This window comes from Maribacter sp. HS, assembly GCF_048059195.1.
GTDB lineage: Bacteria > Bacteroidota > Bacteroidia > Flavobacteriales > Flavobacteriaceae > Maribacter > Maribacter dokdonensis.
Map to the genome: position 1 here is coordinate 1 of NZ_JAYLVV010000012.1, position 57671 is coordinate 57671.

The window sequence follows — 57671 nt, forward strand, 5'->3', positions numbered from 1 at the left end:
CATTATGCTGGAAAGGGTTGCCAACAATCCAACACCCCAAAATCAACATTATGGACCAATAAAAAATAAAATATTAACTTTAGAGAACTGGACTAGGGCTTTTCATAGGATACATTGTTGTAGCCAGTTTTTTTATTTTTTATTTTTCCCCAAGCCAAAACTTTTACTCCTTTCGAGTAATGAATTCTACTTGGTTTTCCGTTTATTAATTTTTCAAATCTTGGATAATTCAATTCCAATTTTTGTATGTCAATTTCGTTAATTGGCCATTCCAAATGATGGATTTCAAATTCGTTTATCGAATCGTCTGTATCTTGAAAAAGAGCATATCTTTCCGTTAACCATTTGTCCAATTCCGTTTTCTCGGTCAGTTCGTTTCCAATTTTAAACTCAATATTTAATTTGTCATTAAATTCTGAATTATGGGATTGATATTTTTTGTCAGTCCTTTTAATATTTGAAAACCTATATGGAAGTTCCGAAATACTTTTTGCGACTTTACATGATAAATTTTTCCCGCCTTCAATGCTCAAAAAATAAACTCCAGTTTTATTATTTGACTTTACATAAGTCCGAATATTTATTTCGTCAAAATCCGATATAGGCGAAAAATAAGGTAAGTTTTTCGGTCTTATTCTTTCCATTGTAAAAGCAACGACTGAAATCCAAGGTTTGCCTTCAAAAAGGTCAATTTCCAATTCATCTGGAACAAACTTTTTTAATTCAGTCAAGTCAACTTGATAATGAAGAAATATTGCATTATTCCACTCTTGATAGAATTTCCAATTATCAGTTGGAATTTCCCAAGGTCTATGTTTTGTGGTATTTAATATTTCTCGGATTGTCATTTCTCAAATTGGCTACAACAATGGTATATATAACATTAATGTTATATATACTTCCAATATAGGATATATATAACATATGTTAAATATATCTTTTATAAATTTCTAGGAGTCAAGAGGGTTTTTTATTTTTTTGAAAGTTGTTGTGGCAACATGTGTATAAATTTCTGTTGTCTTGCTAGAACTATGACCTAATAAAACCTGTATTTGTCTTAAATCTACACCTGCTTCTAATAAATGTGTTGCAAAACTATGTCTTAACATATGTGGAGTTACAGGAATCTTAATACCTGCTTTTATAGCAGCATTAAGTACAACTTTCCCAATGCTTTGACCTGAATATTGATTGCCGTGCAAACCTTCAACAATATATTTTTCTGGTTTATATTGTTGATAATATTTTCGTAGATCTTTTAACAATGAATGTGAAAGCAAGGTATACCGGTCTTTATTACCTTTTGCGGCTTCAATCCGGATCAACATCCTCTTACTATCTATATCGCTGATTTTTAAATTAACCAATTCATTTCTTCGTATTCCAGAGGAATATAGAAGACTAACAATACATTTGTGTTTTAAGTTATTGGTGTTTGCAATGATGCTGAGAACATCTTTTTTGGAAAGAACTTTAGGCAATTTCTTTTCTTTTCTAGGTCTTTCTATTTTATAAAATCTGTTGGGCATGCCTAGAACTGATTCATAATAAAATTTTATACTATTGATAGCTAAATTTATATAGGCAGTGGATTTGTCTTCTTGGATTAATTTCAAGATATAACCTCTAACATCACTTTCATTAATAGATATTAAATCTTTAGTGTTATAGTAATTTATGAATGTTTCAAAAGCAGTAACATATGATTTCACTGTGTTATTGGCATATTTCCTCAATTCTAATTTATCTAAATAACTTAAAGGGCAAACACGATATGTTGATGGAAGCTCCCTTTTTCTAAACCATGTAGTATCGATTGTCCCGTTATGTTCTTTGGCAATGTTTCGATCAAAAAAATGATTGCAATTAACCCATACAACGCCATTGAATATTTTAAATATTTTATCAAGATTTTGTTTGGTGTTCAAAATGTAAGCCATGTTATAGCTATTGCTCCATTTAACATCTGGTAACTGCTTAACAAGCGCATGAATAACTTTATCTGCGTTAAATTGCAAACCAATGTAGCGTCTTTCTTGAATTAAAAGATGCTTTAGAATAACGCTCCTACCTTTTTCCATAGTTTTTCGAGCAATCTAATTGATACAATTGATTTAATCGTACCTTATACGAATAGGATACGTATAGTATACTGTTAAATCTATTATTATGAGAATTTATAAGGAATGTATTCATTGTAGTAAAGAATTAAGAGGTAGGACGGATAAGAAATTTTGCGATCCTCAATGTAAAAGTGCCTACCAATACCAAATTGAAAAGCAAAATCCTGAACGCTTTTATAATAAGGTTGATAATCAATTAAAATTGAACCGTAAGTTACTTAAGGAGTATAATAAAGGAGGAAAGGTTACAATAAGAAGCAATGTTTTGCTAGAGTTAGGATTTAATCCAAATTTCTTTACACACTATTGGAAAAATCAAAATGGGCAAGTTTATTTTTTTATTTATGAGTATGGTTTTTTAATTAGGAAAGAAAATGGCAAAGAAAAATATGTTTTAATCTTATGGCAAGATTATATGGCTAAAAATACGAAATCTACTAACTGAAGTTTTAGGTTTTTTTGATGATTAAAGAATAACTATTTATTGAAGTTTATTTATAAAGTATACTACCTGTAATTATATCAAAATAGGCTTGTCTCCCATGAATATCCTTTCTCATATTATTTACTAAAAAATATCTAGATTTAAGAAAAGCTTTTAAATCTTCAATATCTTTTTTAGTAGCAGGTTTGTTTGCGTTTGGGGTCACAAAATTCTTAGCTAATTCTACAGCAGCAACTCCTACAGCAGCATTTCCAATTCCCGCTAGAGACATTTTTTCTTGTAGACTTGGCTTTTCTGCTATAACAGGTTTCTCATCTTTAGAATTTGCAACTGGCACTTTCAATTCTTTAATTGGTTGATTATTTTTCCAATTGAGACTTCTACAAGAGTTACTACAAAATTTTTGTGCTCCTCTTCTTTTTGGGATGTAGTCACCACCACAATAATTACAAATTTCAGTTTCAATCATAATTATACGTAAATTAAACGTTTAATTTACGTATAATTTATTTATGTATTTCTAAATCAATATTAAAAATTCGCTTTAATAAAATTGTTTCTGCTTCTGTATCCGAAATAATAGGTGGTTTTTTAATTTTCCTCTTTTGTTCTTTCTTATTAATAGGAGTGGGTAAGTTTTCATGCCTGTCTTCTTGTAAATTTGAAGCTTCAAGTATAATATTTTGCTTGTTATCAGTATTAAATAGTTTGGTGATTTGAGGTAAAGATGACTCTAACGATTTTCCGATATTAAAATTACCTTTTGGCAAAGATTGCATATCTGGATAAAACTGTTTTAGAATTGTTTCAAAATGTGACTTGTGGTAATTGTGCTGAAGTTTAAACAAACCTAGAATACTGTCTTCTTGAGGAAGTACTTGAGTTATATTTTTATTCAGCCAATTTGTTATAAAATATAAGCACTCAGTTTGCTCATAATATAGCTCTAAAATGTAACTAAATTCCTGTTCATCGAAATTTGCTTTTGCGTTTAATAATTGACGAGTACTTTTTTTTAATGAACTGTTTTTAAGTATTATCAAGTTATTATCTCTATCTGTTTTGTAGAGTGTAGGTCCCTTATAATAATCTATAACTATGATCTTATTGCGAAATTTTTCAAATTCTATTTCTTCATGATTTTCTAAGAATTCATTTGAAATTTCATTGTGAGGGATGAAAAATAATAGCTCTTCCCATAGCCTTGAAATCAGGTTCTTATATAATATTTCCAAAGGCGTATTATTCATGTACATTTTTTAACATTGTTGAATAATCTTCGGGTAGTTCTGCATCTATATCCCTTAAATACTTTTCTAAGGCGGTCATGGAAGAGTGGCCTGTTATCAACATTAACTTACTTTTAGCCTCAAAAGGGGAGGAGTCCTTCATTAAAGCCCTATAAACTTTAGTAATGTAAGTGTGCCTAAAACTATATAGCCCATAATTTATTCCTAATTTAAAATGCTCTTTAACGACTTTTCTAAAACGTTTGCTGAAATAGTCTCGCCTATTATCTACAAGGGTATCCCATTCGCCGCCAATTTTTTCCGGTGTAAATAAGACGGCTTCCTTATCCAATTTCGTGAGGTCTGGCAAATCGTTCCATAACAGCTCTGGTATAATTTTGGTTTTTAATGGGCTGTTCTTTGCTTTAAATTGTATTCGTCTATTTTTTATATCAATATCTTTTACCCTAAGTCGGCAGACTTCTATTGGTCGTAAAAAGTTATAAGAGATAAATTTAATGTAGAGTAATAGAATTGGGTCTTGAACTTCTAAATATTCAAAAATTTCCTCTTGAATATTCTGGGAATATGTTTTATTACGTTCTGGTGTAGATTTTAGTTTAGGTATTTTCTTTACGAAATTTTGTTCTATGATTTCATTATCTACAAGTACTTGTATAATACTACTTAGGTCGGTTTTGTAATTATTTCTTGTTCGTGCACTATTTCTGTCCAAAACATCATTTAAGAATTCTAAGATAAGTTTTTTATCTAGTTGAGATATGAACTTTATTTCAGCATGATTTACTGAAAGCCATTTTGAAAAATTCTTTATTTTACTTTCATAATCTCTTTTGGTACTAGGGCTAACCAATTTTTCTTTAAGCTTGATTCCAAATTTGAATCCCTCTTGAATCGTCATTTTAGGCTTTTCCAATATGGGTTCAGATTTCGGTAAAACTTTATCTGGTAAATTTAAATTATTGGCTACATTATTTTTAGATGTTAAATTTTGGTGTAGCTCTAGATTATCGGAATATGGATTATAGCCTTTATTAAGGAGTCTCAATAAAACTTTTCTATAGATGACCAAAACGGACATTCTATCTTCTTTGGTCTTATATTTATTTGCGTCCCCGTAGAAAGGAGTCTGGCGCTTTAAATTTCCACTTTTAGGATCCCGAAAAGAAAAATAGACATACCAGCGTTTTTGTAAATCGCCGTTGGCAGAATATATTTTAGGGATGGAAAAGTTTCTCTTTACAGACAAATCGTATGCACTTTCGTATTCATTTTCATATTCAAAGGTAACTAACTCCTTAAAATTAGGCATAAAAAAACGGTTTAGAGAAAACTAAACCGTTGTTTTTAAATACTTTAAACTTAGTAGCGGGGACTGGACTCGAACCAGCGACCTTCGGGTTATGAGCCCGACGAGCTACCTACTGCTCTACCCCGCGATATGGGTTCTTATCTCACTTGTTTTGCAACTTCAGGTCATTAAGCTGACGAGATAAAGGTGTGCTACTATTCGTAGCGGGGTGCAAATATACAATACATTTTCTCTATTTTCAAAACTTATTTAAAGAATATTTTTTGGGAGCATTATCTTTTAAAAAACTTTAAATCCATAACTTCGGTTTTTTACAATTTTATGGATACAATTAACGACTTTATAGCCAATGCCCTGCCGTATACGGAGTGGCCAATGTTTCTTTTGTTGATAGGCGGCGGACTCTTTTTGGTTTTTTATTCCAAATTAATGCCCTATCGTTTTTTCGGTCACGCTATAGCAATTACAGCAGGTAAATATGATAATTCAAATTCAAAAGGTGAGGTAAGTTCTTTTCAAGCGCTTTCGGCTGCAGTTGCTGCTACAGTTGGCTTGGGGAATATATCTGGGGTAGCTATTGCCATACATGATGGTGGACCTGGAGTGGTGTTTTGGATTTGGATGACAGCATTAATAGGTATGTGTATCAAATTTTACTCTTGTAGTTTGGCAATTATGTATCGTGGTACAGATTCAGACGGTAAATTACAGGGAGGCCCCATGTATTATATAACTAAAGGATTGGGTGAGAAGGCAAGACCTTTGGCTATTTTCTTTGCGGTATGTGGTCTCTTTGGCTTTTTGGGTGTGTTTACGGCCAATCAGTTCACGGAAACATTTATGAGTGTAGTTGAACCTGGTTCCAACATCATTGAAATGAGTGATGAAAATTGGAAATGGACCATTGGTTTAATACTGGCCATTATTACTTCGTTTGTCATATTTGGTGGATTGACAAAGATTGCTAAGGTTGCCTCAGCCATAGTACCATTTATGGTCGCGGTATATTTAATTGCCGTCATAGCGGTTATGGCGATGAATTCAAGTCAAATATTACCAGCTCTGAAAATGATATTTACGGAAGCTTGGAACTTTAAATCTTTAGCTACTGGCGGATTTTGGGGATTGGTAATTATTGGTGTCCGTAGGGCAATGTTTTCTAATGAGGCAGGTTTAGGTAGCGCGCCAATGTATCACGGTCAGTCAAAAAACGATGAGCCAATTCGTGAAGGCTTGGTGGCTATGTTAGGGCCGTTTATAGATACCATTTTGGTATGTACATTTACGGCAATCGTAATTATTCTCAGTGGAGCGTATTTAGAAGATTCTAGTGGAATTGTAATGACCTTATCAGCTTTTGAAAGAACCCTGTTCGGTTGGGGAGATATATTGTTAATGGTAATAGTTACGGCATTTGCACTATCCACTTTGTTTACCTATTCCTATTACGGAGTAAAATCTTTATCCTTTTTGACCAATGCTAAAATAGGTAAGTTGTATAACTGGTATTTTGTGATTATGATCGTTTTTGCGGCAGTGGCCTCTTTAGAGCTGGTAAAGAATTTAATTGATTTGTCCTATGCCTTAATGGTAATACCTAATATGATTGCCGTACTTTTGTTGGCTCCAAAGGTAAATGTGGAATTGAAGAAATACATAATAAAGTTGAAGGATGGCAGATCATAGAGCAGGCTTCGTAAATATAATAGGAAATCCAAATGTTGGTAAGTCGACATTGATGAATGCTTTTGTGGGTGAAAAATTATCCATAATAACATCAAAGGCGCAAACTACTAGGCATCGTATATTAGGTATTGTGAATGGAGACGATTTTCAGATGATTCTTTCTGATACTCCTGGAATTATAAAACCTGCCTACGAACTACAGAGTAGTATGATGGATTTTGTAAAATCTGCTTTTGAAGATGCCGATGTGTTGCTTTATATGGTAGAGATAGGGGAGAAGGCTTTAAAAGATGAAGCTTTTTTCGAGAAAATTAAAAACAGTAAAATTCCTGTTTTACTATTGTTAAATAAAGTAGATGCAGCTACCCAAGAATTATTGGAAGAGCAAGTTCAGTATTGGCAAGACTTATTGCCTACGGTAGAGTTGCATCCAATTTCAGCATTATCTAATTTTAATATAAAGGGAGTTTTTGAACGTATTGTTGAGCTACTTCCAAAATCGCCTGCTTATTATCCTAAAGATCAGTTAACTGACAAGCCAGAACGCTTTTTTGTGAATGAGACTATCCGGGAGAAAATCTTATTAAACTACAAAAAGGAAATTCCATACGCGGTAGAAATAGAAACCGAAGAGTTTTTTGAAGATGAGGATATCATTCGTATGCGTGCCGTAATTATGGTTGAGCGCGATTCTCAAAAAGGAATTATCATTGGTCACAAAGGGGCAGCTTTAAAGCGCGTTGGCGTAGAAGCTAGAAAAGATTTAGAGAAATTTTTTGGTAAGCAGGTTCACATTGAACTCTACGTGAAAGTGAACAAGAATTGGCGAAGCGATGCACGTCAATTAAAGCGTTTTGGCTACAATAAATAGGGGTAATTAAAAATTTTAGATAAAAATGAACTTTTTATCTAATCTATGGTGATATATGAACCCTTTAGTGTCAGGTATTTGCATCAGAAGTCTTCTGCTTATTGACTTTATCCGACTAATTTTTATCTTAAAGTACGCTTTAATTCTTCAAGTTGAAAAGAAAAGCCTATTTTTGAATTATCGATAAACTGTCATAAAACCCCGATGAAATGCATAACGTGATAATTTTTGGTGCCTCTGGGCACGGTAGTGTTGTTTTGGATTGTTTAGAGAAAGAGGGGGAGTATAATGTAATTGGTTTTGTAGATTCTTACAGGGTAAAAGGGACAATAGTTAATGGTTATCAAGTTTTAGGTAGTGAATATGACTTACCATTTTTAATAAACAGATTTAATGTTAGAGGTGGAGTTATTGCCATAGGCGATAACTGGACAAGAAAGCTTGTTGTGGATAAAATTTCAAAAATAGCACCTAATTTTAATTTTATAAATACCATTCATCCTAGTGCTAAAATTGGTAAAGATGTATTGATGGGCTGTGGGAATGTAATTATGCCTGGGGCAATAATTAATTCAAATTCACTTATTCATGATTTCTGTATACTTAATTCGAATTCTATTTTAGAGCATGATTCTGTAATGGAGAGCTATGCCAGTTTAGCTCCATCCTCATGTTGTGGAGGAAATGTTTTTCTTGGTAAGTTTTCTTCAATTTGCTTAGGAGCTTCATTGGTAAATGGTATTGAGATAGGTGAACATACCGTAATCGGAGCTGGGTCTTTAGTTGTTGATCATTTTGGGAATAACGTTATGGCTTATGGGTCACCAGCAAGAATTGTTCGTAAACGGTCAGTTGGTGAACCTTATCTATCTACTCCTAAAAAGCTGCAACTTTCTGAAATGGAATCTTTTGAAGTGATCCCGTCTAATCTCTCTGTTTAACTTATGGTGTAAATGCCAGTTTAAATATTACCTTTGCCCCAAATTTAAGCTATGGGTGCTATTGTTGCCATTGTAGGGAGACCTAATGTAGGAAAATCAACATTTTTTAATAGATTAATTCAAAGACGCGAGGCTATTGTAGATGCCGTTAGCGGTGTTACACGTGATCGGCATTATGGTAAAAGTGATTGGAACGGAAAAGAGTTTTCAATTATTGATACCGGCGGATACGTTGTGGGTAGTGATGATGTTTTTGAAAAGGAAATTGATAGGCAAGTTGAATTGGCGATCGAAGAAGCTGATGCCATTATTTTTATGGTAGACGTTGAAACTGGTGTTACCGGTATGGATGAAGATGTAGCCAAGTTACTTAGAAGAGTGAAAAAGCCTGTTTTTTTGGCGGTCAACAAGGTTGACAATGCCAAAAGAGCGGAGGATGCTGTTGAGTTTTATTCTTTAGGCCTTGGTGAGTATTATACCTTATCTAGTATAAATGGAGGTGGTTCTGGAGAATTGCTAGATGCCTTGGTAGAAAAGTTGCCAGATGTTGTAGAAGAGGAAAGTGACCTGCCAAGATTTGCCGTTGTTGGTAGGCCCAATGCGGGTAAGTCTTCTTTTATTAATGCATTGATAGGGGAGGATAGGTACATTGTTACTGATATTGCCGGTACTACAAGAGATAGTATCGATACTAAATACAACAGATTTGGGTTTGAATTCAACTTAGTAGATACGGCAGGTATTCGTCGTAAGGCAAAAGTGAAAGAAGATCTGGAGTTCTATTCCGTTATGCGTTCGGTTAGGGCCATAGAGCATTGCGATGTTTGTATTTTAATGCTCGATGCCACAAGAGGTTTTGACGGTCAGGTAGAAAATATTTTCTGGCTCGCGCAACGTAACCACAAGGGGATTGTAATTCTTGTGAATAAGTGGGATTTGGTAGAAGATAAAGAAACCAATACTATAAAGCACTATACCGATAAAATTAAAAAAGCTATTGAGCCATTTACAGATGTGCCTATACTTTTTGTTTCGGTGTTGACGAAACAACGTATTTTCAAGGCAATAGAAACAGCAGTTGAGGTATATAATAATCGTAATAAAAAGATTATTACCCGTAAGTTCAATGAAACAATGTTACCAATAATTGAGAATTATCCGCCGCCGGCGTATAAAGGTAAATTTGTTAAGATTAAATTCTGTACGCAATTACCAACTCCATATCCGCAGTTTGCTTTCTTCTGTAACCTGCCGCAATATGTACGTGAGCCTTACAAGCGTTATTTAGAAAATAAGATACGTGAGGAGTATGATTTTACTGGGGTGCCTATTACAGTGTTTATGAGGAAGAAGTAGGTTGTTTAGAAATTCAGGTGTTAGAGTTTAAGAATAAACTCTAAAATTAGATAAGGAAATAAGAAGTGGTCAAATATTCTGCGCAGCAGAATTATTTGACCATTTTTTTTGGAGTTTTAACCAACAACCCATCCCTAGCCCCTCCCGAGAGGGGAACGGTTCTAACTTGAATTAAGGATTTTGAATAAAACAGTCCATTTAGTTCTTATTGTGACAAAAATTCTTACTGTCAAGAAGCCTGCAACTAAATACGTATTGCTCTCCTCTTGGGAGGGGATAAAGGGGAAGGTAATATAATGTGTATGATTGCTGCATAATTATATACAATAGACCTAAGCCTAGTTGTTACTAGAAAGCGAATAGAGGTAAACAGACTTTAATCTCACTGCTGGATATTGAAAGTGAAATAATATGTTTAAAATAAACTACCAACCTCCAGAAGCACCGCCACCGCCAAAGCCGCCGCCGCCGAAACCTCCTCCGAATCCACCGCCACCAAAGCTTCCGCCTCCGCCGCTACCGAATCCGCCACTAGAACGTCCCATATTACTTAGAATAATCATATCCCAAGGACTAAGGCCCCTGCGTTTTCTACCGTTACTTCCTCCGTTATTGTCGTCGTTTTTGCGACTCCAAAGTATAAAGAGGATTACGAGAAAAATGATAAAGGGTAAAAATGAGGAGAAAGGGGATTTACTGTTATTTCCAAAGATTCTGTCTTCTTCAAATTCACCATTTAAAACTTGAAAAATAACATCTGACCCTTTATTTAGTCCACCATAATAATCCCCAGCTCTAAATTCTGGAAGGATTACTTTTTCAATAATGCGCTTTGATATAGCGTCTGTAAGTAGACCTTCTACACCATACCCGGTGTTAATAGCAACTTTTCTGTCATTTTCAGCTAAAATTATGAGAACACCATTGTCTTTGCCTTCTTGACCAATTCCCCATTTTTGCCCCCAGTTGGCACCCAAATAATTAATGTTTTCGCCATTAGTGCTCGCAATAATGGTAACTACAATTTGGGTAGAAGTGCTGTCTGAATAACGAACCAATTTTTGGCTAAGGGCTACTTTCTGCTGGTCGCTCAATAAATTGGTGTAATCATAAACACTGGTCTGTAATGCCGGTTTTTCAGGAATTTCAAACTGACTCCATGACGGAGTGCACCAAAGAAAAAGAATTACAAGGCTAACCTTTAGATATCTCATTGCTTAATTCGTTGGTGTCATCTGATTGCCAAGGAAAATGGCTTCTTAACTCTTCTCCGGCTTTTAAAACACCAGCTACTAAACCTTCTTTAAAAGCTCCTTTCTCAAAATGTGTTTGAATGCTATTTCTGGTAGTTTGCCAAAAGTCTTTAGGTACTACATTATCAATGCCCTTATCACCACAAATTACAAACTTCTTATCGTGTACGGCTACATAGATAAGTACTCCGTTTTCTTGTTTGGTGTTGTCCATTTTTAATAAATGAAAAACCTCTTTGGCTCTCTCGTAATGGTCTTTGTCTGTATGTGCTTCAATATGCACTCTAATTTCACCAGAAGTATTTTTTTCTGCTTCAAGAATAGCGTTCACTATATCTTGCTCTTCTTTGCCGGTTAAAAAATCTTCTACCTTGGACATAAAATATCAATCAAATTCAAAATTTACGTCTGGTGCATTTTCTGATCCTGCATCAGCTTTATAATACGCTAGCTCATCAAAGTTAAATATACCTGCCAAAATTGAATTAGGAAATTTTTTGATGTGAAGGTTATATGGTTCTACGGTTGCATTAAACCTATCACGTGCTACGTTTATTCTATTTTCGGTACCTTCTAATTGAGATTGCAGTTCCAGAAAATTTTGATTTGCCTTTAAGTCGGGGTAGCGTTCAACGGTAACCAATAATCTGCTTAGTGCACTGCTTAATCCGCTTTGCGCTTGATTGAACTGTGCTAATTGCTCTGGGGTTATATTAGCTGGGTCAATGCTTACCGAAGTTGCTTTGGATCTTGCCTCGATTACATCGGTCAAAGTACCTTTTTCAAAATCAGCGGCACCTTGTACTGTTTTTACTAGGTTGCCTATGAGGTCGTTTCTACGTTGATAGGCACTTTCAACATTTGCCCAGGTTTTTGTAGAAGTTTCTTTTAGCGCTATTGCTGTGTTATTGAAACCTACGCCCCACTGGTATAGTCCAAACGCTATTACAGCGATTACGATTAATGCGATTAGTCCTTTTTTCATAATGGTTGTGTTATAATTGGTCTTTAATTTTATTTAGTTCCGATTTTACGCGCTCCAATTTTTGAATAATGTCAAAATTGGAAAGTGTTTTTTGTTTCTCTTCTTTGAGGTGGATTTTGGCGCCATCAAGAGTAAAACCTCTTTCTTTTACCAAATGGTAGATAAGCTGAAGGTTTTTAATGTCCTGTGGCGTAAATTTTCTATTTCCTTTTGCGTTCTTTTTTGGTTGAAGTACATCGAACTCTTTTTCCCAAAAACGAATTAACGAGGCGTTTACACCGAAAGCACGGGCTACTTCACCAATACCATAATATCTTTTTTCTGGGAGGTCTATCTGCATTAATCTAATGATTGGTTTTCTTGATTAGCAAATTTAAGCATGTTTTCAAACTCTTCTGGAGATAAACTTCCGTAATAGAAATTAATAGGGTTTATACGATCTTTATCTTTCCAAACTTCATAATGTAAATGTGGAGCTTCAGATCTACCTGTACTGCCTACAAAGCCAATTAAATCGCCTCGTTTTACTTTTTGACCCTTCTTCACGTTATACTGGCTTAAATGCGCATAAAGGCTTAAATACCCGTAGCCATGCTCAATACGTATATGTTTACCGTAGCCGGATGAATTATTATCTGCTCTGGTTATTTTACCATCGCCAGAAGCATATACCGGTGTGCCTTTAGGTGCGGTGAAGTCCATGCCATAGTGCATTTTTCTTGCTTTCGTGAAAGGATCGGAACGCCAACCATAACCTGAAGCCATGCGGGTTAAATCTTCATTGTTGATGGGCTGTATAGCGGGAATGGACATTAATAATTTTTCTTTTTCTTCGGCAAGTTTTGTGATTTCATCTAAAGACTTGGACTGTATGGCCATTTGTTTTTTAATAATATCCAGCCTTTTGGTGGTAGATATTATCATCTCGGAATTGTTGAAGCCCTCTAAAGATTTATAACGGTTAATACCTCCAAACCCTGCTTTACGTTGCTCGTCGGGTATTGGATTTGCTTCAAAATATAAACGGTAGATATTGTTGTCCCTTTCTTCAATATTGCCCAGAACTTCTTCAATCTGTTCCATTTTTTTATTCAACAGTTCATATTGAAGCTCGTAGTTCTTCACTTCCCTTGACAAAGAAAGTTCTCTAGGCGTGTTTACGAGATTGGTGTTCAGTAATAGAATTAAACCTAACAGACCAAAAAGGCACGATCCCAAAATAAAGAAGGTTATATTTCTATAACGTTTAGATTTTTGGGGTTCTATTTTACGGTACGACAGCGTATCTGGGTCGTAATAGTATTTTACCTTAGACATGAATGTTATTTATCCTATTTTTGTTTTTTAATTATTAGGGAACAAACAAATATAAAAATAGTTTTATATAAACCGTTAAAATTTGTAAAAGCTTAGCATTTTAGATGAATTCCAAAGAAACAAGAACTCAATTTCTGAATTTTTTCAAAGGTAAAGAACACAAAATAGTGCCTTCTGCACCTATGGTCATAAAAGATGACCCAACCCTGCTTTTTACAAATGCGGGCATGAACCAGTTCAAAGAATATTTTTTAGGTATTAGTCAGCCTAAGAGCTCAAGAGTGGTAGATACTCAAAAATGTTTGCGTGTAAGTGGTAAACATAACGATTTGGAGGAAGTAGGTAAAGATACCTATCACCATACCATGTTCGAGATGTTGGGCAACTGGAGCTTTGGCGATTATTTTAAAGAAGAGGCTATTGCCTGGGCATGGGAATTGTTGACCGAAGTATTTAAAATAGATAAGGATAGTTTGTACGTATCAGTTTTTGAAGGTAGTGAAGATGCCGATCAATTGGATATGGATAAAGAAGCGTTTGGGTTATGGAAGAAAATTGTTCCGCAAGATAGAATTATCATGGGGAACAAGAAAGATAATTTTTGGGAAATGGGCGACCAAGGACCGTGTGGACCATGTTCCGAGATTCACGTGGATATTCGCTCAAAAGAAGAAAAGGCAAAAGTATCTGGTGCAAGTTTGGTAAATCAAGACCATCCGCAGGTAGTGGAAATTTGGAACCTGGTATTTATGCAATACAACCGCAAGGCAGATGGCTCGTTAGAGAGTTTGCCGGCTAAGCACGTAGATACAGGAATGGGGTTTGAACGTCTTTGTATGGTTTTACAAGGAGTGCAATCTAACTATGATACAGATATATTTACGCCGTTAATACGAGAAATAGAAACCATAACAAATTCCGATTATGGTAAAAATGAAGAAATTGATATAGCTATTCGTGTGATCAGTGATCACATTCGCGCGGTGGCATTTTCTATTGCAGACGGTCAATTGCCAAGCAATACAGGTGCCGGTTATGTGATAAGAAGAATATTAAGAAGAGCGGTACGCTACGGATTCACCTTTTTGAATACCAAAGAACCTTTTATGTTCCGTTTGGTAAATGTTTTAACGGATTCTTTGGGTGCAGCTTACCCGGAATTGAAAGAGCAAAAACAACTCATTGAAAATGTAATCAAAGAAGAAGAATACTCTTTCTTGAAAACCTTAGATCAGGGCTTGTTGCTTTTAGATACTATCATAAAGAATACAAAAGGAAAGGTCGTAGATGGCGGAAAAGTTTTTGAGCTATATGATACTTTCGGGTTTCCAATAGATTTAACTGCATTGATTCTTAGTGAAAAAGGATATGAGTTAGATGAGGCTGGCTTTGATGAGGCAATGCAGAAGCAGAAAAATAGGTCAAAATCAGCATCGTCCGTATCTAAAGAAGATTGGGAGGTTTTGCAAGAGGATAATGAGCAAGAGTTTGTTGGTTATGATATGCTTGATGTTGAGGTGAAGATTACCAAATACAGAAAAATAACGTCCAAAAAAGAAGGTACACAATATCAACTGGTATTTAATCTAACCCCTTTTTATGCCGAAGGGGGTGGTCAAGTTGGTGATAAAGGGTATTTAGAAGATGCACATGGCGATGTCATTTATATTACCGATACTAAGAAAGAGAATAACGAGATCATTCATTTTGCCAAGAACCTACCAAAGCATTTAAATGAAAGTTTTAAAGCGGTCGTAGATAAAAAGCAACGCAACAGAACGGAAGCTAACCATACGGCAACGCACTTGTTGCATCAGGCATTAAGAGAAGTTTTGGGTAAGCACGTGGAGCAAAAAGGGTCTTCGGTACACTCAAAATATTTACGATTCGATTTTTCTCATTTTTCTAAAATGACACCAGAAGAATTGCAGGAGGTTGAGAATTTTGTGAATGCTCGTATAGACGGACAATTACAGCTTCAGGAAGAAAGAAACGTACCAATGAAAACTGCGCTAGCAGAGGGCGCTATGGCGTTATTTGGTGAAAAATATGGAGATGCGGTAAGAACCATTCGTTTTGGTCAATCGATCGAATTATGTGGAGGAACACATGTAAAGAATACGGGAGATATCTGGCAATTTAAAATAAAGTCAGAAGGCGCCGTTGCAGCAGGTATTAGAAGAATAGAAGCAATTACCGGTGATGCCGTTAAAGATCTTCATACTGATAATGACAAATTGCTTTCAGAAATAAAACATGTTTTAGGCAATAGCCAAGATCCGTTAAAGTCGGTTTCAAGTTTACAGGAAGAGAATAGCAGCCTTAAAAAACAAGTAGCTGAATTACTTAAGGATAAGGCAAAAAATCTAAAAGGTGATTTACTTTCGGAACTTAAGGAAATCAACGGAGTGCAGTTTCTAGCTAAAAAAGTAGATTTAGATGCAGCTGGTATTAAAGACCTTAGTTTTGAAATGGGCGGCAATAAGGATAATTTGATTTTACTGTTCGGAACAGAGCAAAATGGTAAAGCTTTATTGTCCTGTTATATATCTAAAGAACTGGTTGCCTCCAAAGGATTAAATGCCGGGACAATTGTTCGCGAGCTTGGTAAGTATATTCAAGGTGGTGGTGGTGGTCAACCTTTCTTTGCCACTGCAGGCGGTAAAAACCCTGGTGGTATTGAAGAGGCTTTGGCAAAGGCAGAAGATTATTTGAAGTAGTTGTGCATTGTTTAAGAAATTCGTAAAACGATAAGGAATCAAAAAATGAATCTCTTAACTGAAATACCTTTATCTAAAGCTAATAATCCTATTGACTATTCTAGTCAGTTATTATTGTTGGGCTCTTGTTTTTCTGAAAATATAGGGGCTAAGCTATCTTATTACAAATTTCAGGGAATACAGAATCCGTTTGGGATATTGTTTCATCCTTTGGCAATTGAAAGGTTGATTGAAAAGTCTGTCAATCAAGAATTATTTACTGAAGAAGATGTGTTTAACGAGAATGAACAATGGCATAGTTTTGATGCGCATTCTAGCTTAAGTAATCCGTCCAAAGCACAAATTATTGCAGATTTAAATAATGCAATAGGTAGAACTTCAACGCAAGTAAATACAGCTAGTCATATCATTATCACTTTAGGTACCGCTTGGGTGTACCGCAAGAGTTCTAGCAATAAAGTAGTAGCAAATTGCCATAAAGTACCGCAGTCTAATTTTACTAAAGAGCTGTTAAGCGTTGAAGAGGCAGTTGAGAGTTTAAAACGAGTTATCACATTTGTGCAATCTGTAAATCCTACAGTACAATTTATTTTTACGGTATCACCTGTTAGGCACTTAAAGGACGGATTTCTGGAGAATCAAAGAAGTAAAGCGCATCTTATTGCCGCTATTCATCAGATTTTAAATGAGGATAGCGTATCTTATTTTCCTAGTTATGAATTAATGATGGATGAGTTACGTGATTATCGTTTTTATGCCAAAGATATGATTCACCCTAATGAGACGGCAATAGAGTATATCTGGGAGAAGTTTAGATTAGTTTGGATTAAAGATAGTATGGACGATCACATGAAAAAAGTTGATGAAATTCAACGTGGATTGCAACATCGACCTTTTAATCCCGATAGTGAAGCACACCAAAAATTTTTAACATCGTTACGTAGAAAGATTACGTATATACAGAAAGTGTATCCATTTATGGATTTCAAAATTTCAAAGGCATGAAAAAATTTATTGCAGGGGTTCTAATTACTTTAGCAATTGTATTGGTGGTTCGTTCCTGCAATGATGGTAAGGAGGATAAATCTATTCTTAAAGAAAACTCCATGCTCATTCAACAAGAAATTACCAACGTTTCCAAGTTGGTGGTAACTGAGGGTCATTTTGCAGAAGTGTACAACTATAAAGATTCAAAAGAACTTTTTGGTCCGTTATTGCGGGCGGAAAAAAAGGCATTGGTTGTGGTAAATGCAGATGTAACCGTGGCTTATGATTTAAGTAATATAGAATTTGAAGTGGATGAGGCAACCAAAACGGTAAAAATCAAAAGCATACCAGAAGCAGAAATTAATCTGAATCCAGATTTTGAATACTACGATGTTACCGCAGATTATTTGAACCAGTTTGATGCTACCGATTATAATAAAATAAAGAAAACGGTAAATGCCTCGTTAATGAAAAAAGTGCAAGCTTCTTCATTATTGGGCAATGCGGAGAATAGACTAATTAGTGAGCTGCAGAAATTTTATATTCTTACCAATTCTATGGGTTGGCGATTAACCTACCAAGAACAGACCATAGAATCCTTAGAGGCACTGCAAGAAATTAAGCCAGGGATTTTACCGTAGCTAATGCTAATCCGTCATCAATTAATTGCCCTAGTTTGGGTTGGTCAAGTTTAATATTTTCAAGGTGTCGCTCTATATTTTTTGCTAATTTGTCATCATTACTTTTTATGGCCAGTTCATAAATTTCCACGGGCAATAACCAATCTGTTGGGTATTTTTCCTGTATTTCCTGAAAAATTTTTGTTCTGGAAACAATGGTGTTTTTTCCCTCTCTAAAATCCCTGATTGTCTTATAATAAGATTCTAGTTCATTTAAACCTTCTTGATCTTTGCTAACACTACTAGGGCTTAAAGAATGGTCTAAAAGGTCAAAACTATGTAAATCTGCGGGACCATGATAAGCAGAAACTATGCCTTCACCAATTGCCATATTGTACAGTTCATCGTTAGATTCAAAAAGGGTGGTTTCATTGTGGGTTACCTTACAATTTTCAAAAGTAATTAAGATAATTCTACCTTGAAGATTACGTGTGCCAGTAACTATTTTACCGGTAACATTGATTCCGCCAATAAAATCTAACGAAACAATTTCACCTTCATAAATCTTATATGCTTTAAGGTCGCGCGGACTCATATCCTCAATGGGTATGTTAATGCCTTTAAGTCGTCCTATTGGTGATCCAAAACCGGTTTCATGCTGATTGATATCTTGCCCTACCAACTCTTTTTCTCGGTATGCTAAAGCAGATTTACCCTTCGTTTGAAAGTATATAGGTTTGCCTTCATGAGAAATCAATGATTCAAAATTACCGGATACTTGTAATCCAGTACTTAGTTCAATTGTCCCTAGTTCTTTTGAGTCTATAAGTTTCTGTAAACCTGAAAGTCCGCCCTTTCGTAAAGCCATTGTATTTGCAAAGTCTTCAAGAACCTGACTCAAAAAAGCAAAATCTGGAGTAACAAAAAGTTGTGGTTGAGGTTTGGTGATATCAAAAGAGGTTCTTGCCGCTTCAATGGAATAAGGCAGTTTTTTTACATTATCTGTCATGCACCACTGGCTTTCACCAATAGAGGATAAAAGTCCCGCTCCGTAAATCTTTGGGTCCTCTAAAGGGCCTATAAGTCCGTATTCCACGGTCCACCAATGCAAGTTTCTAATAAGCGCCATTTCGCTGGGTTCGCCCATATTGTCCTGAAGAAATTCAATATGCTTTTCAGACTTCTGAATTTCTTCCATTGGTGTGCCTTTAGCTTCTTTAATAATGGATAGATGGCGTACAGCTTCGTATAATTCAAAATCTTTAGCACTAGATATAGCTTTACAGCCAATTTCACCAAATCGCCTTAAATATGCAGCATATTCAGGGTTGGCAATAATAGGCGCATGGCCCGCTCCTTCATGAATAATATCTGGGGCAGGGGTATAGGCAATATTCTCTAATTGGCGAATATCAGAAGCTATAACTAGAACATTATAGGCTTGGAACTCCATAAAAGCGGCTGGTGGAATAAAGCCATCTACAGCAACGGCGGCCCAGCCTAAATCTTTTAAAATACGGTTCATGCCATACATGTTTGGAATGTTGTCTATGGAGATGCCTGTTTTACGTAAGCCTTCCGTATATGATTTATGGGCAACTTGGCTAAGGTAATCTACATTTTTGCGCATCACATATCTCCAAACAGCTTGGTTTATAGGGGTGTAATCCTCATAGTTTTGAGGTTTAATGTATTGCCTTAAATGTGATGGAAGTTTATCCAAAATAGGATTGCTTTCATATGTAGAAGAAAATTCACCCATAATTATACTTTTAAAGCTTATATTATTTCTATTAAATATAGGATTATAGGACTAATTAAATGTTAAATTTGATTTAATTAGGAAATAAGACTTTAAAGTTATAATTTAAATGTAATTATTACTTTGTAGGGTTCTCGAGGGACCGTTAATCAGGAAAATATTTTGATGGAAAAATTAGATTTTATAGATAGGGAGATATTAAAGATTTTGCAGAAAGATGCAAAAATTGGTGCCAAGGCAATTGCAGAGCAACTTGGAATGACAAAAACACCAGTATATGAACGTATTAAACGTCTTGAGCAAGATGGGTTTATAAAGAACTATGTAGCTATTTTGGATAAGGACAAAATTGAGGATAGCATAACGGTTTTTAGCTTTGTTTCTTTAGAGGCTCAAAAAGGCGCAATGATGGATGATTTTTTTGAGCAGGTAAAAAAGTATCCTGAAGTGGTAGAATGCTTTGTAGTTGGTGGCGAGTTTGATTTTCTCCTTAAAGTTGTAGTTGCCAACCTTGATGCCTATTATAATTTCGCAAAATTTAAGATAGCTTCTTTACCAAGTATTGGTGGTGTTAAGAGCGCTTTTGTTTTAAATGAGGTAAAGAATGATACGCATTTTCCATTATTATAAATAAAAAAGGCTCGCAGATGAATTCATCTGCAAGCCCTAATTTTATAAGTAGTGTTTATTATTTCATTGCAACCGCATTAGGTGGGTATTGCTCTAGAATTTGAGATACAAATTCTCTAATTCGTTCTTCTTTTTTGGCTATATTCTTGGTGTTTGATAGTGTTCCCACACCTTTACCTTGCCATACCAGTTCGTTTGTATTGTTATCTATTAGGTCAATATAAAGAGAACCCTGTGTGCTGGCACTTACGCTAGTACCGCCCCAGCCAAAACCAGGTCCCCAAGCCCATGGGTTGTAACCCCATCCCCAGGCACCGCCCCAACCGTAGTTGTTATTATAAACATCAACGCGTTCTTGCTCTTTGGTAAAAATACTGACCAAAAGATCTGGCTTTTCGGATTTTACGAAACCTCTAGAACTCATTTCGGTTTCAATAGCGCGTAGAATTCGTTTTTTGTCCAAGTCGGATATTTGTGCTTTGTCTATTCCTGTTTTATAAAATGCATATGTTTTATAACCATTGAAATCAGCTTTCTGGTCATAATCTGAAAGTACGCTTACAGATGAACAGGAAGTAATAAAAATTAAAAGAATTAGCGGTAAGCCAAGTAGTTTGATGTTTTTCATAACGTTATATATTTTAAGTACTTAATTTTCTCTAGTTGAAATAATCACAAATATCATGCCGAGCTATGTTAAAACTTATTGGGTATTTGTTTTTGGATCATAACCATAAGGACAATGTCTACAACCGCTTTCGCAACAATAGCCTCGCTTAAGATGATATTGTTTGGTAAAGACCCTATAACCGTTCTCAGACCAGTAAAAATCTCCCTCCTCGATCGGAATTATTTTCTTCATCGTAAAACATACTATTTAGGAATATAAAGTTACTTCTTTATGTTGATAACCTTGTTGTGTAATCTGTTCAAGTTATATACATAAGTACTTTAGCCCTATTTTAACCATTAATCGGTTTTGTTGGCAATAAAAACTGGTAATTTTTAGTTGAACTATTTTTGGCTTTATCTTTGTAATAGTATTACCAAAGTAATTCTATGATTCTGGTATTTAGACATTTCTTCTATAAAAATTATGTGGGTCTTTCACTTTGGCCTTTCATATTTCTAAAAAATGGAAGTTTAAAAAATGATGATGTACTTATAAATCACGAGAAAATTCATTTGCGTCAGCAGCAAGAATTATTGATCCTTCCTTTTTATATACTTTACCTTACAGAGTGGGCAATTAGAGCCGTTTGTTATTTGGATACCTATAAAGCTTATCAAAATCTCAGCTTTGAGAGAGAAGCTTACATGCATGAAAATGATATGGATTATTTGTCCAATCGCAAAACCTTTAGCTTTATTAAATATCTTTGGCGTTAAAAATCGCCCTTCTTGCATAGCTTCAATCAACTTGTTGAACTTCCCTTATTCGCTGAAAAGAATGTTACAGTAGTACTAAAGCGCGAAGATCTACTACATCCGTTTATATCTGGTAATAAATTTAGAAAGCTCAAATATAATATATTGGCTGCCCAAGCGGAAGGTAAGAACACGTTATTGACTTTTGGCGGTGCATTTTCCAATCATATTGCGGCAACAGCTTATGCCGCAAGAGAAAAGGGATTTAATGCTATTGGAATTATTCGTGGCCAAGAGCTGGAGCATACTTGGCAGTATAATGCAACTTTACATAAAGCCCATGAAGATGGCATGCAATTCAAATTTATCAGTAGAGAAGAATATAGGCAAAAGGAAGATATAAAGTTTATTGACCTATTAAGAAGTGAGTTTGGGGATTTTTATCTTGTGCCGGAAGGAGGTACGAATAGTTTGGCCATACAAGGGTGTGAAGAAATTTTAACCAAAGAAGATGAACTATTCAATTGTATTTGTACTAGTGTAGGTACTGGTGGTACTGTGTCTGGGTTGGTCAATGCTTCTTTTGCTAAGCAGCAAATCATTGGTTTTTCAGCATTAAAAGGAGCTTTTTTGAAGTCTGAAATAGAGAAGTTGGTACAGAAAGATAATTGGCAAATAAATAATGATTTTCATTTTGGCGGCTATGCCAAAATAACAGAAGAATTGGTAAAGTTCATTAATGAGTTTAAAGCAAAAACGCAAATTCCTTTAGATCCCGTTTATACCGGAAAAATGATGTTTGGGTTGTGTCAAATGATCCAGCATGATACTTTTGTGCCAGGATCAAAAATTTTGGCAATTCATACTGGTGGTCTGCAAGGTATTACTGGTATGAATAGTATACTGAAAAAGAAAAATTTACCTTTGTTGCATATATGAAAAAGATAATTTTATTGATTTTGTTGGTGGGCGTGGCGCTTACTTCATGTAAATCGAAAAAAAGATATTCGGATCAATTACGAACCAAGAATGTTCAAAATGAGCGAAGAAACTCTAAAGCGGATAGTCCTAATAAAGGGGAAAAGGCAGATTTGCCTGCTGAGCCTTCAAAATTTATTAGGTTTAAAATAGACTCACCAACCGAATACATAGAAACTTTTGCTGAAACTGCCCAACTAGAAATGATGGGGTATGGTATACCGGCAAGTATTACTTTGGCGCAGGGATTATTGGAGAGCGGTAATGGTAAAGGAGAATTGGCTATGAAAACCAACAATCATTTTGGTATTAAATGCCACAAAGGGTGGGAAGGTGATTACGATTTTCATGATGACGATGAAAAAGGGGAATGTTTTAGAAAATACAATCATCCTATGTATTCCTTTAGAGACCATAGTATATTTTTAACAACGAGGTCCAGGTATGCGTTCTTGTTCAATTTGAGACATACAGACTATAAAGGTTGGGCAAGGGGTTTGCGTAAAGCTGGTTATGCCACAGATCCAAAGTATCCGCAGAAATTAATTTATTTAATAGAGAAGTATGATTTGCATAAGTATGACAAGCAAATAAAAAAGGCTGGCTATACTGATAATACGGTGGTGGTTACTGGTGCGGACAATATTCATACGGTACAAAAAGGAGATACCCTGTACTCTTTGTCCAAAAAATATTATTTAAGTGTAGATGAGTTAATGCAGTTGAATAATCTGCGTAGCTCTGATCTGTCAATTGGACAGCCGCTTAAAGTCAAAAAGTAGTAAAAAATCAATAGAGCATATGATTTATCAAAGAAGTAGTGCCTTGTTTGCAGAGGCAAAGAAATATATACCAGGTGGCGTAAATTCACCGGTACGCGCATTTAAAGCAGTTGGTGGTGATCCAATATTCGTAAAAAAAGCGAAAGGAGCTTATTTGTATGATGAAGATGGTAATAAGCTTATAGACTACATAGCATCATGGGGTCCTTTAATATTGGGTCATGCCCATGAGCCTGTAATTAATGCAGTGGTTGAAAAGGCTAAGAACGGAACTTCGTTTGGTATGCCTACGGAAATTGAAACAGAGCTGGCGAAATTGGCTATATCAATGGTGCCCAATATGGATAAGATCAGGTTTGTTAATAGTGGAACAGAAGCCTGTATGAGTGCTGTACGTTTGGCAAGAGGCTTTACCGGTAGAGAAAAAATAATAAAATTTGCCGGATGTTACCACGGACATTCAGATTCGTTTTTGATTCAAGCGGGTAGTGGCGCGGTTACCTTTGGTAGTCCCAATAGTCCGGGTGTAACACAGGGTACGGCAAAGGATACGTTGTTGGCGGTTTATAATGATTTGAGCGGTGTAAAGGAGTTGGTAAAAGCCAATAAAGGAGAACTGGCAGCAATTATTATAGAGCCTATAGCAGGTAATATGGGGTGCATAATACCTACGGATGAATTTATTCAAGGACTTCGTGAAATCTGTACTCAAGAAGGAATTTTATTGATTTTTGATGAAGTTATGACAGGCTTTCGTCTAGCGAAAGGTGGGGCTCAAGAAGTACTTGGTATAAAAGCGGATATAGTCACTTACGGAAAAGTAATCGGTGGTGGATTACCTGTAGGGGCCTTTGCTGCAAGAACGGAGATAATGGATTATCTGGCTCCTGACGGACCCGTTTATCAAGCTGGTACTTTAAGTGGTAATCCTCTTGCTATGAGTGCCGGATTGGCAATGTTGACAGAATTGAACAATAACCCTGGGGTATTTAAAAGTCTTGCCGATAAAACCGAATACTTACATAAGGGCATTGCAGAGGTATTGAAAGAAAAGAATGTTGACCATCAAATTAACCGATATGGTAGTATGATTTCCGTTCATTTTACCAATGAGCCAGTAGTAGACTTTACTTCATCTGCCAAGGGCAATAATGAAACGTTTAAAAAGTATTTTCACGGTATGTTGAATAAGGGTATTTACTTGCCCCCAAGTGCTTTTGAAAGCTATTTTTTAAATGATGCTTTAAGTTACGAAGATTTAGATGCAACTATCAATGCGTTAAAAGAAATAGAATTATAAATAGAACAATTATATTGTAAATTTAAAGAAAGCCCTGTTTTCAGGGCTTTCTTTATTATTTGAAATTATACTGAATACCCAGCTGAACGGTGTTAGAGAAAAACCGGTCAATAGTAAAATACGAGTAATTTAAATGTACGGTTGTAAAATTCTTGATCCTGTAAGATAGTTTACCTTCGTAACGCTGAAAGCTATCTTCTTCCTGCTCGGCAAAAAGTGAAAAGTCGCTTTGCCAATTAAAATCTGAATCTTCGTTACCAATGGTGAATTGTAATCCTCCACCGGCATAAAGTCTATCTTCGGTAAGCCAGTAAGGAAAACCGTCTCTTCTCTCTTCAGAGCCAACACCGTAAGCACCTTCTATTAATGGACCAAATTTAAATTTGTCCAAATTCAGCAAATTATATTTTACTCTGGTGCCACCAATAGCGTAGTATTGACTATCAGTGTAGTAATCTGCTTTTACATAAAATTGGTGATCTAGGTTAGATGAGTATTCAAACTCCTGTGCTGCTTTTACCTGAATATCATAAATGTTTAATTCGTAACCCGGTCCTGTAGTAACGGGGTGTACTTTTAAAGCTAATGATGATGTACTATTGTCACCAATAAAATCTATACCGGTATTAAAATGAAAGAATACTTTATTAAAATTATCTAATTCTACTTTGGCGCCAACGGAAAAAGGTTTCTTCTCATTAGACTCTGTTTTATATTGATAGGCAACACCCAGTAAATCTCTATCAATATCATTAGGTACTATAGTGTCCTTAAGAACTGAATATGCGGTACCTTGGACAATTGAGAATTTATGAAAGTCGAGTTTTGTATTATAAAAACCAAAATGGAAGGCGTTGTTGAACAAGGTTGGGTTAAATTCATCTGCAATAGCAGATGAGGTAAGTCCTATGGAGTGCCCTTTCTTTTTTCTAGCTTCAATTTCAGATTTTTTTACAATAGCGTCATCCATTAAAACTTTGTACTTGCTTACATATAAAGATTGCTTTTCGTTAGTTTCAGATTTTACCTCATTGTTGAATGCAATTTTAAAATCGGGATCAATTTTGTTCTGTGGTATGCTCAAGGCTATTTTACCTGCACCATCTACATCACCCTTTAATAACAATAATTTCACCATATGGTTCATGGTATTATAATCTCTAGGATTTTTTTCTATATGTTTGGCATATACTTGTTTTAAATACCGACCATTGGCGTATTCAAGATTCCAATCTAAAATATATTTAATAGAAATGGTGTTGGTACACGTGCTCCAGTCTAAAGCTTTCTGGTATTGTGAGTATTGCGCAAATAAAAGAGCAATGTTCTTTGATAGTCTAATTAAATCGGGTCTGCAGGGCTCTATTTCTTGGGCTTCCTCTAAGGCTTTGTCTGGATCATTGACCAGTAGATATCTTAGATAGTACTCAAAGTCTGTAAATTTCTTACTTGCAATGGTCTTTGTTTTTTCTTTCCATTCCTTAACCACTTCTGGAGAAATATTTCCACATTTTTGCCAAAGTTCTGCCTTGTCAAAATTAAGTTTCTCTGCATATGCTTCACTAATTGAAGTGGCCAGATCTTTATTGGATATACTACAAGGTGCTATCTCATCTAGTTTCTGTAGCAAATCATCTTTATTGGATTTTACCAAAAAATCGTAGTATGTATGTTGGTTCTCATCAGTTGGTTCTAAAGAATATAGAACGCTAAGTACTTGTTCTATAATTTCGGTATTGTCTTCGGTATTAAAATTTTGATAATATTCTTTAAGAAGGGCGGGGTCATTTTGTCCCCATTCCATCTGTCTCTCTATCCACATTTTTTTAATGGTAGGTGTTGGGTAATTACTGACAATACTAATGTCCCTAGAAAAATCTGCATAAGAACTTGATGGGTTTTTTAAATATAGCTGGTCTAATTGTGACCAAAGCTCTTCGGTTTTGCCTTGAGCCTCCATACCTTCTGCATAAGTAACTATTTCTTGGCTGTTAATGAATTTATTATTGTCAAATAATTTTTCCATTAAGTTTGTTGCCTCTTTGGTTTTTTCTTCAACCACCAATCTGTTGATTTTTTTCTTTAAAGGCACCATGGTCTGCTTACTCCGGTTATAAGCTTTATAATCGTTATTTGTATTGGTGATTAAAGTTGAGGTTGTACCAATTAATGTTCTAATTTCTGGTCGTATATCTGGTACACTTAAATTTGGGGACTTTGTTTTAATGCTATATAGAAAACCATTTAAAAATGGGGTTGCGCTAAATTCTGTCTGGTCAAAGAATAATTTTTCATGTACTTTGACATTGTTATGTTCGCTAACGTACATTAACCAATAAGAGTCTTTATTGGCATCTGAGTTTAAGGAACTAGATACTTCATACTGACCTTCATAACTTAAATGACGAATACTTTGATAGCGCCAATCCATAACTGCCTCTGTAGATTTTTTAGCGGTTAAGAATTGCATTTGGGGGTGTCTTTTCTTGTAGTCTGCAATATGGTTTTTAAGTGAATTGATTGCATTGTCGGCATTTACCATTTCAACAGCATCTTCAGTACTTAAGGCGTGAGACCAAATTCCTGTATATAGATAGGTAGATTCTATAGCCCATAATTCTTTATCTGAAATGGTATAACCACTACTTAAACGTGGATAATCAAAAAATCTATTGTTCAATGGGTCTGGGTCAAACTCCCTGTTACCACCTTTATATAAATCTCCTAAGAAAGAGGTATGAACAAAGTTTAAACTAGGAAAACCTTTTTTTAATGATATTAGTCCTAAACTATCAATTTTATTATTTGGTGCCACATATGATGTGGGTAAGGACTTGGATATATTTTCTTCCCATTTTTTCTCAGACGCCTTTATATTTTCAAGAATTTGATCAGTGTCTTGCCATAATTCTTTAGACAATGAAAGATGGTTATAACCACGAAAACCTAATTCATGACCACGGTTGGTAAACTCGTTGATCATCCATTTATTGGTACCATCTTCATTTTTTCCATCCAATAGCCCAGTTTGGTCCCAACTTTTAAAGTTAGCCTCACCGGTGTTCTTGTCATCGGCATTAAAAGTTACATATGCAGAGAATTTTATATCTTCTTCTTGGGAAAACTTTTTCATTTTAGGCCACCAATCTTTTTTTAAGAACTCAGATTTTCCCTCTCCATTTTTTAAGGTTATGGCTTTGCCATTTTCGTCATAAACAGCTGATGGAAAATCATCAAGAAAAAGCGTTCCAATATTTGCAATTGGGTAGGGTATGCCTTCAAGTCCAAGCAAACTGGCTGAAAATAACAATCCCCTCATTTCTTTTTTAAGTACTTGGGATGAATTGTACAGGATGACCTTACCATTGCCAATTTGATTTTCAACTAAAACAGGGTAATTGTTATCATTATATGCAGATACCAGTACATTAACGTTACTGGAGAAATTGGAAGTATTGAAACCTAAATGGGTTGTTTCATTATCAAAGCCGCGACCTTGCATACCTGGAAACAAAGGTTTGTTAAAGAACAGGCCCGATGCTACTTTGTTCGTAGACCAATCAGCCCCAGGGGTCATGCCAAAAAAATAAGACATACGTTCATCTTTTGCTGCTTTGGTAATCAATAAGGTTCCACCTTTTGAAACGAACTTTAAGAGACTGTCAATGGCAATGGTACTTAAACCTGCAGTTTCATGAACGGTAACGACCCTTGTGGTTGGTGCAATATTCAACTTTTCGTTAAATTGATTTACCCATAACGTTTTGTGTGCAATTTTAGAATAGTCAAAAGCTTTTGCTAAGTTTTCAGTTTCTAAAATAGCGCTATAATTTGTTGGCTCTATTAAAAACTGAACCAAAGGCTCCTCTGTACTTTTTTCCGGAATATTAAATTTGTTATTAGACTTGTAAAGTTCTTGTTGGCAACCGGTTAAAAGAGTAAAGGCTATAAGTAGAGATAAATAACCTATTTTTTTTGCTATCATGGTTTGGTGTCTTAAAATCTAAATTGAGAGGCATGTTGCTGTCTTCAATTTGAAGATTCTAAGTACAAGCATAAAGGTGTTAGCTTAAAATTTATTGGTCAAATATGCAATTTCATCCATGAATGTATGGTTTAAGGGTTTAGCCTTGGTTTATAAGGTGTTTTGGAAAGTTTGAGATATCGATTAAATGCAAAAAAGACCTGCCGAAAGCAAGTCTTTTTTTTGGGTTTATATAAGCATCTATTGTCTGGCAGATCGTTTTCCTTTTCTACCTTCATTGTTTTTACCTCGCATTTTTTGTTTATGGTCCATTTTTTCCCATTTTTCATATTGCTCGTCATCAAGTATAGATTTCATTTGCTCTTTTCTGGCAATCTGATGGTCTAAGCGCTCATTTTGCATAGCGTACTTTTCTTCTGCGGTCAATACCTTTTTACCTTCCTCTTTTTGGGCTTTTCTCTCTTCCATTTTTGTTTTTCGAGCAGTGGCATCTTCAGTAAGTATTGCTTTGATTTTTCCTTGTTGAGATTCATTGAGATCTAAGGCCAAAGTCATTTTTTTGGTCTGAATAGTTGCTACTTGTTCAGGAGTCAAATCTTTCATGTCACCTCTTTTTCCTTTTCTTTGGTGATCTTGTGCCGTTGCGGTTATGCCTGCCATAATCAATATGGCCATTACTAATTTTTTCATGTTTATTTTTTTATGTATTTGTTACTTTGACATGAAATTTTCAATTAGGTTTAAGCGTAATTTAATTTTTAATAGTTTTTTAACGGAAAAAGATAAATTATGATAATTAAAAAGCGCGGCTTTTGGGTCGCGCTTTTAAGTAGGTATGTTCTTTGAATTTTTTAATTGGTCTGTGTTCGTCCTTCCATCGTTTTGTATGGATTAATAACGATGTCAGCCTCTTGTTCGTAGGTGTTTGTTACAATATCTTCTTTAACGGTATCATTTGTGTTCTGGTGATAAACAACAGAAGCACAGATAAAACAAGCTAGGTAGATAAGACTTTTTACTTTATTGGTCATGATTTGGGGGTTTTAAATTCTTTACTAATCTAAAAAAGATAAACGCATGAAAAAGCCCATTGTTGTGTAATGGGCTTTTTTTGATGTCTAGAATATTTAAAATGTGGTTAACACATTTCATTCATCGATGATATTGGTTTTTCATCGATAACGTTGAAATCTTGACCACAATTACATGCAATTATTTAGGGTCTAAAATATCGTTAATACGCTCAGAAACATCGTCGTAATGATATTTTGTCATCAAGTCAGAGGTTCTGTTACGTGCGTTTCTAATATCGCGCTTCAAAATATTCAATTCGGCTCTCGCAATGGTTCGAATATCAGATTGACTGGTGTTGACAACTGTTGATTTTCTGTAGCCACCAAAATCCGAAGCTTTGGCTTGATTTTCTGCAGTCAACAAATATGCTAAACGGTCAATATGGGCTTTTTGTAGGTTCCTTCTATAAGTATCTACCGTTTTGCCACTCCTTGTTTCAGACCATATACCTTTTCTTAATTCGCTCATCATTTGGGCAAGGGAATAAGCTTCGGACTTATCCATTGTTTCATTTTCTATCAACCTTGCCATTTTGCCTAAGCTTAATACATTATTTAATGTACGTACTTGCATAGCCCGCATTTGTTCTAAAAAGCCAGAGTACTCTGTACGCTCCAAAATATCTTGGTCTAGCATCCACATTGGAGTATTAAATAACTGTTCTTGAAGAAAAGCCATGGCTCTTTGCTGGCGTTCTTTAGGTACGGCGGTATACACGGCGCCATCTTGGTCATAGGTTTTGTGGTGCTCATATACGCCCCCAATATTATTGGAAACATGGCCCATATATCTATTGAACTGAGCGAATACTTGCCCATAAAGTTTATCAAGGTCTTCATAGTTCTTACCATCTTCTGCGGTCCACTCTATGAGTTTGGGAACAATTCTTTTTAAATTGGCAATACCGTATTCACTAGCTTTCATAGCATCATCTCCCAAATCTTCGGTCTGTGAACTTGGGTCAACTATATCACCTACTTGTTGGTGACCAAAACGGTAAAGAGGGTCACCTGCATGTTTTAAGATCCACTGGTCCAAAATAGCTTTCTCTTCTTCTGCGGTAGTGTTTAAAATTGGTTTGTATCCCCATTGAATGGCATATTTATCATATACCCCAATATCTGGCATTAAGGCAACACCTTCATCGCCAGGTTGCGCAATGTAGTTAAAACGGGCATAATCCATTATTGATGGTGCCGTACCATATTTTTTTGTGAACTTCTTAGAACGAAGGGAGTCTACAGGGTATGCAACACTACTGCCCATATTATGTGGAAGCCCAAGCGTGTGACCAACTTCATGTGATGATACAAATCTAATTAAGCGACCCATGACTTCATCATCAAAAGATACACCTCTGGCAGCAGGATTGATAGCTGCTGTTTGTACAAAGTACCAGTTTCTCAATAAGGTCATTACATTATGGTACCAATTAATATCAGATTCTAATATTTCACCACTGCGGGGATCGCTAACATGCGGACCATTGGCATTTGGTATAGGTGATGCTAAATAACGAACCACTGAATAACGCACATCTTCAGGAGACCATTCTGGATCTTCTTCAACTGTAGGTGGTTCTTTTGCAATTATGGCGTTCTTAAAACCTGCAGCTTCAAAAGCGGTTTGCCAATCTTCAATACCTTGCTTAATAAAAGGTACCCATTTTCTAGGTGTAGCCCTATCTACATAGTATACAATTTGCTTTTTTGGTTCAACTAGTTCGCCATTTTTGAATTTCTCTATATCCTCATCTTTAACCTCTAAGCGCCATCTATCTAAAAACTTGATCGTTTTGCTCTCTTGAGCATCTAGACCATAATCTACTTGTCCACGTGCAAACCAACCTACACGCTCATCAAAATATCTGCGTTTCATAGGTTCTTCAGGTAATAGTACCATAGAGTTATTGATTTCCACAGAAATTGAACCTAAGGTAGAATTACTTGGAGGGTTGCTCGCCAAATACGTTTTCACATGGCGTACTTCAACATTTAATGGGTAACTCTTAATAGATTCTATATACCCTCTGCCTTCATCTAAACGAGATACTTTATATCTTTTGCGATATCTATCTGGCATACCAAAAGCTTTGGTGTCCTTCGTAAAAATATCGTTTACTTCGATTACGGTTGTAGGGTTGAGCGAGTCTTTCTGAATAGCTTTAATATCGAAGGAGAATAAAACCGGTTCAAAGTTTGAATTTACAACGGCTTCATGTACCGGTAAAGAATCTGCGGCAACAACATCATGGGATACTACACGAAGTAATACTTTTTTATCTTTCTTTTCCCAGCGAAGTACTTGGGTGTTTATTTTTCCACCACCAAAACCAATGCCCGATGCAGTTTTGGAAATACGACTAACCATCAGCATTTCTTTATTGAATAGGGAATCTGGAATTTCAAAATAGTGATTTTCATCTACTACGTGGGTAGTAAATAAACCAGCATCACTTTTGGCATCTTTTGTTATAACCTTGTTATAAGGTTGAATTTTATCTTTAGAAGGCTTGTTAGCTTCTTGTTCCGTGTTTTTCTTTTTCTTTTTGAAAATTTGGGCGTCAGCATTCTGGTAGCCAAAAACACACAGTAATAGTAATAATTTTACAAGTAATTTTCTTTTCATTTGTGAGTTAGTTAGGTAATCTTCCAAAGATTGAAATAATATCTGTAACAAATAGTTAATAATTTCTTAAGCCTATTTGTAACAATCATGATCAATAGGCGTCTTTTAAATAGGAATAAACATTTTTTCATTCTGAATTAGTCGATTATAAAGCCTTTGCAATATGCAAGGGCTTTATTTTTTATAATAAATTCCTATTAAAATAAAAGAGGTAGAAAAAATTGAAATAAGAGGATCAGTAAGAGAACCGCTATAAGATTAAGAATTATTCCGGCGCGTGCCATTTCATGTACCTTAATATACCCGCTAGCGAAAACTATGGCATTTGGTGGCGTGGCCATTGGTAGCATGAAAGCACAGCTACTTGCAATAGTGATGGGAATAAGTAGATAAGTTATGGGCAGACCCAGCCCTATGGCTATTCCGGCAACAACAGGAGCTAATACTGCAACAAGAGCAACATTGCTCATTAATTCTGTCATAAATAGCATTAGAACGATCAGTAAAGAAGCCGTAAGCAATATACTTAGGTTGCTTTCTGCGATAACTTGGGCAACCAAATCTACAATACCCGAAACGGACATGCCATTTGCCAGTGATAGACCACCGCCAAATAGTATTAAAATTCCCCAAGCCAGTTTTTGGGTGTCTTTCCATTCTAAAATAAAATCTCCTTTTTTTAGATTATACGGCAGTGTAAATAACGCTATTGCGGCAAAAATACTGATAAGGGTATCCGATAGACCTAAATTGGGGAAAATGGAATTGATCAATGTTCTGAACACCCACAAAAATATTGTGACTCCAAAAATGGATAAGACCATTTTTTCCTTCCCGGAAGTAGGACCTAATTTATCCAGTTCCTCATGAATAATGGTTTTTGAAGCCTTAAATTTTAAACCCTGAGTAGGGAAAAAGACTTTTACGAGAATAAAATAACAAATGGAAATCATGATAAGGGAAAAGGGTAGCCCTATAGTCATCCATTTTAAAAATGATATTTCTATTTGATATTGGTTTTCAAGCAATCCTATTAAGACAGAATTTGGAGGGGTACCAATAACCGTTGCAATACCACCCGCATTGGCAGAAAAGGCAATGCCAAGCATTACACTTAAGGCAAAATTGCGATCTCTTGTAGTGAATCCGTCTTCATCTTCGATCAATAGATTGATGACCGACATGGCGATCGGTAACATAACTACCGTACTTGCAGTATTGCTGATCCACATGCTCAGTACGGCAGTAGCGATCATAAAACCTAATACCACCTTATTGGCAGAGGTACCGGTAAGTTTAATGATAGTGAGTGCTATTCTTTTATGCAGATTTACCTTCTCTAACGCCAGTGCCATTACAAAGCCACCAAAGAATAAAAAAACTATGGGGCTACCGTAGTTTGCTCCAACTTCGCCAACTGGCATAATTTTTAAAATTGGAAAAAGCAATAGGGGTAATAGAGCGGTTACGGAAATAGAAACCGCTTCTGTTACCCACCATATAACCATCCATAGTGCAACGGCAATGACGGCGTCCGCACTATCTGAAATCAATACACTTGGTAAAAAAATGATTATAAAAAATAGTATAGGACCTGTAAACAGACCTATTTTACTGCTTAAGTTCATTCTGGTTGGTTTTGCCAGCTTCTAAACTACTATTTTTTATTCTTACGGTAAATGGCTATTTTAATATTTCAACAAAAAGAACATCGTCTTCCTTATAGATTTTTGCCAGTTGCTGTTTTGTAATCCCTTTAATGCCTTTGTCCCATGCTTTGTTGCTTAGATCTGCTTTGTTTTTAAGCGTGTCTAATTGCATTTTCTTTTCTGATTTAAGGATATCAAAAATAACCTTTTCATTATCGGATAATTGAAGAGGTTTCTTTTCTGGTCTCATTTGCGGGAAGAATAATACTTCTTGTATAGATGCATTGTTGGTCATCAACATAACCAAACGATCAATACCTATACCAATACCAGAAGTAGGTGGCATACCGTATTCTAATGCCCTAAGAAAATCCTGGTCAATGAACATAGCTTCGTCATCACCTTTTTCGGACAACTTCAGTTGATCTTCAAAACGCTCTCTTTGGTCAATTGGGTCATTAAGCTCAGAATAAGCATTTGCCAACTCTTTACCGTTTACCATAAGCTCAAAACGTTCTGTCAAAGCAGGGTTGTCTCTATGCTCTTTGGTCAACGGGCTCATTTCCTTTGGGTAATCTGTAATAAATGTTGGTTGCACGTAATGGTGCTCACATTTTTCACCAAAAATCTCATCGATCAGTTTGCCCACACCCATAGTTTCATCGACCTCTAAACCTAATTTTTTAGCCGTTTCACGTAGTTCTTCTTCTGGCATACCGGCAACATCAATACCTGTGTGTATTTTTATAGCCTCTAAAATAGGTACTCTTGCGTACGGAGCTTTGAATTCAATTTCGTGTTTGCCTACGGTTACCTTAGTAGTCCCATTGGCATCCATCGCAATTTTCTCCAATAATTTTTCAGTGGTATCCATCATCCAATTGTAGTCTTTGTAGGCTACATACAGTTCCATTACCGTAAATTCCGGATTATGGGTACGATCCATACCTTCGTTTCTAAAATCCTTTGAAAATTCATAAACACCATCGAACCCACCAACGATCAATCTCTTTAGGTAAAGTTCATTGGCAATACGTAAATACAAAGGAATGTTCAGCGCATTATGGTGCGTTAAGAAAGGGCGTGCCGTAGCACCACCTGGTATTGGTTGTAAAATTGGTGTTTCAACCTCTAAATAACCTTTGTCGTTATAGAACTCACGAATACTATTGGTGATCTTGGTTCTTTTAATGAATGTTTCTTTGACCTTTGGGTTCACCACCAAATCTACATAACGTTGACGGTAGCGTAATTCTGGGTCATTGAACTCATCAAAGACCTTGCCTTCTGCATCTTTTTTTGGTAATGGTAAAGGTCTAAGCGATTTGCTCAACATGGTAAATTTCTTGACCATAATGGTTTTTTCGCCTACTTGGGTAGTAAATAGGTCACCCTCAATACCGATAATATCACCAATATCCAATAATTTTTTATAGACATCATTGTATAAAGACTTATCATCGCCTGTACAGATTTCATCTCTATTGAAATAAACTTGAATACGACCGGAACTATCTTGTAGCTCGGCAAAAGAAGCTTTACCTTGAATTCTACGAGACATGAGTCTACCGGCAACAACAACCTGTTTACCTTCCTCATAATTAGATTTAATGCTTGCCGATGTAGCATTTACAGGGTATAAAGCAGCTGGATAAGGATTGATACCCAATGCTCTTAGTTTTTCCAATTTTTCTCTTCTGATAAGCTCTTGCTCCGATAATTGCATGCCGTCGTTTATTTAGCTGGCAAATATAATCGATATGTCTTAATCTTTCAATCTAGAACGCACTAAAGGATAGAGTCTTTCAACAAATTTTTCATATGCAAGGGCAGAAGGGTGTAAACCATCATTTGCTACCAATTCAGGTTCGTTTAAACCTTTTCTGGTAATATCGGTAATATTTAGAAACGTAACTCCTTTGGATTTTGAGGTAGATTTGGCAAAATCATTATACCTGTCAAGTTCCCTTGAGATTTGGTCATCACCGTTACTTTGGCCATAAGGCGTATAAAGGTAATCTGGAATTGAAAGCACGACTACTTTGTTAGAATCATTACCCGCAAGACTAATGGCTTTATCAATTAATCTTACAAATTCTGTCTCATATTGAGAAAATGGTCTAGATTGAAATTGATTGTTTACACCAATAAGTAGCGTGACTAAATTATACTCGGCAGATGCTCTACCACCAATTGATGCCAATAATTGATCGGTTCTCCAGCCGGTTTGTGCAATTACGGTAGTATTGACCTTATAGTTTTTATTTTCTTCAATAGTGGAACTCAATTGTTTTGGGAAGCTGTCTTCAAACGCAACGCTTTCTCCAACGGTATAACTATCGCCAAGAGCCAAATAGTTTATGGTTTCTTGGTTGTTTAGATCTTCTGAATAGGTGCGGATCTAATATCTTCGGTTTGGCTGCAAGATGGTAATATAGTAAACAGAAGACCTATTAGCGGTATAAGGGATAACTTGTTCAAGTATTTCATAATTATCTAACGTAACAATAGTTGTAAAGGTTTTAGTTAATTATAAAATACTCGATTAATTATAAGCTAGATGATATCAATTGTTGTCAGTCAAAATGTAATGATGTCCCATAATTGGGTTGGTAGACTTGTTGGCTAACAATTTTTAAAATGTCGTCTTCTAAACTGGTGATGGGAGTTTCAATAATTCTATTTATTTCTCTGCCATTTTTATAAAAAATAAAAGTAGGAACTCTTCTAATGTTTAATCCCCACTCTTCACCTTGTGGACTTTTTTTATAGGCTTCTTTTCTTTTGTCAAGGGCAATGATTTTTAAGTTTTCATTAGGGTATTCAGCTTGCTCCAGAATTTTTAAAAATCGCGGAACCTCTCGTTTGCTATCACCACACCAAGTGCCCATAAATATTAATATTTTGTAAGCGTTTAAGTGTTCTTTAATGAGTTTTATTTTTTCGGTATCAGCTTTATAGTTGCTGAAATTAGGAAGATACCAAGTTTTATAGGTGTTTGCGGAAAGAGCTTCGGGTGTAATTTTGCCAAGTAGAAATGGTTGTTGATTCTCAATATGCACTTCTTGGTTGATTTTTTGAGAATTGATTGTAGTAGTGAAGCTTAAAATAAATGCAATAATTAATAAGGAAAATTTCATGATCTATGATTTTAGATTAGATCTGAAAATTCTAGAAATTATTAGGGAAAATTAGGTTTTAAAGGGTGGAAATGGGTACTAGACCCAGGGTGGAGATTTATAGGGTTATTGAAAACGTTGCTTTATTTCATCTCTTGTACTTACCCCCAATTTCTTGTAAACGTTGTTTATGTGTGTTTTTACGGTGCTAACGCTAATAAACATGTCATTGGCAATTTCTTTGTTGGTTTTGCTTTTAAGAATTTGGGATACTATATTTTGTTCCTGCTCTGTAAGTTTGGTCAAAGGTGAAATTTGTAGTTTTGTTTTATCTTTTTTTGATTTTAGAATTAAAAAGATATTGAACCCGATAGAAATAACCAGTAAAAACGGCAATACCCATTGCCATAGTTTGGCTGAAGGGTCTTTACGATCAGCAATTTGTTGGTCAATCGCTATTTCGTTATTATATAATGTAGTCAAGTTAATTTCTGGGTATTTAGAACGTAAACGATTACCTAGAGATGTATAATAATCCGTATTGTTGATATCATCTAAGTAATAGGAGTAAGTATCATTTTTTCTATCGGATAAAAAGCTATAAATATATAATTCTGCCAGTGGTTCATTTAGGTTAGCTCCATAATCTTGCAAAGAGGAAAACCATTTTTTTGAGTTTAATTTTTTATTTGCATTACTTCTAAATTCATTGAATTCATATGCCATTTGCTCTTTTAGAACATCAATATCCAAAAACATAGAAGATGAAGAATTAGTGGAAGAAATTTCACATAGCGTCTCATTGTCAAATGATGTCGGAAACATAATGGTGTCGGTGTTTTTGGCAATGAACAAGATACTTTTGCTGTATTCACAACTACCAAAAAAATGATCGGAATTAGTGCCAAGATCAGAACATTCATCCACGTGTATTCTATAAATCCTGTTTTGGTCCATTAAATTATCTCCGCTAAAATTAAAATAGCCCAAAGAATCTGTTGTAGTCTTCTTTAAAATCTGTTCCATTGAAATTTTGTCGAACTTTCTGTAATCTTCAATAATGGAAAGGTATATAGTTTTGCCAAACTGTTGTTCTGCAATTTGACCTTTAAAGCTGTATTGTGCGGCACAATAGGAAAAAGAAAATAGCAGGTAAATTAAAAATAACTTTTTAGGCATTGGTTAAATAATGATAGTTTTTAAGATCGGTTTTTGTAACAAAGTGGTTATACTTGCGACGTATAAGGTACATCAATCAATCAAAATAATAATCAAATGAGTTTAATTCGCGTATTGCTCGCCATTTTTTTTCCTCCTTTAGCGGTTTTGGGCAAAGGTTGTGGTTCTTTTCTAATTGTTTTACTTTTAACTTTTTGCGGCTGGGTGCCTGGCGTAATTGCCGCATTGGTCATTTTGAACAATCCTAATTAGAAAAATCTTTCATGAAACTTTTAAAAACCTTCACTGCTGTTTTTATAACAGTATTCTTTGTTGCCTGTAATTTTACAGAAGAAATTTATTTTAATGAAAATGGCTCAGGCAAAATGAGTATTTCTTTTGATGGGGGCGAAATGTTGCAAATGTTGCCAGAAACAGATTCTACAAAATTGGAAAAGGCTATAGACTCCACTTTGGTATTTAGAGATTTGTTGATAGAAAAGAAAGATAGCATAGCTAAATTACCTTTAGAGGAGCAAGAAAAATTAAAAAGATTAGAGCCGTTTAAACTTCATATGAACGTTGATCCGGATAAAGGAATAATGAATTTTGATATGTTTACTGAATTCAACAAAGTATCAGAAGTCAATGATGCATTTAATTCTTTTCAAAGTGCAAGTTCCATTGGTCCCATTGCTGGGGGTAATGCTATGCCGGGTGGTGCTCCAGAAGAAGCAACAAAGGTCAACTATACTTTTAAGAAGAACAAATTCAAACGAGAGACAGTAATTCTTGATCAAACATTATTTGAAAGGAGCATAGATAGTTTAGCAGGTGCAGAAATGTTTTTATCTAGCTCTACATATACATTTAAGTATCATTTTCCAAGACGTGTAAAATCTACCAACATAGAAGAAGCTACATTTTCCATGGATGGAAAAACTATGGTACATGAAGTTAATTTTCTAGAAATGATGAAAGACCCAGAATCTATAGTCATTGAAGTGGAATTAGAGAAATAGGCTATAGCTTTTCGTACCTTTGTAAAATGAACAAGAAGGTACAAGTACAAGATTTAGGTCTTAAAGATTATAAAGAAACTTGGGATTATCAGGAACAGCTATTTCAAGAGACGCTTGATCTTAAAATACGCAATAGGAGAGAAGAGCTGAACTTAGAAACTCCCAATCATTTTCTTTATGTTGAACATCCCCATGTGTATACTTTGGGAAAAAGCGGAGACATTTCCAATCTTTTGGTAGATGAAAAAGTTTTGGCGGATAAAGGAGCCACTTTCTATAAGATTAATAGAGGGGGGGATATCACCTATCATGGTCCAGGGCAAATAGTAGGTTACCCTATTTTAGATTTGGATAACTTCTTTACGGATATACATAAATACCTTCGTTTTTTGGAAGAAATGGTCATTTTGACTTTAAAGGAGTATGGATTGAAAGCGGAGCGCTCGCCTGGTGAAACAGGTGTGTGGTTAGATGTTGGTACTCCGTTTGCACGCAAAATTTGCGCCATGGGTGTAAGAGCATCGCGTTGGGTAACTATGCATGGTTTTGCGTTAAATGTCAATGCTGATTTAGGTTATTTTGATTTAATGATCCCGTGCGGAATAAAAGGTAAGGCGGTTACTTCTTTAAACGTGGAGTTAGGTAAGAAAGAAGTTAATTTGGAAGAAGTGAAGCAAAAATTACTAAAGCATTTTCAAATACTTTTTGAAGCTGAGGTAAATGAAAAAACCGAGGTGTAAGCCTCGGTTTTTTCTGTTATTTTTTAGGCTATTGCATTTTAATACTCCAATCCTAAATGATCCATTACCTCTTCGTAAGTCATTTTTGAAAAATCAACCTTTTGTTTTTTACCTGTAGTTGCTTGTGGAATTAATACATATCGGAACAGCGCAGAAGCTGAGATGGTATATGTTTCAGGTACAAATTCACCCTCTCGACGGTATCTTATTTTGATGGCGCCAATAGCCGCATATGCAGTATAAATATGTTCAGTAGTTCCACCACTAATTTGTAATGGCAACAGTGAAATATGATCAGAAGGCCATACTTCTTCGACATAATTATCAAATTTGGCGTACACTAGAAGAGTTCCCTTGTTATAAAAATCAGTATCTACTTCTGTAACTATTTTTTCAAATTCGGCATATTTTGTATAGCCATTACTTTCAAAGTATTGAGCGTCTGGACCAAACCAATCTGATGCAATTACATTAGCATTACCATCTTCTCCATCTTCTCCATCTTCTCCATCTTCTCCATCTTCACCGTTAGTTCCATCGGTACCATTAGTGCCATTCGTTCCATCTTCACCAGCGGGTCCTTGTTCTCCCTGTATTCCCTGTTCCCCTTGTGGACCAATAGGGCCAATATCTCCATCCTTAGAGCATGATGTAAATGAAATGGCGAATATTAAAATTGCGCATTTGATAAAATTTATTGTAATCTTCATTATTAAAATTTTAAGGTTATTTCCTTTTAATGAGGCTTTATTGTAAAGGTTAACATAACAGCATAAAAAAAACTGAGGTGAAAGCCTCTATTTTTTATGTTTTAAAATCAGATTAGTATGCTAATCCATAATAATCCATGACTGCATAATAGTCGTTGGTGTCTACACCAGCAGACTTTAAGTTCGATAATGTGTTTGCCTTACTTGATTTGCCAGAAGTTGTACTGTTAGATTCTATAACTATCAATTTTAACTCGTCTAACTGACCAGCAGTTACAGATTTTAAGTTCTCTGTTCCTACTTCATAAAAGAACATCCAATATCTGTTCAAGCTTATTTCTACGGCAATATCGCTATTGTCACCAAGTCCAAAAGCATAGATTGGTGCGGGAATGGGAGTGTAGGTGTTTCCATTTTTTAAAAGATATCCAAGAATTAAGTCATTGTCAATAACCTCTTGGGACAAAGCAGTTGCATTGACTGTTATCGTTGCTCCAGATTCTGAAGAAAGGTCGTAGGTGTATGTGGCTACATTGGCATTGCCATCCTCTCCGTCTACACCGTTTGTTCCATCGGTACCATTAGTTCCGTCTTCTCCAGCAGGTCCAGTTTCTCCTTGTTGACCTTGTTCACCTTGCGGACCGGGCACTCCTAGCGCTTCCCCGTCTTCACCGGCAGGTCCTTGTTCTCCTTGTTCACCCTGTATCCCCTGTTCCCCTTGTGGACCAATAGGGCCAATATCTCCATCCTTAGAGCATGATGTAAATGAAATGGCGAATATTAAAATTGCGCATTTGATAAAATTTGTTGTAGTCTTCATTATTAATATTTTAGGATTATTTCCCTTTAATGAAGTTTTAGAACATATGGTTAACATAGGTGCATAAAAAAACCGAGGTGTAGACCTCGGTTTTTTTATGTTTTGACATTAGTCTATTTGCTGTGTGCAGTAAGTAAGGTACTGCTCATAAGGTCTCCATTTTTCTTATAAGTTTCTTGTTTAACCATACCTACACCTTCTGCAAGCCATACTCTAGACGGGTATACTTGGTTTGCCATCATCATTTTTGATCGGTTTTCACTGTATAGTACGTAACAGTCATAAGTGCCGGCAGGAGTACTGATACTTTCTTTTTTCTCTACATTTCTATTGGTCATGTCAACGGTCATATTCATATTTATACCGCTCATACTAATTTTCATGGCAACATTGGCATCGTTAAGTTTTTGGCCAACGCTAAGATCATTTGGTATTTCTATATCATTACCCGATATTTCAATATCCATATCGCCATACTGTTCCATCATTTCAGAGGGTAGAAGAGATTCGTAATCTAGGGTTACCATGTTTCCGGTACACGTTAAATTGTACGTGGTACTATAAGCGTCCTTCCCTTTGTTATCTTTCAGGTCTATAGCCATGGTGGCATTAGTGACGTTTCCGTTATTTATGGCCTCTACGACTTTATATGAGCTTACGCCCTCTACTTTTCCTTTTTTATTGTAATTGGTATATTCCATAGAAACACCTTTGTTCATGGGGTAGAATTTACTACAATTATCTTGAGCGATAGAGGTGGTGATACAAGTTAAAAAGGCAAGTGTAAATAATAATTTAGTTTTCATTTTATAATAGTTAAGGTTCTGAATTATAACTATTTAAATTTATGAAAATCCTAAGAATTATGTTGATTAAATGTATGGTCGGTATATAAATGTTTGTAGACCTTAACTTTCGGTGTGTTATCGTATTTTATAAACCTTAATACTATTTTCTTGATCCTTGAATACAAGTTCGGGCTTTTTGTTTCTGTTCATATCTGCCATATCAATGACAGAATTACCAAAAATAGGAAAATTTGGTATGGCTTCGGCTTGACTGTCAAACATGTATATTTTCTGATTTTGAATATCCGTTACAGATACATAGATTTTATCATTGAGGTAGAAAATAACGGGCTTGGTATAAACCCCTAACTCAAGTTCAACCTTTTTGTCTCGTATTTGTAAGATATTGTCATTCATTATGGCTAAAGTTCTAGATGTGGCATCTATACCGTGATCTTTGGCTAGATTTAGATTGCTCGATGAAATTTTTCCTTGAGAGTCAATTTGGTATAAAATACCATCCATCGAAGTAAAAGTAAATTTGTTTTGGTATAACCTAATTTCATTATCGGAAAATGAAAACTTGTCTTTTATGTTTATCCTGGTTTTGCCAACTCTATTTAATATTTTTAGTTTGCCATTATCAAGTTTAAGAACAATGTAGTCTTTTTTTCCAATTCTAAAATGTTGGGGAGAATTTAGTATGTTGGCTTCGGCAGTATCATATGTAAATCCTTTTACTGTTTTACCTTCATTATTGTACATATGTACTTTTTTGTTTTGTGTGACTATGAATCTATAGTTTTTATTTCCTTCGTAGTCAAAAACCGCTAGTGGATTAAGGTTGCCGCCAGAATAGTTTATTTTAAAAGGTTTTACCTCTTTTCCATTTCTGTCTAAAATTAAAAACTCGTTGTTTGTAGTAAATGCCAATTGTAATTTACCATTTTTGAAAAGATCTACTTGGTGTACTTTTCCTTGAACTGTACCATCTAACTGTTTCTTCCAGAGAATTTTGCCGGTATTGGAAACTAAATAAAGTATATTCTCTTGATCCTGTACTATAATTTCTTTTCTGCCATTATTATGGTTGGTTACAAATTGGGGCAATGTAGCAAGGTCAGTATTAAATTGAATTTCAAATGCTTGTGAAACTGTGTTTTGAACATCTTCATTAGTAACCTTTTTAATTAAGAAGTTAGTGTGGTAGAAACCATTATCTGCGATAATCTGTGATGCAAAAACATAATCTTTTAAATGACTATTGCTGAACGAACTACCCAAGGTTTTAGAAACCGATTCGTTTAGGAAGGCAGCGTTGCCGTCAAAATTAGAAATTGAAAGCACACTCGATGATTGGGTAAGGTTGGTTTCAATGGTTTTATATATAGGTGTCTTGTCAAAGGTGTCACCAGTCTTTATTTTAGAAATGGCTGATTCTAGGATGGTTTTAGATGTTGAAAAAATAAATGTGTTTTCGGTAATACTGGCGAAGGTGAATGTGATATCACCAATTAAAGGTTGTAGTGTTGCAAAAATAGTATTGTCAGAATGTAGTTCCCATATTTCATTACCACTGAATTCTTCAGTACTTACTTTTTCGGTATTTAAATAGTCAAGTAAAGTAGCGGTACCATAAGTTTTTAAAAACAGCATTTTTTCTTGGTCAATTTCGGTAATACCAATTTCCTCAACAGTACTTAATAGTGAATCTAAAGGTTGGGTGGGGTAGTTGTTTAGCGTTTTATTTTCAATGAACTTATTGAATTCATCAAAACCAAATGAGGTTATGTATTTGCTATTACTAGGAGCCAAATTCCAAACTTTGTTCTCTATAGGTTTTATATTTTTGAATAATGACAAGTAATATTGATTAAGGTCATTTGGCTGTGCTATGCCGCTTAAAACTAATTCGTTACCATGCACAGTGGCATCAAGTGTTAACCAACTGCCAAAATTGGAGACTTTTTGGTCTTTGCCTAAAAGATTGTTAAGCATTGTGGTTCCTTTATCTATATCAAGCCAAATGTTAATGAGCTTTTCATGGTTGGATACTTCGTAAAGTTGTTTAAATGAACTGTTTTTTTGAGGTGAGTTTACAGAATTAATGTTTTCTTGAAGTAGGTGTTGAGAAGAGCACATAATCCAGAAATCATTAAGATATGTAGTGTAGAATATTGAATTATCAACTGTGTATTTTGTAACCGTGTAGTCGTTGAAAGTGAGGTCCTCTTTACTTTTACTGGTTAGTTCTGCCCAGTTATCTATGGAAAGACTATCTTTTGTTATAAAGGTGTAATCTATATTTAGGCTGTCAACGGAGAGCGCAACCAATCCGCTTTTTTGATTGGATAAAAGACCTAAGTCTTTAAGGGTGTTCTTTAATGTAGAAAATGGTTTATTCAATGTTAAACCGTTTAGAATTTCATTGGAAGAAAATTCATTTTTAACCGATTCAAAATCATTGATTTGAAATATTAAGCTAGCGTTTTCAGGTATTACCTTTAAAGGTGAACTATCGTTCTTTTTTTTAGAAGTACAGCTATAGCAAATAAAGGCAATAACTAGGTATGCTAGAAAAGGTCTCATGAATAGAAATTTATACAAAGTTATACTATTTGTAAAACTATATCAGTTGTTTGGCAAAAGCTTGAAACTTGTTCTGTGGTACTTGGTAATACCATATTTTTTAATTGCTTCTCTATGCTCTTTGGTAGGGTAACCTTTGTTCTTTTTCCAGTTGTACATAGGGTATTCTTCGTGCAATTTCAGCATATAGGCATCACGTGCTGTTTTTGCTAAGACAGAAGCTGCGGCAATACTCAAATATTTAGAATCACCTTTGACAATGCAGGTATGGGATATTTTTTTATAAGGTTTGAATTTATTGCCGTCAACAATGATATGGCTTGGGGTTTGCGATAATTTGGATATTGCATGGTGCATTCCTAGAATAGAAGCATTTAAAATATTGATGTCATCTATGATCTCTGGCTGTATATGGGCAATTCCAAAACAAATGCAATCTTCCTTTAATAATGGCTCTAAAAGTTGTCTTTTGTGTTCTGATAACAGCTTTGAATCTGTTAAAATTGAATTCTCGAATGATTCTGGCAGAATTATTGCTGCAGCGGTCACAGGTCCCGCTAAACAACCTCTTCCCGCCTCGTCAGTACCGGTTTCGTTAATGTTTTTGTAAAATTTAAGAAGCATTATGTTTTTTTTAACTTAAAATTTTGAATTTTAAATATTGATTTATTGTTAAATAATTGTTTTATTTTCAACAAAATCGATGAAATACAGAAAAAAAAATAATAATAAGTGTTTTTTTAACATATAACTTTTTTGGGTTAAGATAGCTTTTGGAATACTAAGCAAATTTTTGGACTTTTGGCGCAAGCTAATTCAAAAACAAATTTTATGAAACAGAAGTTGACGTGGATGTTGACGCCTTTATTGGTGTTCTTCATGACATTTTCCTTTGCACAGGAAAAAACAGTGACCGGTGTTGTAACCGATCAAAGCGGTTTGCCTTTACCGGGAGTGTCTGTTGTAGTTGTTGGTACAACGAACGGATCTCAAACAGATTTTGATGGTAACTATGCCATTAACGTAAATCAAGGCGAAAAATTAAGATTTTCTTATTTAGGTCAAAAAACAGTGACGATGAGTGTTGGAGCTTCCAATACCATTAATGTACAATTGGAAGAAGATGCTGAGGCATTGGAAGAAGTTGTTGTTGTAGGTTATGGTTCTAGGTCAAAAGAATTATCTACATCGGCGATCTCTACTGTATCTACTGAAAAGATAGAGGCTTTTGTTCCTTCTACTAGTATTGATAACATTTTACAAGGTCAAGCCGCAGGTGTGCAGGTTACAGCTGCTAACGGTAGACCAGGTAATACCGCATTCGTACAAATTAGAGGTGTAGGGTCGATCAACGCGCAAACTACTCCTTTATATGTAATTGATGGTGTGCCTATTCCGATTGACACAGAAAGAGATTTCAATCCAATTAGTAACTTGAATCCTAGTGATATTGAGACATTCTCAATTTTGAAAGATGCGGCTACCGTTTCTAAGTATGGTTCTCGTGGTGCTAATGGTGTTGTTTTGATTACCACTAAAAAAGGTAAAGCAGGTGACGCAAGAGTTAAGTTCTCTTCTTCTTATGGTTTTGGTGAAATGATCCCTAATAATTTTGATTTGATGAATGCATCTCAAAAATTAGAGTTGGAGCGTCAATACGCTGCTTTAGGGGTTAGTGCTGCATCTAGTATGCCTGGAGCTAATGCAACTCCTGAGGAGTTGGCAAGACTAACATCTTTGGATACAGACTGGCAAGAAGCATTGCTCAAGAATTCTGTTATCCAATCAAACAATCTTTCTGTTTCTGGTGGTGATGAAAAGTTAACTTATTATTTATCATTAGGATATGATAAGAACTCTGGTATCATTGAAAATATTGATGGTTTTGAAAGAGTATCTGCTCGTTTAAATACAAATTACCAAGCAAAAGATTGGTTGAATATTGGGGCTAACGTTTCGGTTTCTCGTAGTACTACAGATTTGCCAAGGGATAGAAACAACGTACAGAACCCTTTTAGAGCTATGTATGATTATAACCCATATGACCCATTATTTTTAACTAATGATGATGGTTCAATAGTTACTGATGCTCAAGGTGATAATGTTTATAACCCTACAAGGTCAGGTTTTCCAATTGCATTGGCATTGCAGACAGAGCCTGAAGATACAAGAAACTTATTGTTGATAGGTAACTTAAGCGCGGGCATGACGTTTGGAGAGAAATTCTCCAATAATTTTAGTGTTGGTTTAATTAGCAATAGATATAATAGAACATCTCGTTCTATAGCAGGTGGTGTCTTAAATTCAATTGTAGGTTCTGCTGCTTTTCCAGGAACTCAAACAGATAATTTAAATGTCGATTTCGAATATAATGTAAATAACGTATTTACCTATTCGGATACATTTAATGGTCTTCATAATCTTTCTGCTAGTTTCCTATTGGAATATAATGAGAATATTGCTACAAGTATGTTTGCTTCAGGTAGAGGTTTTCCTTCTCCAGATATTCCATATTTAAATGTGGCTGCAGAGGCAACTTCTGTAGGTTCAAATGAATCTAGAAGAATTTTATTTTCTCAAGGTTTGTTTGTGGATTATGATTATGATGGTAGATATATTGTTTCTGGTTCAGTAAGACGTGATGGTTCTTCTAGATTTGGTCCAGATAATAAATACGGTTATTTCTACAGTGGTAGTGCGGCTTGGAACATTGCAAATGAAAGCTTTATGGAAAACTCTATTTTCAATACGTTGAAATTAAGAGCATCTTACGGTACTTCTGGTAACCAAAACATTGGTGATTTCCAATACTTAAACTTGTTGGATTTTGCAAATACGTATAATGGTCAAACAACTGCTTTGCCGGTAGGTGTGGGTAACCCTCAAATTCAGTGGGAGTCTCAAGCTATTTTTGATGTAGGTGTTGAATTCGGTTTATTTAACAACAGATTAAATGGTGTAGTTGATTACTTTAAAAAGAACTCTCAAGATTTATTATTGGATCGTCCAATTTCTTATACTGTAGGTGATGAAAATAATTCTATTTTCTCAAATATTGGTGAGTTGCAAAACTCGGGTATTGAGGTTTCTCTAAGTGGAGATGTTATCAGAACTCAGAACTTTAAATGGACTTTAGGTGGTAACATAACCTTTATTGATAATGAGGTTATTGAATTGGTAGATGGTGAAGATATCATAACAGGTACATTTGGAGATAATATTTTACGTGTAGGAGAGGAAATCAATTCTTATTATGCAGTAGAGTACGCTGGTGTAAACCCAGCAAATGGTGCGCCTTTATACTATGATTTAGATGGGAATATTACTGAGGAATTTAGTGCCGGTTTTCAACAAATTCAGGAAGGAAAATCTCCTATAGCGGATTTTGAAGGTGGTTTCTACACTGCATTTTCTTATAAAGGATTTGGCCTTAGAGGTGATTTCGTTTATAAAGGTGGAAACTACATCTATAACTTCCAACGCTCAGAGGGTATTGCTATACAAAATATTGATGCTAACCAAAGAGTTGAGGCATTTAACTATTGGAAACAACCGGGAGATACTGATGTATTGCCTAGTCCTTTATATCAAAGTACTGCTGATCAAACTTCAACAAGATTCTTGGAAAAAGGAGATTACTTAAGATTACGTACAGTAACTCTTGATTACAACATGCCTAGAGATATGATTGACGGTATTGGTCTAAACTCTTTAAGATTTTTCGTGTCAGGACAGAATTTATTCACGATCACTGATTTTAATGGGGATCCAGAGGTAGGTTTAGGTTCTGCGGAATCAGGAGAGCCTGGAGATACTGGTTTCGTGCCAGGATCATTTAACCTATTTAGCTATCCAAACACAAGGTCTTATACTTTTGGTGTTGAAGTAGGATTTTAAAAACAAAAAAAAAGTTAGAAATGAAAAATAATATAAAAATATTAGTTCTTTTGTTTTCGTTCGGATTCTTTATGTCGTGCGATGACGAGTTGAATGATTTACAGCCTTTCGTAGAAGGTAATCCTGAAACATTCTTTAATAGTGTTTCAGCATTCCAAAATGGTGTAGACGGTGCTTATAGACAATTGTGGAATTATTATTCAAGTACTGGTTCGGGTTTACAAGGTATACCGGACATACTTTCTGATAATGTAATTATTGCACAAACAGGTAGACGTTCTAATCAAGATTATTACAATTATAGATATGTTGCAAGTACAGGTGGTGCAATAGATTTATATTGGAGTGAAGCTTATGAAGCTGTAAATGTTGCCAATTTGGTAATTGCTCAGATTGATAACCTTGGTGATGGTGCAGATAAGGATAACATTTTAGGTCAAGCTTTGGCTATAAGAGCATGGGCTCATTTTGATTTGGTTAGGGTTTATGGTAAAATACCAACACAATCTGCAGATGCTAACGCTTCTTTAGGTGTTGTTTACCTTAAAGTTGAAGATGGTGATACAGAGGATCCTTTTGCAGAGCCTGCTAGAGAAACTGTTGCGAGTAATTACGCTGAAATCATTGGTGATTTGGAAAGAGCTAGTCAATTAATTGGGGATGATAATGGAGAAGGTAAACTGAATAAAGAAGGTGTTTACGCGTTACTTTCTAGGGTTTATCTTTATAATGGCGAATACCAAAAGGTTATTGATGCAGCAAATGAAGTAAGTGTTCCACTTGCTACAGCTGAAGAATTAGAAGGGCTTTACACAGATGCTAATGAAGCAGGTATAGTGATCAAATTGGCTATTAATACTACTTCGGAGAGTAATGGAAATAATGTAGGGGTATTATATAGCCAAACTACATCTACTGCCGATGTTCTAGAGTATGCTTTTGATTTTGATTTTTATAATAGTATTGATGAAGATGATCAACGCTTGGGTGTAATTTCTTATATCGGGGAAAATGGTGGTAATCAATACAACGCTATTAATAAGTTTCTTGGCGAAACAGGTGAAGTTAATGGTCGTGTAGATGTAAAAGTTATTAGAGCTGCTGAAGTATTATTGAATAAAGCGGAAGCGCAATATGAATTAGGTCAAGATGCATTATCTACATTGAACGAACTTAGAGATTTAAGATACGTATCATATGATGGTGGTGAATCAGGTCAAGATTTAGAAGATGCCATTCAATTTGAAAGAAGAGTTGAATTGTCTTTTGAAGGTCATAGATTTTTTGATTTAAAGCGTCGCAGTGAGCCTGTTGTTCGTTCTACTATGGGAGATATAATTGATGGTTCTGGAACTCCTCCAGATTTTCCAACAATTGATGCTGACAATTTTAGATTTCAGTTGCCTATTCCAATAGCGGAAATCAATGCTAATCAAAACATGGTTCAGAATCCTGGATATTAAAAACTAGTATAATTATGAAAAAATATATTTTAATAATAGCGGTACTATTTGCTTTTGTTTCTTGTGAAGAAGAGAATATAGTATTTGATAGTGAAAATGGTCAAACCTTCGCCAACTTTTCAGAAGAATCTATTTTGGTGCCAACCCCTGCGGAAGGAGCATCAATAATGGTAGACGTATTTGTTACTACTAAAGCGGACAGTGATAGAACTATTTCCTTGGAGGTTGATCCGTCATCAACAGCAACATCAGATCAATATACAATTAGCGGTTTGACGATTCCGGCTGGTGCTTTCCAAACTACACTTACTATTACCAGTAATTTTGATGCTTTACCAGCCTTGGGAAGAGCAAATCTAGTACTTAATTTAGTAGATGTTTCTGATCCTAGTAATGATCTTGTGTTGACAGATACACCGTTAGAACTGGAGTTTTTTAGAGAATGTCCAATTACTCCTGGTGATTGGGTTATTAATATGACTGACTCTTTTGGAGACGGTTGGCAGACTAGTACGGGTAATGGAGGTGCTGGTCTAACAGTTACTTTAGATGACGGCACTGTATTCGAAGTTGGTCTTTGCTCTCCTTATGATGAAGAAGTTGGTACTTTTTTAACAGAGGGCGAGTGCACACCTAATAATGGATTAGAAGGAACAGCTACCATTACAATACCAGAGGGTACTACATCTGCAGAGTGGTTCTTTCCAGGAGACCAGTATGGTGAAATTGGATTTGAAATTATATCTCCAAGTGGCGAAGTTGCTGGAGGTTATGAAAGTGCAGATGCAGGTTTACTTACAATAGATTATTGTAAGTAAGATTTGAACTTTTGTTTAAATCCATAATGATATAAATACATCATTATAATATTTATGAAATCAGGCTGAAGCAATTTAGCCTGATTTTTTTTTACCTTATATTAAAGTTTAGACTAATAGTACGACAGAATATATAACCAATTATAACTTGTTATGAAACATAAATTATTTATTAGTGTATTAAGTTGCCTTTTGTTAAATAGTATTTCATGTTCTTCAGATGATGAAACTGTTAATAATATCGAAGAAATGGAAGAAGAAGTTGTAGAAGAGGAGTCAGAATCAGATGATCCTGTTCAAACGGTTTATCCTCTAGAAGGGGAAACAGGTAATGTGTTATTGTATGATAATTCTTTGTCCAAGGAAGGATATGTTTTATTTAATGAAGCTACTGACGATCGGGTGTATTTAATGGCAAAAGATTCTGCTCAAATTATTCATGAATGGCAATTGGAATTTGGATTGGGTAATGATGTGGAATTATTATCAGACGGTAGATTGTTAGCTTCATTGGGTGTAGAAAGTCCAGATTTTAGCTTTGGAGGTTTTGGGGGCATTATTCAGCTAATAAATCCTGATAGTTCAATTGATTGGGAGTATGTTTTGGCAAATGAAGAGCATATTATTCATCATGATGTGGAAATGTTGCCTAATGGAAATGTATTGGCCTTAGTGTGGGATTTAAGACTTCCCGATGAACTTAACGCCATAGGTTACCTTGGTGAAGAGGATAAAGTGTATACAGAATCTATTATAGAAATAAACCCAACTACAAATGAAATTGTTTGGAAGTGGGATTCTTGGGACCATATCATTCAGGATACAGATAGTTCTAAACCGTATTTTGGTATTGTAGCAGATAACCCTGAAAAAATCAATATCAACTTTATAGATGTTTTAAGAGAAGAAACAGGACCAGATGGAGATATAATGCATGCTAACGGATTAAGTTATGACAGTAATAAAGATTTAATTTATTTAAGTGTAAACTATTTTAGTGAGGTTTGGGTTATTGATCATAGCACAACAGCAGAGGAAGCCACAGTTGATTCTGGTGGTAATTATGGTAAAGGAGGTGATTTAGTTTATCGTTTTGGAAATCCTAGTGCTTATAATAATGAGAGTGGTGAACGATTGTTTTACAATAATCATTTTCCCAATATTTTACAAGATGGTTTACCGGGTGCTGGTAATATTTTAGTATATGCTAATGGAAATGGGGACACTAAACAATCTATAGTTTATGAATTTAGCTTACCTGCGGAATTGAATTTAATTCCTAATGAAAACAATGAACCGGAAACGGTATGGCAATACACTAGAGATAATCTATATTCAGCTAGAGTTTCAGGAGCCATTCGTTTAGATAATGGCAATACATTGATAACTTCTGGTTCTATGGGTGTTATTGAAGTAACTAATGAAAAAGAGGTAGTTTGGGAGTTTGAGGGTACTGGTTTCTATTGGAGATCTTATCACTATAATCTTGATAGCTCTGCTATTTCTTTTTTAAACAGTGATATGCCTTAGCCTGTAAAATTAGCAGTAGAATGGTCCTATATTAATTTGTTATAAAACTATATATTTTAAGTTTTTAATAACAGTTTATAAACACGGCAATTCATAATAAACAATTAAATTGTCCCAAAATCAATGCATAAAATGAATAAAATTTTAACGGTAATTTTCATTGCCACTTTTGTGATCAACAACGTAAATGGACAAAATGCTTATTCTCCTGTTCCTGAAGAAGGAATAGTTAATTTTGTTACTAGCAGTACGGAAATAGAGCCTAGTAAGGCGAAAGGAAGTCCGTATCTAAATGAAGAATTTGTACACGGTGAAGTAATCGTAAACGAAAAAGTCGAGGAAGTAGGTAAAATGAGATATAATGCCTACAGAAATGAAGTAGAAATTTTAGATAATTTATCTAAGGATTCCTATTACTCACTACTTAAAAGAGCATATATTAAAGTTGAGATAGACGGCAAGTTATATCGTATTTATACTTATGTAGATAATGATAAATCTATTAAAACTAGCTATTTCACAGAGTTGAATGAGGGACCTTTAAAATTGTTGTTTAAACCTGAAGCCTTATTAAAGCAGGCGCGTACTCCTAGTACCTCTTATGAGAAATATTCTCCACCAACATATGTATGGAATAGTTCTTATTATATATTAGACAACAGAAATAAGGATTCTGAAAATCACGCAGTTAAAGTACGCTTAACAAAAAATAATATTTTAGATTTTACAGGGAGTAAGAAAAATGAAATGAAGTTATATGTTAAAGAAAAGAAATTAAATCTTAGAAAAGAACAAGATGTAATAGCATTTCTGAATTACTTTAATTCTTTGTAAAAGCATTTCAAAAATTAAATAAAAAAGCCAAAGATAAACATCTTTGGCTTTTTTATTTATTCCACACGAAACTCAAATAATTCTGAGTTTGAAGTATTGTCAAATGAGTCTTTTGTAATTACTCTCCAATAGTAAGTATTGCCTGTTGAAATAGAAGCGTTTATCGTAGTGTTCGTGGTGCTCCCTAATGAGGTTGTAGGCTCATTAACAGTATCAAACAATATCTCATAGGAAACAATATCATCATCAACATCAGATGTAGACCATTCAAGTGTAACGGTTGAACTTGTATCGGTTATAGTGGCACCTCTTTGTGGGGTAATCGCAATTGCCGGAAATGGAGCATAATTTTCTATACCTTGTCCCTGGTTGTAAAATGACCAGGTATCGCTGGTTGCGGTGGAAGTTGTTCCACTGGCAAGTGAAATTACATACCATTCATACGGTGTTCCCCTATTGATCAACACATCAACTTGGTTTGTTGTAGATGTTGCCGTTGTAACACTTCCCGATTCTAGATTTTTAATTTTAACTTCGTATGAATCGGTATTTTCAGAGGCTGACCATTGAAAATTTACCGTGCTTCTAGTGTCATCGTTCGCATTTATGACTCCTTCATTACATTCTGTATTGTCTTCGGGAAATATAAGGGATGCCGCACTTGGGTCTACTACAACCGGTGCAACAGGTTCTATAGGCGTTTCGTTGTCCGAGCCACCACCACATGAAAGCAAAAGTGATCCGAACAAAAACATGAAAGTTATATATTTTAGTATTCTCATTTTCTTATAATTTTATAATTAGAAAGCGTATTGCCATTTGTAACATTTAACATATATACACCTGTGGCTAAATTGTTAACGCTTATTTTAATTTCGTTATTGATAGGTTTCATTTTTTTCGAAAATATACTTGACCCATTTAATTTATAAAGGGAAATAGTAGCTTCTGTTGTAGAATTTGCACCTAAATATATGGTTAAATCACCTCCTTCAATTGGGTTTGGGTAAATAAAGAATTCATCATTTAGAAGAATATTTTCAGTATAAACACCTTGACAATCTAGATCTGTTTTTACTAATAGTTCTGTGCTGTTAGTATCTAATGGTAAAGTTATCTCTTTAGCTGTAGTAGTGTACATCTTTTCATTTAAAAATATTGTATATAATTCACCACCTGCTAAGCTAAGTGTAACTTCATTACTCAATGAGTTGATTTTGGCTGACACCGACAACGACTCAGGTTCAGAAATAATTAGGTCATAGCAAATTTCATAATCAGTTTGTCCTTCTACGGTTACACATAATTGATAACTACCGGCAGATAAGTTGGAAAATGAACTTTCATCAGTAAAGCTTTCGCTTATTGAAGTATCGGTGCCGGTTAGTACAGCATTATATGTGTAGGTATTGTTGGCAGTGGTTATCACAATGCTACCATTGTTACTAGCGTTACATGAGCTACCTATAGTTTGAATTTGAAAATTTGTGTTCGGTAAAGAGAAAACCTCACAACCAGTAGTATTTACAACTGTTCCATTGGGTGTGTCATTGCATTGGTCAATATCATTAGGTACTCCATCATTATCACTATCATTATCGCATGGATTACCAATGCCGTCAAAGTCGTCATCTTCTTGATCTGGGTTTGCAATTAATGGGCAATTGTCATCAACATCTAAAATTCCATCGTTGTCGTCATCGGTGTCACAGACGTCACCAATACCATCATTATCGGTATCTAGTTGGTCTGCGTTTGCAATTAAAGGACAATTATCATTACTATCTAAAATTCCGTCATCATCGTCATCGTCATCGTCAGGTAAGCCATCAACAACTAAATCGTCTATAATCACACCTTCTTGGGTGACCGCTGGATCAGATTGAAAAACAATTCTAAAAACCACGTTACTTTCACCCGTAAGGTTGGTTTCGCCATTGGCTGCGTTTAAATTGAAATCATAGGCATATTCGGTCATTTCTGTATTTTCACCGGTCCATTGAGCTCCAGGACAGTTTTGACAATCATCGGCTTCTTCTGATAAAGCATTTGTTCTGTTGCTATTATACCAGTTAGGTTGACTGTCGATATTGCCTAAAATATCCCAGTTGATACCTCCGTCAATGGAATACTCAACATAGACTATGTCAAAATTTAATTCTAGGTCATAAGCCATATTAAATTTTAGGACAGGGGCTATTATAGAGGTCATGTCATAGCAATTGCTCAATAAAATAGCTTTTGTACTATTGGGGTGATCGCCACTTAAATTGGTGCCGTAAACATTTGTTCCAGACGTGGCGGTATTTAGTTTTGACCCTGCAGGTACTCCTCTCTGCCAAACCACTTCAGAATTTCCATCATTGTAAGTAATTAGGGATTCCTCTTCGATTTCAAACGTGTTAACTTCACCACCGGACCCTGGTACATTAAGAAAAAATCTATTCTCAAGAGTATTGTTGTCGCTGTAGCTGTCATTAGTAATGGTCGCTGTTATGGATATGTTGGAATTGCCAAAATTGGTCGAGGTTTCAATTGGTAAAGCAATAGTTTCAGTAGCGTTACTTAATAGATTTCCTGTCCAAGTAAATGTTTGTTCTGGATTATTGTTAATAGTATAGGTGATATCAATTTGGGTAATGGTATTAAGTCCTTGGTTTTCTACAGTTGCCGTTGGGGTAAAGGAGTCGCAAAGCACTTCGTTTGAGTTTGGGGTAATAGATACTAATCTTACTTCATTGTCGGGTATTTGAATTGGTATTGTAGATTCCCAGACACCTCTACCGTATGTTGAAGCAATAATTTTTTCTCCATCTAAATTGACTTCTAGATCACTTATAGCAACACTTGGCAAGTTGGTAAAGTATTCTTCCCATTCTGAAAGGGTGTCGTCTAATCTGTAAACACCTAAGCTTGTACCTACGTAAATTGGATTTTCGGTATGTCTGCCTTGGTGAGCTATTGAGAAAAATGCTTGATCGGTTGGAATATCGAAGGTGATGTTTTCTGAAATTGTTTCTGATTCGCCAATAGTAACCTTAAAAACTCCTCTTTCTGAAGGTTGTTCATTTTGGGCGATACCCACTCTGTCAGATGTAGTAAGATAAATAATATTACTATCATTTGAGTTAATGGCCATATCTGAGATTTCGGAATCCATTACTTTTATGAGGCTAAAAGTGGCACCGCCATTTCTACTTCTATATAGTATATTACTTTCAGCGGCAAATATTGTTTCAGGATTATTAGGGTCAACTTCAAGATCGTCAATATTGCCTGTGCCAATTGAAGATGATATTTTGCTCCATTGGTTGTTTTCTAATTTGTATAAAGCATCAAAACCGGCATAAACAGAACCATCTGAGGCAACAGCCAACGGAGTAATCCAATTTCCTTGTATAGTGTTGCCATTTGTATCTGTAGGTGCAGCGACTACCCCAACAGATTGCCCGGAATCTGAAGAGATGAATAGGCTTCCTCCAAACTGGACAAATCCATAAACTAAACTACTATTATTAGGGTCAATTTCATAATCCATTCCATCACCACCGGTGAAAACATGCCATTGTTCTTGGTTTCGTATAAAACCTGCATTGTCCTGTAGGCCTCCTGTTATTTTGCCTGCATCATTTTTTGCTACAGAAATTCTATAAAATTGACTAATACTGATGCCAGCGGTGTAATCGGTAAAAGAACTTCCTCCGTTTTCAGACATATAAATACCCCCATCACTACCAACATATAGTTTGTTGTTGAAAATTTTAATGGTATGTATATCAGCGTGGGTATATCCTTGATCGGTAACGTTCCATCTATTGATTCTAATGAAAGTATCGCCTCCATTGGTGCTTTTCCAAACATTTAGACAACCCGTATAAACTTCGTTGAAATTTGATGGTGACACCTCAATGGCAAGATCGAACCAAGCTTGGTTAGATTCAAAAATATCTTGTTCGCTAGCTGTCCTCGTAAAAGACTCTCCACTGTCAAGTGATTGGTACAATCCACCAAAGGCAAAGCTATTACCTCCTGTTAGTGCTCGTAAAACATATACTCCAGATGGGTTTGCTCCACTAACTCCTATTGCAAGTCTACCTGAACTTGAAGGAATGCCATTTGTGATCTCAACAAAATTCTCTCCCCCATCTGTAGATTTGAAAA

At 35.3% G+C, this 57671-nt stretch carries 50 protein-coding genes and 1 tRNA gene (1 of these 51 running past the window's edge); 21 read left to right on the forward strand and 30 right to left on the reverse strand.

Annotation, left to right across the window (positions count from 1 at the left end):
• Positions 1 to 92 precede the first annotated feature (92 nt).
• Positions 93 to 848, reverse strand: coding sequence for a YqjF family protein (locus VBZ51_RS18640; RefSeq protein WP_416577925.1), 756 nt, complete (start codon positions 846 to 848; stop codon positions 93 to 95).
• A gap of 102 nt (positions 849 to 950) precedes the next feature.
• The gene (xerA, locus tag VBZ51_RS18645; RefSeq protein ID WP_416577926.1) at positions 951 to 2081 is read right to left on the reverse strand and encodes a site-specific tyrosine recombinase/integron integrase; all 1131 of its coding nucleotides are present in this window, start codon (positions 2079 to 2081) and stop codon (positions 951 to 953) included.
• Between the two features lie 88 nt (positions 2082 to 2169).
• Between xerA and VBZ51_RS18650 the strand changes: the two genes are divergently transcribed.
• Positions 2170 to 2568, forward strand: coding sequence for a hypothetical protein (locus VBZ51_RS18650; RefSeq protein WP_339729552.1), 399 nt, complete (start codon positions 2170 to 2172; stop codon positions 2566 to 2568).
• Positions 2569 to 2614: 46 nt separating this feature from the next.
• On the opposite strand, the gene VBZ51_RS18655 is transcribed toward VBZ51_RS18650, so the two are convergent.
• From VBZ51_RS18655 to VBZ51_RS18670, 4 genes are all read right to left on the reverse strand, one after another.
• Entirely contained in the window at positions 2615 to 3037 is a 423-nt protein-coding gene (locus tag VBZ51_RS18655; RefSeq protein ID WP_416577927.1) for a hypothetical protein, read from the reverse strand.
• A 37-nt stretch (positions 3038 to 3074) separates the two neighbouring features.
• The gene (locus tag VBZ51_RS18660) at positions 3075 to 3818 is read right to left on the reverse strand and encodes a hypothetical protein (RefSeq protein ID WP_416577928.1); all 744 of its coding nucleotides are present in this window, start codon (positions 3816 to 3818) and stop codon (positions 3075 to 3077) included.
• Positions 3811 to 5130, reverse strand: a complete 1320-nt coding sequence (locus tag VBZ51_RS18665; RefSeq protein ID WP_416577929.1) for a tyrosine-type recombinase/integrase — start codon at positions 5128 to 5130, stop codon at positions 3811 to 3813. Before VBZ51_RS18665 ends, VBZ51_RS18660 begins: the two co-directional genes overlap by 8 nt.
• A gap of 54 nt (positions 5131 to 5184) precedes the next feature.
• Positions 5185 to 5257 (reverse strand) — tRNA-Met (locus tag VBZ51_RS18670).
• Between the two features lie 194 nt (positions 5258 to 5451).
• Here VBZ51_RS18670 and VBZ51_RS18675 point away from each other — a divergent pair.
• From VBZ51_RS18675 to der, 4 genes are all read left to right on the forward strand, one after another.
• Complete coding sequence (locus VBZ51_RS18675) at positions 5452 to 6816, forward strand: alanine/glycine:cation symporter family protein (RefSeq protein WP_091601879.1); 1365 nt, start codon at positions 5452 to 5454, stop codon at positions 6814 to 6816.
• Positions 6803 to 7687, forward strand: a complete 885-nt coding sequence (gene era, locus VBZ51_RS18680; RefSeq protein WP_416577930.1) for a GTPase Era — start codon at positions 6803 to 6805, stop codon at positions 7685 to 7687. The genes VBZ51_RS18675 and era overlap by 14 nt, the downstream gene beginning before the upstream one ends.
• Positions 7688 to 7896: 209 nt before the next feature.
• Complete coding sequence (locus VBZ51_RS18685) at positions 7897 to 8628, forward strand: acetyltransferase (protein ID WP_416577931.1); 732 nt, start codon at positions 7897 to 7899, stop codon at positions 8626 to 8628.
• Positions 8629 to 8679: 51 nt separating this feature from the next.
• Complete coding sequence (gene der / locus VBZ51_RS18690) at positions 8680 to 9984, forward strand: ribosome biogenesis GTPase Der (protein WP_058105219.1); 1305 nt, start codon at positions 8680 to 8682, stop codon at positions 9982 to 9984.
• Between the two features lie 425 nt (positions 9985 to 10409).
• On the opposite strand, the gene VBZ51_RS18695 is transcribed toward der, so the two are convergent.
• From VBZ51_RS18695 to VBZ51_RS18715, 5 genes are read right to left on the reverse strand one after another with little or no spacing between them, the layout of a single operon-like run.
• Positions 10410 to 11198: a TPM domain-containing protein gene (locus tag VBZ51_RS18695; protein WP_416577932.1), complete on the reverse strand. Its 789-nt coding sequence runs from the start codon at positions 11196 to 11198 to the stop codon at positions 10410 to 10412.
• Positions 11179 to 11616 (reverse strand): TPM domain-containing protein, encoded by a 438-nt coding sequence (locus VBZ51_RS18700; RefSeq protein WP_416577933.1) that lies wholly within the window; start codon positions 11614 to 11616, stop codon positions 11179 to 11181. Before VBZ51_RS18700 ends, VBZ51_RS18695 begins: the two co-directional genes overlap by 20 nt.
• Positions 11617 to 11622: 6 nt before the next feature.
• Positions 11623 to 12222 (reverse strand): LemA family protein, encoded by a 600-nt coding sequence (locus VBZ51_RS18705; RefSeq protein ID WP_416577934.1) that lies wholly within the window; start codon positions 12220 to 12222, stop codon positions 11623 to 11625.
• A 10-nt stretch (positions 12223 to 12232) separates the two neighbouring features.
• Positions 12233 to 12562, reverse strand: a complete 330-nt coding sequence (locus VBZ51_RS18710; protein WP_416577935.1) for a MerR family transcriptional regulator — start codon at positions 12560 to 12562, stop codon at positions 12233 to 12235.
• The gene (locus VBZ51_RS18715; RefSeq protein ID WP_058105224.1) at positions 12562 to 13539 is read right to left on the reverse strand and encodes a M23 family metallopeptidase; all 978 of its coding nucleotides are present in this window, start codon (positions 13537 to 13539) and stop codon (positions 12562 to 12564) included. Before VBZ51_RS18715 ends, VBZ51_RS18710 begins: the two co-directional genes overlap by 1 nt.
• Positions 13540 to 13643: 104 nt before the next feature.
• On the opposite strand from VBZ51_RS18715, the gene alaS reads away from it, so the two are divergent.
• Genes alaS through VBZ51_RS18730 form a run of 3 tightly spaced genes read left to right on the forward strand, consistent with a single transcriptional unit; the run spans position 13644 to position 17887 of the window.
• Positions 13644 to 16259: an alanine--tRNA ligase gene (alaS, locus tag VBZ51_RS18720; protein WP_416577936.1), complete on the forward strand. Its 2616-nt coding sequence runs from the start codon at positions 13644 to 13646 to the stop codon at positions 16257 to 16259.
• A 45-nt stretch (positions 16260 to 16304) separates the two neighbouring features.
• The gene (locus VBZ51_RS18725) at positions 16305 to 17264 is read left to right on the forward strand and encodes a GSCFA domain-containing protein (RefSeq protein WP_416577937.1); all 960 of its coding nucleotides are present in this window, start codon (positions 16305 to 16307) and stop codon (positions 17262 to 17264) included.
• Positions 17261 to 17887 (forward strand): DUF4230 domain-containing protein, encoded by a 627-nt coding sequence (locus tag VBZ51_RS18730; RefSeq protein WP_416577938.1) that lies wholly within the window; start codon positions 17261 to 17263, stop codon positions 17885 to 17887. Before VBZ51_RS18725 ends, VBZ51_RS18730 begins: the two co-directional genes overlap by 4 nt.
• Here the strand turns inward: VBZ51_RS18730 and VBZ51_RS18735 are convergent.
• Positions 17865 to 19628 carry an aromatic amino acid hydroxylase gene (locus VBZ51_RS18735; protein WP_416577939.1) on the reverse strand — a complete coding sequence of 588 codons (1764 nt, stop codon included), beginning with the start codon at positions 19626 to 19628 and terminating at the stop codon, positions 17865 to 17867. The two genes, VBZ51_RS18730 and VBZ51_RS18735, sit on opposite strands and share 23 nt — an antisense overlap.
• Positions 19629 to 19793: 165 nt before the next feature.
• Here VBZ51_RS18735 and VBZ51_RS18740 point away from each other — a divergent pair, with 165 nt between their 5' ends.
• On the forward strand, positions 19794 to 20258 hold the full coding sequence (locus tag VBZ51_RS18740; protein WP_300024279.1) for an Lrp/AsnC family transcriptional regulator: 465 nt from the start codon (positions 19794 to 19796) through the stop codon (positions 20256 to 20258).
• A gap of 58 nt (positions 20259 to 20316) precedes the next feature.
• Here the strand turns inward: VBZ51_RS18740 and VBZ51_RS18745 are convergent, their stop codons facing one another.
• Complete coding sequence (locus VBZ51_RS18745) at positions 20317 to 20886, reverse strand: DUF4136 domain-containing protein (RefSeq protein WP_416577940.1); 570 nt, start codon at positions 20884 to 20886, stop codon at positions 20317 to 20319.
• A 75-nt stretch (positions 20887 to 20961) separates the two neighbouring features.
• Positions 20962 to 21120, reverse strand: a complete 159-nt coding sequence (locus tag VBZ51_RS18750) for a DUF5522 domain-containing protein (protein WP_167342570.1) — start codon at positions 21118 to 21120, stop codon at positions 20962 to 20964.
• Between the two features lie 197 nt (positions 21121 to 21317).
• Here VBZ51_RS18750 and VBZ51_RS18755 point away from each other — a divergent pair, with 197 nt between their 5' ends.
• From VBZ51_RS18755 to hemL, 4 genes are read left to right on the forward strand one after another with little or no spacing between them, the layout of a single operon-like run.
• The gene (locus tag VBZ51_RS18755) at positions 21318 to 21647 is read left to right on the forward strand and encodes a hypothetical protein (protein WP_058105230.1); all 330 of its coding nucleotides are present in this window, start codon (positions 21318 to 21320) and stop codon (positions 21645 to 21647) included.
• Positions 21648 to 21659: 12 nt separating this feature from the next.
• Positions 21660 to 22565, forward strand: a complete 906-nt coding sequence (locus VBZ51_RS18760) for a 1-aminocyclopropane-1-carboxylate deaminase/D-cysteine desulfhydrase (protein WP_416577941.1) — start codon at positions 21660 to 21662, stop codon at positions 22563 to 22565.
• Complete coding sequence (locus tag VBZ51_RS18765; protein ID WP_071340259.1) at positions 22562 to 23386, forward strand: glucosaminidase domain-containing protein; 825 nt, start codon at positions 22562 to 22564, stop codon at positions 23384 to 23386. Before VBZ51_RS18760 ends, VBZ51_RS18765 begins: the two co-directional genes overlap by 4 nt.
• 19 nt (positions 23387 to 23405) lie before the next feature.
• Positions 23406 to 24686 carry a glutamate-1-semialdehyde 2,1-aminomutase gene (gene hemL, locus VBZ51_RS18770; protein WP_416577942.1) on the forward strand — a complete coding sequence of 427 codons (1281 nt, stop codon included), beginning with the start codon at positions 23406 to 23408 and terminating at the stop codon, positions 24684 to 24686.
• Positions 24687 to 24741: 55 nt separating this feature from the next.
• Here the strand turns inward: hemL and VBZ51_RS18775 are convergent, their stop codons facing one another.
• From VBZ51_RS18775 to VBZ51_RS18815, 9 genes are all read right to left on the reverse strand, one after another.
• Positions 24742 to 28671, reverse strand: a complete 3930-nt coding sequence (locus VBZ51_RS18775; protein WP_416577943.1) for a DUF2194 domain-containing protein — start codon at positions 28669 to 28671, stop codon at positions 24742 to 24744.
• Between the two features lie 240 nt (positions 28672 to 28911).
• Positions 28912 to 29361, reverse strand: a complete 450-nt coding sequence (locus VBZ51_RS18780) for a hypothetical protein (protein ID WP_348361111.1) — start codon at positions 29359 to 29361, stop codon at positions 28912 to 28914.
• A gap of 161 nt (positions 29362 to 29522) precedes the next feature.
• Positions 29523 to 29702, reverse strand: coding sequence for a hypothetical protein (locus VBZ51_RS18785; RefSeq protein WP_139254354.1), 180 nt, complete (start codon positions 29700 to 29702; stop codon positions 29523 to 29525).
• A 181-nt stretch (positions 29703 to 29883) separates the two neighbouring features.
• On the reverse strand, positions 29884 to 32373 hold the full coding sequence (locus tag VBZ51_RS18790) for a zinc-dependent metalloprotease (protein ID WP_416577944.1): 2490 nt from the start codon (positions 32371 to 32373) through the stop codon (positions 29884 to 29886).
• Positions 32374 to 32570: 197 nt separating this feature from the next.
• Positions 32571 to 34001 carry an SLC13 family permease gene (locus VBZ51_RS18795; RefSeq protein WP_416577945.1) on the reverse strand — a complete coding sequence of 477 codons (1431 nt, stop codon included), beginning with the start codon at positions 33999 to 34001 and terminating at the stop codon, positions 32571 to 32573.
• Between the two features lie 55 nt (positions 34002 to 34056).
• Entirely contained in the window at positions 34057 to 35748 is a 1692-nt protein-coding gene (gene lysS / locus VBZ51_RS18800) for a lysine--tRNA ligase (RefSeq protein WP_416577946.1), read from the reverse strand.
• A 39-nt stretch (positions 35749 to 35787) separates the two neighbouring features.
• Positions 35788 to 36375, reverse strand: coding sequence for an SGNH/GDSL hydrolase family protein (locus VBZ51_RS18805; protein WP_416577947.1), 588 nt, complete (start codon positions 36373 to 36375; stop codon positions 35788 to 35790).
• Positions 36376 to 36598: 223 nt separating this feature from the next.
• Entirely contained in the window at positions 36599 to 37162 is a 564-nt protein-coding gene (locus tag VBZ51_RS18810; protein ID WP_416577948.1) for a TlpA family protein disulfide reductase, read from the reverse strand.
• 105 nt (positions 37163 to 37267) lie between these two features.
• Positions 37268 to 38320 (reverse strand): LuxR C-terminal-related transcriptional regulator, encoded by a 1053-nt coding sequence (locus VBZ51_RS18815; protein WP_416577949.1) that lies wholly within the window; start codon positions 38318 to 38320, stop codon positions 37268 to 37270.
• Between the two features lie 96 nt (positions 38321 to 38416).
• On the opposite strand from VBZ51_RS18815, the gene VBZ51_RS18820 reads away from it, so the two are divergent.
• From VBZ51_RS18820 to lipB, 3 genes are read left to right on the forward strand one after another with little or no spacing between them, the layout of a single operon-like run.
• Positions 38417 to 38572: a YqaE/Pmp3 family membrane protein gene (locus VBZ51_RS18820; protein ID WP_074669928.1), complete on the forward strand. Its 156-nt coding sequence runs from the start codon at positions 38417 to 38419 to the stop codon at positions 38570 to 38572.
• An 11-nt stretch (positions 38573 to 38583) separates the two neighbouring features.
• Positions 38584 to 39321: a hypothetical protein gene (locus VBZ51_RS18825; protein ID WP_416577950.1), complete on the forward strand. Its 738-nt coding sequence runs from the start codon at positions 38584 to 38586 to the stop codon at positions 39319 to 39321.
• Between the two features lie 26 nt (positions 39322 to 39347).
• On the forward strand, positions 39348 to 40061 hold the full coding sequence (gene lipB, locus VBZ51_RS18830; RefSeq protein WP_058105243.1) for a lipoyl(octanoyl) transferase LipB: 714 nt from the start codon (positions 39348 to 39350) through the stop codon (positions 40059 to 40061).
• A gap of 38 nt (positions 40062 to 40099) precedes the next feature.
• Here the strand turns inward: lipB and VBZ51_RS18835 are convergent, their stop codons facing one another.
• From VBZ51_RS18835 to VBZ51_RS18855, 5 genes are all read right to left on the reverse strand, one after another.
• Positions 40100 to 40771 (reverse strand): hypothetical protein, encoded by a 672-nt coding sequence (locus VBZ51_RS18835; protein ID WP_416577951.1) that lies wholly within the window; start codon positions 40769 to 40771, stop codon positions 40100 to 40102.
• A 112-nt stretch (positions 40772 to 40883) separates the two neighbouring features.
• Positions 40884 to 41591: a hypothetical protein gene (locus VBZ51_RS18840; protein ID WP_416577952.1), complete on the reverse strand. Its 708-nt coding sequence runs from the start codon at positions 41589 to 41591 to the stop codon at positions 40884 to 40886.
• A gap of 113 nt (positions 41592 to 41704) precedes the next feature.
• A complete protein-coding gene (locus VBZ51_RS18845) occupies positions 41705 to 42397 on the reverse strand; it encodes a hypothetical protein (protein WP_416577953.1) in 693 nt (230 codons plus the stop codon).
• 117 nt (positions 42398 to 42514) lie between these two features.
• A complete protein-coding gene (locus VBZ51_RS18850; RefSeq protein ID WP_416577954.1) occupies positions 42515 to 44968 on the reverse strand; it encodes a ribonuclease HII in 2454 nt (817 codons plus the stop codon).
• A 42-nt stretch (positions 44969 to 45010) separates the two neighbouring features.
• A complete protein-coding gene (locus tag VBZ51_RS18855; protein WP_416577955.1) occupies positions 45011 to 45592 on the reverse strand; it encodes a ribonuclease HII in 582 nt (193 codons plus the stop codon).
• Between the two features lie 207 nt (positions 45593 to 45799).
• Here VBZ51_RS18855 and VBZ51_RS18860 point away from each other — a divergent pair, with 207 nt between their 5' ends.
• The 5 genes from VBZ51_RS18860 (at position 45800) to VBZ51_RS18880 (ending at position 53510) form a co-directional block, all read left to right on the forward strand.
• The gene (locus VBZ51_RS18860; RefSeq protein WP_416577956.1) at positions 45800 to 48865 is read left to right on the forward strand and encodes a SusC/RagA family TonB-linked outer membrane protein; all 3066 of its coding nucleotides are present in this window, start codon (positions 45800 to 45802) and stop codon (positions 48863 to 48865) included.
• 20 nt (positions 48866 to 48885) lie between these two features.
• Positions 48886 to 50328 carry a RagB/SusD family nutrient uptake outer membrane protein gene (locus VBZ51_RS18865; protein ID WP_416577957.1) on the forward strand — a complete coding sequence of 481 codons (1443 nt, stop codon included), beginning with the start codon at positions 48886 to 48888 and terminating at the stop codon, positions 50326 to 50328.
• 14 nt (positions 50329 to 50342) lie between these two features.
• On the forward strand, positions 50343 to 51146 hold the full coding sequence (locus tag VBZ51_RS18870; protein ID WP_416577958.1) for a hypothetical protein: 804 nt from the start codon (positions 50343 to 50345) through the stop codon (positions 51144 to 51146).
• A 153-nt stretch (positions 51147 to 51299) separates the two neighbouring features.
• Positions 51300 to 52676: an aryl-sulfate sulfotransferase gene (locus VBZ51_RS18875; RefSeq protein WP_416577959.1), complete on the forward strand. Its 1377-nt coding sequence runs from the start codon at positions 51300 to 51302 to the stop codon at positions 52674 to 52676.
• A 132-nt stretch (positions 52677 to 52808) separates the two neighbouring features.
• On the forward strand, positions 52809 to 53510 hold the full coding sequence (locus tag VBZ51_RS18880) for a hypothetical protein (RefSeq protein ID WP_091601940.1): 702 nt from the start codon (positions 52809 to 52811) through the stop codon (positions 53508 to 53510).
• A gap of 56 nt (positions 53511 to 53566) precedes the next feature.
• Here the strand turns inward: VBZ51_RS18880 and VBZ51_RS18885 are convergent, their stop codons facing one another.
• Both VBZ51_RS18885 and VBZ51_RS18890 read right to left on the reverse strand, forming a co-directional pair.
• On the reverse strand, positions 53567 to 54292 hold the full coding sequence (locus tag VBZ51_RS18885; RefSeq protein ID WP_416577960.1) for a hypothetical protein: 726 nt from the start codon (positions 54290 to 54292) through the stop codon (positions 53567 to 53569).
• Positions 54289 to 57671 carry the 3' portion of a thrombospondin type 3 repeat-containing protein gene (locus VBZ51_RS18890; protein ID WP_416577961.1) on the reverse strand. It continues 892 nt past the right edge of the window, so the window shows 3383 of its 4275 coding nt (coding positions 893-4275); the start codon falls outside the window, past its right edge — the gene reads right to left on this strand; it ends in the stop codon at positions 54289 to 54291. Before VBZ51_RS18890 ends, VBZ51_RS18885 begins: the two co-directional genes overlap by 4 nt.

Coding starts and splice junctions, on each gene's coding strand:
- VBZ51_RS18755 (WP_058105230.1), top strand. CDS start 21,318: ATGATTCTGGTATTTAGACATTTCTTCTATAAAAATTATGTGGGTCTT.
- VBZ51_RS18655 (WP_416577927.1), bottom strand. CDS start 3,037: ATGATTGAAACTGAAATTTGTAATTATTGTGGTGGTGACTACATCCCA.
- VBZ51_RS18745 (WP_416577940.1), bottom strand. CDS start 20,886: ATGAAAAACATCAAACTACTTGGCTTACCGCTAATTCTTTTAATTTTT.
- VBZ51_RS18710 (WP_416577935.1), bottom strand. CDS start 12,562: ATGCAGATAGACCTCCCAGAAAAAAGATATTATGGTATTGGTGAAGTA.
- VBZ51_RS18715 (WP_058105224.1), bottom strand. CDS start 13,539: ATGTCTAAGGTAAAATACTATTACGACCCAGATACGCTGTCGTACCGT.
- alaS (WP_416577936.1), top strand. CDS start 13,644: ATGAATTCCAAAGAAACAAGAACTCAATTTCTGAATTTTTTCAAAGGT.
- VBZ51_RS18765 (WP_071340259.1), top strand. CDS start 22,562: ATGAAAAAGATAATTTTATTGATTTTGTTGGTGGGCGTGGCGCTTACT.
- VBZ51_RS18880 (WP_091601940.1), top strand. CDS start 52,809: ATGAATAAAATTTTAACGGTAATTTTCATTGCCACTTTTGTGATCAAC.
- der (WP_058105219.1), top strand. CDS start 8,680: ATGGGTGCTATTGTTGCCATTGTAGGGAGACCTAATGTAGGAAAATCA.
- VBZ51_RS18790 (WP_416577944.1), bottom strand. CDS start 32,373: ATGAAAAGAAAATTACTTGTAAAATTATTACTATTACTGTGTGTTTTT.
- lipB (WP_058105243.1), top strand. CDS start 39,348: ATGAACAAGAAGGTACAAGTACAAGATTTAGGTCTTAAAGATTATAAA.
- VBZ51_RS18860 (WP_416577956.1), top strand. CDS start 45,800: ATGAAACAGAAGTTGACGTGGATGTTGACGCCTTTATTGGTGTTCTTC.
- VBZ51_RS18675 (WP_091601879.1), top strand. CDS start 5,452: ATGGATACAATTAACGACTTTATAGCCAATGCCCTGCCGTATACGGAG.
- VBZ51_RS18885 (WP_416577960.1), bottom strand. CDS start 54,292: ATGAGAATACTAAAATATATAACTTTCATGTTTTTGTTCGGATCACTT.
- VBZ51_RS18780 (WP_348361111.1), bottom strand. CDS start 29,361: ATGAAAAAATTAGTAATGGCCATATTGATTATGGCAGGCATAACCGCA.
- VBZ51_RS18855 (WP_416577955.1), bottom strand. CDS start 45,592: ATGCTTCTTAAATTTTACAAAAACATTAACGAAACCGGTACTGACGAG.
- VBZ51_RS18740 (WP_300024279.1), top strand. CDS start 19,794: ATGGAAAAATTAGATTTTATAGATAGGGAGATATTAAAGATTTTGCAG.
- VBZ51_RS18810 (WP_416577948.1), bottom strand. CDS start 37,162: ATGAAATTTTCCTTATTAATTATTGCATTTATTTTAAGCTTCACTACT.
- VBZ51_RS18735 (WP_416577939.1), bottom strand. CDS start 19,628: ATGGGTGAATTTTCTTCTACATATGAAAGCAATCCTATTTTGGATAAA.
- VBZ51_RS18870 (WP_416577958.1), top strand. CDS start 50,343: ATGAAAAAATATATTTTAATAATAGCGGTACTATTTGCTTTTGTTTCT.
- VBZ51_RS18835 (WP_416577951.1), bottom strand. CDS start 40,771: ATGAAGATTACAATAAATTTTATCAAATGCGCAATTTTAATATTCGCC.
- VBZ51_RS18840 (WP_416577952.1), bottom strand. CDS start 41,591: ATGAAGACTACAACAAATTTTATCAAATGCGCAATTTTAATATTCGCC.
- VBZ51_RS18825 (WP_416577950.1), top strand. CDS start 38,584: ATGAAACTTTTAAAAACCTTCACTGCTGTTTTTATAACAGTATTCTTT.
- hemL (WP_416577942.1), top strand. CDS start 23,406: ATGATTTATCAAAGAAGTAGTGCCTTGTTTGCAGAGGCAAAGAAATAT.
- VBZ51_RS18820 (WP_074669928.1), top strand. CDS start 38,417: ATGAGTTTAATTCGCGTATTGCTCGCCATTTTTTTTCCTCCTTTAGCG.
- VBZ51_RS18815 (WP_416577949.1), bottom strand. CDS start 38,320: ATGCCTAAAAAGTTATTTTTAATTTACCTGCTATTTTCTTTTTCCTAT.
- VBZ51_RS18795 (WP_416577945.1), bottom strand. CDS start 34,001: ATGAACTTAAGCAGTAAAATAGGTCTGTTTACAGGTCCTATACTATTT.
- VBZ51_RS18660 (WP_416577928.1), bottom strand. CDS start 3,818: ATGAATAATACGCCTTTGGAAATATTATATAAGAACCTGATTTCAAGG.
- VBZ51_RS18725 (WP_416577937.1), top strand. CDS start 16,305: ATGAATCTCTTAACTGAAATACCTTTATCTAAAGCTAATAATCCTATT.
- era (WP_416577930.1), top strand. CDS start 6,803: ATGGCAGATCATAGAGCAGGCTTCGTAAATATAATAGGAAATCCAAAT.
- VBZ51_RS18685 (WP_416577931.1), top strand. CDS start 7,897: ATGCATAACGTGATAATTTTTGGTGCCTCTGGGCACGGTAGTGTTGTT.
- VBZ51_RS18845 (WP_416577953.1), bottom strand. CDS start 42,397: ATGAAAACTAAATTATTATTTACACTTGCCTTTTTAACTTGTATCACC.
- VBZ51_RS18850 (WP_416577954.1), bottom strand. CDS start 44,968: ATGAGACCTTTTCTAGCATACCTAGTTATTGCCTTTATTTGCTATAGC.
- VBZ51_RS18750 (WP_167342570.1), bottom strand. CDS start 21,120: ATGAAGAAAATAATTCCGATCGAGGAGGGAGATTTTTACTGGTCTGAG.
- lysS (WP_416577946.1), bottom strand. CDS start 35,748: ATGCAATTATCGGAGCAAGAGCTTATCAGAAGAGAAAAATTGGAAAAA.
- VBZ51_RS18875 (WP_416577959.1), top strand. CDS start 51,300: ATGAAACATAAATTATTTATTAGTGTATTAAGTTGCCTTTTGTTAAAT.
- VBZ51_RS18665 (WP_416577929.1), bottom strand. CDS start 5,130: ATGCCTAATTTTAAGGAGTTAGTTACCTTTGAATATGAAAATGAATAC.
- VBZ51_RS18705 (WP_416577934.1), bottom strand. CDS start 12,222: ATGAAAAAAGGACTAATCGCATTAATCGTAATCGCTGTAATAGCGTTT.
- VBZ51_RS18640 (WP_416577925.1), bottom strand. CDS start 848: ATGACAATCCGAGAAATATTAAATACCACAAAACATAGACCTTGGGAA.
- VBZ51_RS18775 (WP_416577943.1), bottom strand. CDS start 28,671: ATGATAGCAAAAAAAATAGGTTATTTATCTCTACTTATAGCCTTTACT.
- VBZ51_RS18865 (WP_416577957.1), top strand. CDS start 48,886: ATGAAAAATAATATAAAAATATTAGTTCTTTTGTTTTCGTTCGGATTC.
- xerA (WP_416577926.1), bottom strand. CDS start 2,081: ATGGAAAAAGGTAGGAGCGTTATTCTAAAGCATCTTTTAATTCAAGAA.
- VBZ51_RS18730 (WP_416577938.1), top strand. CDS start 17,261: ATGAAAAAATTTATTGCAGGGGTTCTAATTACTTTAGCAATTGTATTG.
- VBZ51_RS18650 (WP_339729552.1), top strand. CDS start 2,170: ATGAGAATTTATAAGGAATGTATTCATTGTAGTAAAGAATTAAGAGGT.
- VBZ51_RS18700 (WP_416577933.1), bottom strand. CDS start 11,616: ATGTCCAAGGTAGAAGATTTTTTAACCGGCAAAGAAGAGCAAGATATA.
- VBZ51_RS18785 (WP_139254354.1), bottom strand. CDS start 29,702: ATGACCAATAAAGTAAAAAGTCTTATCTACCTAGCTTGTTTTATCTGT.
- VBZ51_RS18695 (WP_416577932.1), bottom strand. CDS start 11,198: ATGAGATATCTAAAGGTTAGCCTTGTAATTCTTTTTCTTTGGTGCACT.